54 protein-coding genes and 1 pseudogene (1 of these 55 only partly in view) are annotated in these 57671 nt (G+C 59.2%); 28 read left to right on the plus strand and 27 right to left on the minus strand.

The genetic code is table 11. The annotated features are described in order from the left end of the window. Positions 1-1151 carry the 3' portion of a bifunctional isocitrate dehydrogenase kinase/phosphatase gene (gene aceK / locus AOA61_RS25390; protein WP_099602978.1) on the plus strand. 571 nt of this gene lie to the left of the window's left edge, so the window shows 1151 of its 1722 coding nt (coding positions 572-1722); its start codon lies off the left edge, out of view; its stop codon occupies positions 1149-1151. 42 nt (positions 1152-1193) lie between these two features. Here aceK and AOA61_RS30955 read toward each other — a convergent pair whose 3' ends face one another. Continuing rightward, on the minus strand, positions 1194-2048 hold the full coding sequence (locus AOA61_RS30955) for a hypothetical protein (RefSeq protein WP_143521256.1): 855 nt from the start codon (positions 2046-2048) through the stop codon (positions 1194-1196). Here AOA61_RS30955 and hrpA point away from each other — a divergent pair. From hrpA to AOA61_RS25415, 4 genes are all read left to right on the plus strand, one after another. Next, the gene (gene hrpA, locus AOA61_RS25400; protein ID WP_099602980.1) at positions 1998-5909 is read left to right on the plus strand and encodes an ATP-dependent RNA helicase HrpA; all 3912 of its coding nucleotides are present in this window, start codon (positions 1998-2000) and stop codon (positions 5907-5909) included. The genes AOA61_RS30955 and hrpA overlap by 51 nt on opposite strands. 329 nt (positions 5910-6238) lie before the next feature. Continuing rightward, positions 6239-7360 (plus strand): beta-ketoacyl-ACP synthase III, encoded by a 1122-nt coding sequence (locus tag AOA61_RS25405; RefSeq protein WP_099602981.1) that lies wholly within the window; start codon positions 6239-6241, stop codon positions 7358-7360. Positions 7361-7397: 37 nt separating this feature from the next. Next, positions 7398-8012 carry an RNA polymerase sigma factor gene (locus tag AOA61_RS25410; RefSeq protein WP_032887701.1) on the plus strand — a complete coding sequence of 205 codons (615 nt, stop codon included), beginning with the start codon at positions 7398-7400 and terminating at the stop codon, positions 8010-8012. Beyond that, positions 8006-8239, plus strand: a complete 234-nt coding sequence (locus AOA61_RS25415; RefSeq protein ID WP_032887702.1) for an anti-sigma factor — start codon at positions 8006-8008, stop codon at positions 8237-8239. Before AOA61_RS25410 ends, AOA61_RS25415 begins: the two co-directional genes overlap by 7 nt. Before the next feature lie 120 nt (positions 8240-8359). Here AOA61_RS25415 and AOA61_RS25420 read toward each other — a convergent pair whose 3' ends face one another. Continuing rightward, on the minus strand, positions 8360-9706 hold the full coding sequence (locus tag AOA61_RS25420) for a putative porin (RefSeq protein WP_032887704.1): 1347 nt from the start codon (positions 9704-9706) through the stop codon (positions 8360-8362). Positions 9707-9989: 283 nt separating this feature from the next. Between AOA61_RS25420 and AOA61_RS25425 the strand changes: the two genes are divergently transcribed. Beyond that, complete coding sequence (locus AOA61_RS25425) at positions 9990-11114, plus strand: GNAT family N-acetyltransferase (RefSeq protein ID WP_032887706.1); 1125 nt, start codon at positions 9990-9992, stop codon at positions 11112-11114. Between the two features lie 12 nt (positions 11115-11126). On the opposite strand, the gene aqpZ is transcribed toward AOA61_RS25425, so the two are convergent. The 5 genes from aqpZ to AOA61_RS25450 all read right to left on the minus strand — a co-directional run bounded on the left by aqpZ (position 11127) and on the right by AOA61_RS25450 (position 16376). Then, entirely contained in the window at positions 11127-11828 is a 702-nt protein-coding gene (gene aqpZ / locus AOA61_RS25430) for an aquaporin Z (RefSeq protein WP_099602982.1), read from the minus strand. Between the two features lie 325 nt (positions 11829-12153). After that, a complete protein-coding gene (locus tag AOA61_RS25435) occupies positions 12154-13986 on the minus strand; it encodes an ABC transporter ATP-binding protein (protein ID WP_095185393.1) in 1833 nt (610 codons plus the stop codon). Positions 13987-14067: 81 nt separating this feature from the next. After that, entirely contained in the window at positions 14068-14631 is a 564-nt protein-coding gene (locus AOA61_RS25440; RefSeq protein WP_032887711.1) for a peptidylprolyl isomerase, read from the minus strand. 3 nt (positions 14632-14634) lie between these two features. After that, positions 14635-15438, minus strand: a complete 804-nt coding sequence (locus AOA61_RS25445) for an alpha/beta fold hydrolase (protein ID WP_099602983.1) — start codon at positions 15436-15438, stop codon at positions 14635-14637. A gap of 14 nt (positions 15439-15452) precedes the next feature. Further along, positions 15453-16376, minus strand: coding sequence for a LysR family transcriptional regulator (locus AOA61_RS25450; protein ID WP_032887714.1), 924 nt, complete (start codon positions 16374-16376; stop codon positions 15453-15455). A gap of 49 nt (positions 16377-16425) precedes the next feature. Here AOA61_RS25450 and AOA61_RS25455 point away from each other — a divergent pair, with 49 nt between their 5' ends. From AOA61_RS25455 to AOA61_RS25470, 4 genes are all read left to right on the plus strand, one after another. Next, positions 16426-16740: a hypothetical protein gene (locus AOA61_RS25455; protein ID WP_032887716.1), complete on the plus strand. Its 315-nt coding sequence runs from the start codon at positions 16426-16428 to the stop codon at positions 16738-16740. Positions 16741-16891: 151 nt separating this feature from the next. Then, positions 16892-17494, plus strand: a complete 603-nt coding sequence (locus AOA61_RS25460) for an FMN-dependent NADH-azoreductase (protein WP_095185395.1) — start codon at positions 16892-16894, stop codon at positions 17492-17494. 211 nt (positions 17495-17705) lie between these two features. Next, positions 17706-18581 (plus strand): carboxylate/amino acid/amine transporter, encoded by an 876-nt coding sequence (locus tag AOA61_RS25465; RefSeq protein ID WP_032887720.1) that lies wholly within the window; start codon positions 17706-17708, stop codon positions 18579-18581. A gap of 68 nt (positions 18582-18649) precedes the next feature. Further along, positions 18650-19066, plus strand: coding sequence for an Lrp/AsnC family transcriptional regulator (locus AOA61_RS25470; RefSeq protein ID WP_032887722.1), 417 nt, complete (start codon positions 18650-18652; stop codon positions 19064-19066). A gap of 28 nt (positions 19067-19094) precedes the next feature. On the opposite strand, the gene AOA61_RS25475 is transcribed toward AOA61_RS25470, so the two are convergent. The 6 genes from AOA61_RS25475 to AOA61_RS25500 form a co-directional block, all read right to left on the minus strand. Next, a complete protein-coding gene (locus tag AOA61_RS25475; protein ID WP_032887724.1) occupies positions 19095-19772 on the minus strand; it encodes a phenylalanine--tRNA ligase beta subunit-related protein in 678 nt (225 codons plus the stop codon). Positions 19773-19776: 4 nt separating this feature from the next. Further along, on the minus strand, positions 19777-20994 hold the full coding sequence (locus AOA61_RS25480; protein ID WP_099602984.1) for an ATP-grasp domain-containing protein: 1218 nt from the start codon (positions 20992-20994) through the stop codon (positions 19777-19779). A gap of 12 nt (positions 20995-21006) precedes the next feature. Next, positions 21007-22188 (minus strand): MFS transporter, encoded by a 1182-nt coding sequence (locus AOA61_RS25485; protein ID WP_099602985.1) that lies wholly within the window; start codon positions 22186-22188, stop codon positions 21007-21009. A 5-nt stretch (positions 22189-22193) separates the two neighbouring features. Next, positions 22194-22523 (minus strand): Rieske 2Fe-2S domain-containing protein, encoded by a 330-nt coding sequence (locus AOA61_RS25490; RefSeq protein WP_256583492.1) that lies wholly within the window; start codon positions 22521-22523, stop codon positions 22194-22196. Then, entirely contained in the window at positions 22524-23747 is a 1224-nt protein-coding gene (locus tag AOA61_RS25495; protein ID WP_241149760.1) for an iron-containing redox enzyme family protein, read from the minus strand. Positions 23748-24138: 391 nt separating this feature from the next. Next, the gene (locus AOA61_RS25500; RefSeq protein ID WP_099602986.1) at positions 24139-25425 is read right to left on the minus strand and encodes a mechanosensitive ion channel family protein; all 1287 of its coding nucleotides are present in this window, start codon (positions 25423-25425) and stop codon (positions 24139-24141) included. A gap of 193 nt (positions 25426-25618) precedes the next feature. Here AOA61_RS25500 and AOA61_RS25505 point away from each other — a divergent pair, with 193 nt between their 5' ends. Further along, positions 25619-26965: a DEAD/DEAH box helicase gene (locus AOA61_RS25505; RefSeq protein ID WP_017735367.1), complete on the plus strand. Its 1347-nt coding sequence runs from the start codon at positions 25619-25621 to the stop codon at positions 26963-26965. A 49-nt stretch (positions 26966-27014) separates the two neighbouring features. Here the strand turns inward: AOA61_RS25505 and AOA61_RS25510 are convergent, their stop codons facing one another. Next, positions 27015-27290 carry a hypothetical protein gene (locus tag AOA61_RS25510; protein ID WP_095185399.1) on the minus strand — a complete coding sequence of 92 codons (276 nt, stop codon included), beginning with the start codon at positions 27288-27290 and terminating at the stop codon, positions 27015-27017. Positions 27291-27446: 156 nt separating this feature from the next. On the opposite strand from AOA61_RS25510, the gene AOA61_RS25515 reads away from it, so the two are divergent. After that, positions 27447-27836, plus strand: a complete 390-nt coding sequence (locus AOA61_RS25515) for a transcriptional regulator (protein WP_099602987.1) — start codon at positions 27447-27449, stop codon at positions 27834-27836. A gap of 42 nt (positions 27837-27878) precedes the next feature. Here AOA61_RS25515 and AOA61_RS25520 read toward each other — a convergent pair whose 3' ends face one another. From AOA61_RS25520 to AOA61_RS25530, 3 genes are all read right to left on the minus strand, one after another. Continuing rightward, complete coding sequence (locus tag AOA61_RS25520) at positions 27879-28745, minus strand: DUF6279 family lipoprotein (RefSeq protein WP_099602988.1); 867 nt, start codon at positions 28743-28745, stop codon at positions 27879-27881. A 66-nt stretch (positions 28746-28811) separates the two neighbouring features. Then, positions 28812-29534: a TorF family putative porin gene (locus AOA61_RS25525; RefSeq protein WP_032887741.1), complete on the minus strand. Its 723-nt coding sequence runs from the start codon at positions 29532-29534 to the stop codon at positions 28812-28814. A 206-nt stretch (positions 29535-29740) separates the two neighbouring features. Then, entirely contained in the window at positions 29741-29920 is a 180-nt protein-coding gene (locus AOA61_RS25530) for a hypothetical protein (RefSeq protein WP_003193095.1), read from the minus strand. Positions 29921-30242: 322 nt separating this feature from the next. On the opposite strand from AOA61_RS25530, the gene AOA61_RS25535 reads away from it, so the two are divergent. The 3 genes and pseudogenes from AOA61_RS25535 (at position 30243) to AOA61_RS25545 (ending at position 33233) form a co-directional block, all read left to right on the plus strand. Next, positions 30243-31079 (plus strand): S1 RNA-binding domain-containing protein, encoded by an 837-nt coding sequence (locus AOA61_RS25535; protein WP_032887742.1) that lies wholly within the window; start codon positions 30243-30245, stop codon positions 31077-31079. A gap of 113 nt (positions 31080-31192) precedes the next feature. Next, complete coding sequence (locus tag AOA61_RS25540) at positions 31193-31591, plus strand: DUF2177 family protein (protein WP_032887744.1); 399 nt, start codon at positions 31193-31195, stop codon at positions 31589-31591. A 199-nt stretch (positions 31592-31790) separates the two neighbouring features. After that, a pseudogene (locus AOA61_RS25545) lies at positions 31791-33233 on the plus strand (NCS1 family nucleobase:cation symporter-1). Here AOA61_RS25545 and AOA61_RS25550 read toward each other — a convergent pair. Continuing rightward, on the minus strand, positions 33145-34350 hold the full coding sequence (locus tag AOA61_RS25550) for an MFS transporter (RefSeq protein WP_099602989.1): 1206 nt from the start codon (positions 34348-34350) through the stop codon (positions 33145-33147). The pseudogene AOA61_RS25545 and the gene AOA61_RS25550 overlap by 89 nt on opposite strands. Positions 34351-34454: 104 nt before the next feature. On the opposite strand from AOA61_RS25550, the gene AOA61_RS25555 reads away from it, so the two are divergent. Both AOA61_RS25555 and AOA61_RS32400 read left to right on the plus strand, forming a co-directional pair. Then, positions 34455-35348 carry a LysR family transcriptional regulator gene (locus AOA61_RS25555; RefSeq protein ID WP_032887750.1) on the plus strand — a complete coding sequence of 298 codons (894 nt, stop codon included), beginning with the start codon at positions 34455-34457 and terminating at the stop codon, positions 35346-35348. 143 nt (positions 35349-35491) lie between these two features. Beyond that, positions 35492-35614 (plus strand): PA1414 family protein, encoded by a 123-nt coding sequence (locus AOA61_RS32400; RefSeq protein WP_003193089.1) that lies wholly within the window; start codon positions 35492-35494, stop codon positions 35612-35614. 90 nt (positions 35615-35704) lie between these two features. Here AOA61_RS32400 and AOA61_RS25560 read toward each other — a convergent pair whose 3' ends face one another. After that, positions 35705-36013 carry a hypothetical protein gene (locus AOA61_RS25560; RefSeq protein ID WP_099602990.1) on the minus strand — a complete coding sequence of 103 codons (309 nt, stop codon included), beginning with the start codon at positions 36011-36013 and terminating at the stop codon, positions 35705-35707. 505 nt (positions 36014-36518) lie between these two features. Between AOA61_RS25560 and AOA61_RS25565 the strand changes: the two genes are divergently transcribed. Next, positions 36519-38591, plus strand: a complete 2073-nt coding sequence (locus AOA61_RS25565) for an FAD-dependent oxidoreductase (RefSeq protein ID WP_099602991.1) — start codon at positions 36519-36521, stop codon at positions 38589-38591. Positions 38592-38654: 63 nt separating this feature from the next. Here the strand turns inward: AOA61_RS25565 and AOA61_RS25570 are convergent, their stop codons facing one another. From AOA61_RS25570 to speB, 4 genes are read right to left on the minus strand one after another with little or no spacing between them, the layout of a single operon-like run. Beyond that, the gene (locus tag AOA61_RS25570) at positions 38655-40037 is read right to left on the minus strand and encodes a sodium:solute symporter (RefSeq protein ID WP_095185405.1); all 1383 of its coding nucleotides are present in this window, start codon (positions 40035-40037) and stop codon (positions 38655-38657) included. Between the two features lie 33 nt (positions 40038-40070). After that, a complete protein-coding gene (locus tag AOA61_RS25575) occupies positions 40071-41582 on the minus strand; it encodes a cytosine permease (protein WP_099602992.1) in 1512 nt (503 codons plus the stop codon). Between the two features lie 21 nt (positions 41583-41603). Further along, the gene (locus AOA61_RS25580) at positions 41604-42029 is read right to left on the minus strand and encodes a nuclear transport factor 2 family protein (RefSeq protein WP_099602993.1); all 426 of its coding nucleotides are present in this window, start codon (positions 42027-42029) and stop codon (positions 41604-41606) included. Further along, positions 42029-42979, minus strand: a complete 951-nt coding sequence (speB, locus tag AOA61_RS25585) for an agmatinase (protein WP_032887762.1) — start codon at positions 42977-42979, stop codon at positions 42029-42031. The genes AOA61_RS25580 and speB overlap by 1 nt, the downstream gene beginning before the upstream one ends. Before the next feature lie 149 nt (positions 42980-43128). Between speB and AOA61_RS25590 the strand changes: the two genes are divergently transcribed. From AOA61_RS25590 to AOA61_RS25625, 7 genes are all read left to right on the plus strand, one after another. Beyond that, a complete protein-coding gene (locus AOA61_RS25590) occupies positions 43129-44022 on the plus strand; it encodes a LysR family transcriptional regulator (RefSeq protein ID WP_017134867.1) in 894 nt (297 codons plus the stop codon). A 6-nt stretch (positions 44023-44028) separates the two neighbouring features. Next, positions 44029-44634, plus strand: a complete 606-nt coding sequence (locus AOA61_RS25595; RefSeq protein WP_032887764.1) for a tRNA-uridine aminocarboxypropyltransferase — start codon at positions 44029-44031, stop codon at positions 44632-44634. A gap of 230 nt (positions 44635-44864) precedes the next feature. Then, the gene (gene cysM, locus AOA61_RS25605; RefSeq protein WP_099602994.1) at positions 44865-45767 is read left to right on the plus strand and encodes a cysteine synthase CysM; all 903 of its coding nucleotides are present in this window, start codon (positions 44865-44867) and stop codon (positions 45765-45767) included. Next, entirely contained in the window at positions 45767-47119 is a 1353-nt protein-coding gene (rlmD, locus tag AOA61_RS25610) for a 23S rRNA (uracil(1939)-C(5))-methyltransferase RlmD (RefSeq protein WP_099602995.1), read from the plus strand. The genes cysM and rlmD overlap by 1 nt, the downstream gene beginning before the upstream one ends. Before the next feature lie 121 nt (positions 47120-47240). Continuing rightward, a complete protein-coding gene (gene relA, locus AOA61_RS25615) occupies positions 47241-49484 on the plus strand; it encodes a GTP diphosphokinase (RefSeq protein WP_032887770.1) in 2244 nt (747 codons plus the stop codon). A 132-nt stretch (positions 49485-49616) separates the two neighbouring features. Then, complete coding sequence (mazG, locus tag AOA61_RS25620) at positions 49617-50450, plus strand: nucleoside triphosphate pyrophosphohydrolase (RefSeq protein WP_032887772.1); 834 nt, start codon at positions 49617-49619, stop codon at positions 50448-50450. Between the two features lie 25 nt (positions 50451-50475). Next, positions 50476-51021 (plus strand): DUF2058 domain-containing protein, encoded by a 546-nt coding sequence (locus AOA61_RS25625; protein ID WP_014719402.1) that lies wholly within the window; start codon positions 50476-50478, stop codon positions 51019-51021. 121 nt (positions 51022-51142) lie between these two features. Here the strand turns inward: AOA61_RS25625 and AOA61_RS25630 are convergent, their stop codons facing one another. The 4 genes from AOA61_RS25630 to purM form a co-directional block, all read right to left on the minus strand. Further along, the gene (locus tag AOA61_RS25630; RefSeq protein WP_032887774.1) at positions 51143-51331 is read right to left on the minus strand and encodes a hypothetical protein; all 189 of its coding nucleotides are present in this window, start codon (positions 51329-51331) and stop codon (positions 51143-51145) included. A gap of 308 nt (positions 51332-51639) precedes the next feature. Further along, positions 51640-52353: a DUF3108 domain-containing protein gene (locus tag AOA61_RS25635; protein ID WP_032887775.1), complete on the minus strand. Its 714-nt coding sequence runs from the start codon at positions 52351-52353 to the stop codon at positions 51640-51642. An 8-nt stretch (positions 52354-52361) separates the two neighbouring features. Then, on the minus strand, positions 52362-53012 hold the full coding sequence (gene purN, locus AOA61_RS25640) for a phosphoribosylglycinamide formyltransferase (RefSeq protein WP_099602996.1): 651 nt from the start codon (positions 53010-53012) through the stop codon (positions 52362-52364). Next, a complete protein-coding gene (purM, locus tag AOA61_RS25645) occupies positions 53012-54070 on the minus strand; it encodes a phosphoribosylformylglycinamidine cyclo-ligase (protein ID WP_014719398.1) in 1059 nt (352 codons plus the stop codon). Before purM ends, purN begins: the two co-directional genes overlap by 1 nt. A gap of 343 nt (positions 54071-54413) precedes the next feature. Here purM and AOA61_RS25650 point away from each other — a divergent pair, with 343 nt between their 5' ends. From AOA61_RS25650 to hda, 3 genes are all read left to right on the plus strand, one after another. Next, positions 54414-55454 carry a DUF2066 domain-containing protein gene (locus AOA61_RS25650; protein WP_099602997.1) on the plus strand — a complete coding sequence of 347 codons (1041 nt, stop codon included), beginning with the start codon at positions 54414-54416 and terminating at the stop codon, positions 55452-55454. Positions 55455-55489: 35 nt separating this feature from the next. Then, entirely contained in the window at positions 55490-56563 is a 1074-nt protein-coding gene (locus tag AOA61_RS25655) for an AI-2E family transporter (protein WP_032887781.1), read from the plus strand. 203 nt (positions 56564-56766) lie between these two features. Continuing rightward, the gene (gene hda / locus AOA61_RS25660) at positions 56767-57471 is read left to right on the plus strand and encodes a DnaA regulatory inactivator Hda (protein WP_032887783.1); all 705 of its coding nucleotides are present in this window, start codon (positions 56767-56769) and stop codon (positions 57469-57471) included. Positions 57472-57671: the final 200 nt, after the last annotated feature.

Here is a 57671-nt window from a genome sequence, read left to right on the forward strand (position 1 = left end):
ACCCGGACCTCAAAGTCGAGTTGTTTTCTTCGGTGCTCTACCGCAACAAAGGCGCCTATCTTGTAGGTCGCCTCTACACCCGAGATGAACAATGGCCCCTGGTGATTCCGTTGTTGCACCGCGAAGGGCAGGGCATCCAGATCGATGCGTTGATCACCGACGAAGCCGATGTGTCGATCATCTTTTCGTTTACGCGTTCCTACTTCATGGTCGACGTACCGGTGCCCGCGGAGTTCATCGGTTTCCTCAAGCGCATCCTGCCGGGCAAGCACATTGCCGAGCTGTACACCTCTATCGGCTTCTATAAGCATGGCAAGTCGGAGTTCTATCGCGCGCTGATCAATCACCTGGCCACCACCGACGACCAATTCATCATGGCGCCGGGCGTGCGGGGCATGGTCATGAGCGTGTTCACGCTGCCGGGTTTCAACACCGTGTTCAAGATCATCAAGGACCGCTTTTCACCGTCGAAAAACGTCAACCGCGCCACGGTCATCGAGAAGTACCGGCTGGTCAAAAGCGTCGACCGTGTGGGGCGCATGGCCGATACCCAGGAGTTTGCCGACTTCCGTTTCCCCTTGAGCAAGTTCGAGCCCGAGTGCCTTGCCGAGTTGCTGGAAGTCGCCGCCGGCACCGTCGAAGTAGAGGGCGACACCGTGCTCATTCGTCACTGCTGGACCGAGCGGCGCATGACCCCGCTCAACCTGTACCTCGAAAACGCCAACCCCGCCCAGGTGCGCGAAGCCCTGGAGGACTACGGCTTGGCCATCAAGCAACTGGCGGCGGCGAATATCTTCCCCGGCGACATGCTGCTGAAGAACTTCGGCGTCACCCGCCACGGCCGCGTGGTGTTTTATGACTACGACGAAATCTGCTTTCTCACCGAAGCCAATTTCCGCCACATCCCCGAGCCACGCACGCCCGAGGATGAAATGGCGTCGGAACCCTGGTACTCCATCGGTCCGCTGGACGTGTTCCCAGAAGAATTCCCGCCGTTCCTGTTCGCCGACGCCGGGCAGCGCAAGCTATTTGATGAATTGCATGGCGAGTTGTACAACGCCGACTACTGGAAGGGGCTACAAGAAGCGATTCGCGCGGGGAAGGTGATTGATGTGTTTCCGTACCGACGCAAGGAGCGCGGTTATTCCTGAGGGGCGAGGTGTGCTGGAACCCCCGCCCTGAGTCAGCCGGCGTCAGACGATGACACATACGCCCTTGGTTGCCTCCACGCCCATGCTCCTTAAATGTTGCAGCGCGGGCCTCAAGTCACTTTGCTTGGGTAAGTAATGGCCTGACGTATTGGATAGACAAACTTTCCCCAGCAGGTTTTTTTTCATGTACCCGGCACTGACGATCTTCTGCGACTGACCGGGGCCAGCGCCGATTTCGGCAATGGCGGGGTGAGACATCCACTTGGGTGGCACGTTTTTGTCGATGTTGCCGACTACCAATTGGCCGCCTTGGGTAAGCACAAACTTATTCAACGAAGTTGGTTTATCCAGGATCTTCAGGTCTTTTGGCTGATTGACGTTCACCAACTGACCTCTGGGGTTTTTGGGGTTCAGCGCCGCGCCTGCCAGGTGCAGCTCCGCATTCAGGTCCCGCGCTTTTGTATTGTTCAGCAGCGCATAGCCAACGGAAGTGCAGCAGGGTAACGGCGAGCCTTTATAAGGCGTGACGTCGTGATGTGTGTTGGCGTGTGAATGCGAGAAACTGCCGCTGGTAGAGCGATGGGGATTAATAGGCATACGAAATCCTCTTGGGGGGGGCAGATTTGAACCCCGCGTCGCTCGCTCAATACATCGGATTTCAGCTTTAACGCGTGGGAAGGGTGGTCGGATTTTTGTAGGAACCGTCCTTGTGATCGGGTTGCCAGCGCCGTTACCCGATGACGCAACGTCTCCCGTCCTGCCGAAATCTGCGACAATCGCGTCCATTCCATCGACTGATGCTGCGCAGGCCTCACCTGCCTCACCCAAAAGACCCTTGCCGCCCTGATGACTGACCAAGCGCCCGCTATTGACCAACTGCTGAAAAACCTCGATCACGCCATGCTCGCCGACCGCCACCGCTTGCGGCGGCAGTTGCTTGAGCTGCGCAAGAAGCCCGACGAGGAAAAACTGGCGCAGTGGGTCACGCGCATGCAGGCGTCCTGCGCCCAGGTCACGGCACGGCGCGCCAGCCTGCCGGTGATTCGCTACGACGACAGCCTGCCGATTGCCGCCAAGCGCGACGAGATCAAGGACGCGCTGAACAAACATCAGGTGCTGATCATTGCCGGCGAAACCGGTTCGGGTAAAACCACCCAGTTGCCGAAAATCTGCCTGGAAATCGGTCGCGGCCAGTACGGTTTGATCGGTCACACCCAGCCACGCCGGATTGCCGCGCGCAGCGTTGCCAGCCGGGTTGCCGAAGAGTTGGCCACGCCTTTGGGCGCGTTGGTGGGCTACCAGGTCCGGTTCGAGGATCAGAGCGATTCCAACACCCTGATCAAGCTGATGACTGACGGCATCCTGCTGGCCGAAACCCAGAACGACCGTTACCTGGAACGCTACGACACGATCATCGTTGACGAAGCCCACGAACGCAGCCTGAACATCGACTTCCTGCTCGGTTACCTGAAAACCCTGCTACCGCGTCGCCCGGACCTCAAAGTCATCATCACCTCGGCCACCATCGACCTGGAGCGCTTTTCCAAGCACTTCGACGATGCACCGATTGTCGAGGTCTCGGGTCGCACGTTCCCGGTGGACACGTGGTACCGCCCGCTGACTCTGGAACAGGACGAAGAGGGCAACCGCGTCGAGGATGACTTGACCGTTGACCAGGCGATTCTCGCCACCCTCGATGAAATCGCCGCTTACGAGCGCAGCGAACGGCGCAGCCCCGGCGATGTGTTGGTGTTTTTGCCGGGCGAGCGCGAGATTCGTGACGCCGCCGAGATGCTGCGCAAGGCCCAGCTCAAGCACACGGAAATCCTGCCGCTGTACGCGCGCCTGTCACCGGCCGAGCAGCAGCGGATTTTCCAATCCCACCCGGGCCGGCGCGTGGTGCTGGCGACCAACGTCGCGGAAACCTCGCTGACCGTGCCTGGCATTCGTTATGTGATCGACAGCGGCACCGCGCGCATCAGCCGCTACAGCTACCGCGCCAAGGTGCAGCGCCTGCCGATCGAGGCGATTTCCCAGGCCAGTGCCAACCAGCGTAAAGGTCGGTGCGGCCGGGTCGAGCCGGGTATCTGCATCCGTCTGTTCAGCGAAGAAGATTTTATCGGGCGGCCGGAATTTACCGATCCGGAGATCCTGCGTACCAACCTCGCCGCCGTGATCCTGCAGATGCTGCACCTGCGCTTGGGTGAAATCACCGACTTCCCGTTTATCGAACCGCCGGATGGCAAGGCGATCAGCGACGGTTTCAACCTGTTGCAAGAGCTCTCGGCCGTGGACCGCAACAGCCAACTCACCCCGCTGGGCCGCCAACTGGCGCGCCTGCCGGTGGACCCGCGCATGGGGCGCATGTTGCTGGAAGCCGCCAAGCTCGGCAGTTTGCAGGAAGTGCTGATCGTCGCCAGCGCCATGTCGATCCAGGACCCGCGCGAGCGTCCGCCGGAGCGCCAACAGGCCGCCGACCAGGCCCATGCACAGTGGAAAGATCCCGATTCGGACTTCGCCGGGCTGGTCAATTTATGGCGCGGCTTTGAAGAACAGCGCCAGGAGCTCACGGCCAGCCCGTTACGCAACTGGTGCCGCAAGAACTTCCTCAACTACCTGCGCCTGCGCGAGTGGCGTGATTCCCATCGCCAGTTGAGCCTGATCTGTCGTGACATGCAGCTGACCATCAACAAAGAACCGGCTGACTTCCCGAAACTGCACAAAGCGGTGCTCTCCGGCCTGCTCAGCCAGATCGGGCAGAAGACCGAAGACGGTGACTACCTCGGTGCGCGCCAGCGGCGCTTTTGGATTCACCCCTCGTCGGGTATCGGCAAGAAGCGTCCGCAATGGCTGATGACCGCCGAACTGGTGGAAACCACCAAGTTGTACGCGCGCATGGTCGCCAAGATCGACGCGGACTGGATCGAACCGCTGGCCGGGCACCTGATCAAGAAAAACCACTTCGAGCCGCATTGGGAGAAGAAGCGCGGCCAAGTGGTGGCGTTTGAGCAGATCACCTTGTTCGGGTTGATTGTGGTCGGGCGCCGGCCGGTGCATTACGGGCCGATTGACCCGGTGGTGTCCCGCGAGCTGTTTATCCGCGAAGGCCTGGTGCGCGGCGAGATTCAATCCCGCGCCAAGTGCCTCACGGCCAACCAGCAACTGCTGGAACAACTCGACGAACTGGAAGCCAAGGCCCGCCGCCGCGACATCCTGGCCGATGAAGAAACCCTGTACGCCTTCTACGACGCGCGCTTGCCGGCGGAGATCCACCAGACCGCCACCTTTGACAGCTGGTACAAGGTCAACAGCCAGAAAGACCCGCAACTGCTGATCATGCGCGAAGAAGACGTGCTCGCACGTGAGGCCAGTGAGGTCACCGCCGCGCATTACCCGGACACCCTGCACTTGGGCGACCTGGAGCTGGCCCTGAGTTACCACTTCGAACCCAACCACCCGCGCGACGGCGTGACCCTGCGCGTACCGGCGCCGCTGTTGCCGGCCTTGCCGCCGGAACGTTTGGAATGGCTGGTGCCGGGGGTGATCGAAGCCAAGTGCATCGCTCTGGTGCGCAACCTGCCCAAAGCGCTGCGCAAGAATTTCGTGCCGGTGCCGGACTTCGTAAAGGCCGCACTGCAACGCATCGAGTTCGGTCAGGGCTCGCTGCCCCAGGCGCTGGGGCGTGAACTGTTGCGCATGACCGGCGCGCGGGTCAGCGATGAAGCTTGGGCCGAGTCGGCGCAGCAGGTGGAAAGCCACCTGAAGATGAACCTGGAAGTGGTCGACGGCCAAGGTAAGTTCCTCGGCGAAGGTCGCGACTTGGCTGAGCTGACCGCACGCTTTGCCGAAGCCAGCCAAGCCGCGTTGGCCGTGCCGCAAACGGCGAAAAGCCAGCAGCCGGTGGAAGCCAAGGTGTTCGCCGCCGTGGCCGAGAAAACCCAGCAAAAGATCGCTGGGCTGTCGATGACGGTGTACCCGGCGCTGGTGGAAGAAAACGGTACGGTCAAGGAAGGTCGCTTTTCCACCGCCGCCGAGGCTGAGTTCCAGCATCGCCGCGCGTTGCAGCGTCTGCTCATGCAGCAACTGGCGGAACCGGCGAAATTCCTGCGCGGCAAGCTACCCGGCCTCACCGAGTTGGGGCTGATGTACCGTGAATTGGGGCGTATCGATGCGCTGGTGGAAGACATCCTGCTGGCGAGCCTAGACACCTGCGTGCTCGAAGGCGAAGCCAGCCTGCCGCGTGATGGCGCTGGCTTGGCCGCTTTGGCCGAACGCAAGCGCGGCAGTTGGACCGAACACGCCGAACGCCAGGCGCGCTTGACCCTGGAGGTGCTGAAACTCTGGCACGGCTTGCAAAAGCGCTTCAAAGGCAAGATCGACCTGGCGCAGGCGGTGGCCTTGAATGACATCAAGCAGCAACTGAGTAATTTGGTCTATCCAGGTTTTGTGCGGGAAACCCCGGCGCAGCGGTTCAAGGAGCTGCCGCGTTACCTCAAGGCCATTGAGTTGCGTCTGGAAAAACTGCCGAGCCAGGTGCAAAAAGATCGGGTGTGGAGCAGCGAGCTCAGCGGGCTGTGGGGGCAATACCAGAACCGCCTGAACAAGCATGCCCAGGAAGGTAAGCGTGATCCTCAATTGGAGCTTTATCGCTGGTGGCTGGAGGAATATCGGGTGTCGTTGTTTGCCCAGCAGTTGGGCACCAAAGTGCCAATTTCCGACAAGCGCTTGAGCAAGCAGTGGACGCTGATCGAGGCCTGATCCCTTCACGATTTCCAGCATCGACAAGGTTTCAATGTGGGAGGGGGGTTGCTCCCGATGGCGGTCTATCAGAAACAAATTCTGTAACTGACACACCGCTATCGGGAGCAAGCCCCCTACCACACATTAAAAAGGTGTTTGTCTGGGAAGTGGCGCCAAACCCCAGCGTTTGTGGCAAACTTCGCGCCCATAAATGCCGGGATCGTCGTAGCAGCGACGCGATGGAATAAAGCGATGCCAGTTTGATGTCCGCTGGGCGGAATAGAACTACTCACAGTTTGGTACGACGGTACCAATATCTTCTGCCTGACAGATTTAGAGGAACGACCGTGCATAACGTCGTCATCAGCGGCACTGGCCTTTACACCCCTGCCAACAGCATCTCTAACGAAGAGCTGGTGCAGTCTTTCAATACCTACGTGCAGCAGTTCAATGCTGCCAACGCCGCTGCCATCGAGCGTGGCGAGGTGCAGGCGCTGACTGAGTCCAGCGCGGCCTTTATCGAAAAGGCGTCAGGCATCAAGAGCCGCTTCGTGATGGACAAAGACGGCATTCTCGATCCGCAGCGCATGGCCCCACGCCTGCCTGAGCGCAGCAACGACGAATGGTCGGTGCTCTGCCAGATGGCCATCGGCGCCGCCGAACAAGCCCTGCAGCGCGCAGGCAAGACCGCCGCCGACATCGACGGCGTGATCGTCGCCTGCTCCAACCTGCAGCGCGCCTACCCGGCCATTGCCATCGAAGTCCAGGAAGCCCTGGGTATCGCCGGGTTCGGTTTTGACATGAATGTGGCGTGCTCCTCGGCGACCTTCGGCATCCAGAACGCCGCCAACAGCATCCAACTCGGCCAGGCCCGGGCGATCCTGATGGTCAACCCGGAGGTCTGCACCGGCCATCTGAACTTCCGCGATCGCGATAGCCATTTCATCTTTGGTGACGCCGCTACTGCTGTGGTCCTGGAACGTGCCGACCTGGCAACGTCCGAGCACCAGTTCGATGTGGTGAGCACCAAGCTGCTGACCAAGTTTTCCAACAACATCCGCAACAACTTCGGCTTCCTCAACCGTGCGGCGGAAGAGGGCATCGGCGCGCCCGACAAGCTGTTCGTGCAGGAAGGCCGCAAAGTCTTCCGCGACGTATGCCCGATGGTGGCCGAGCTGATCGGCGTGCACCTCGAAGAAAACCAGTTGAACGTGGCCGATGTGAAACGCTTCTGGCTTCACCAGGCCAACCTGAGCATGAACCACCTGATCGTGAAGAAACTGCTGGGCCGCGAAGCCACGGTAGAAGAGGCCCCGGTGATTCTCGATACTTACGCCAATACCAGCTCTGCTGGCTCGGTGATTGCGTTTCACACCTACCAGGATGACCTGCCCAAAGGGTCGGTTGCGGTGCTCAGTTCGTTCGGTGCAGGTTATTCCATCGGCAGCGTGATCCTGCGCAAGCGTTGATCCTGCGACAGGCCTTGCAGTGAAATCGAGGTAGACAATGGCAGCAGCGGACGACGCGCATCTGCTTGAACGCCTGCTCAAGGGTGATCAACGGGCTTACAAGGAGTTGGTCACTACCTACCAGAGCGCCATGCGGGCGGTGGCATATGCCATCGTCGGCCAGCGCCATGCCGATGAAATCGTCCAGGACGCCTGGTTGTCGGTAGTGCGCAACCTGTCCAAGTTCGAAGGCCGGTCCAGCCTCAAGACCTGGCTGCTGACCATCACCGCTAACGCCGCCAAGGGACGCTACAAGCAGAATCGTCGTGAGGTGTTGCTCGACGATTTGCCTTCGCCCCACGGCACCATCGGCGATGACCGCTTTACCCCCGACGATGGCCACTGGGCGGTCGCCCCCTTTGCCTGGCATCAGGACACGCCGGAAGCCTTGCTGACCGAGGATGAGCTGCGTGATTGCCTGGAGCATACGCTGCTGAGTTTGTCGCAGTTGCAAAGCAGCGTCCTGGTGCTGCGTGAACGCCAGGGCCTGGAGTTGGAGGAGATTTGTAATCTCCTGACGCTCTCACTCTCCAATGTCCGTGTGCTGTTACATCGAGCACGGCTTAAAGTCTTTGCCACGGTGGAGCATTTTGAGGAAACGGGCGAATGTTGACCTGTAAAGAACAAGTGGCACGTTCCAGTGACTATCTCGATGGGCAATTGACCTTTCGCGAGCGCTTGCTGGTGCGTCATCACTTGATGTTCTGCCCGAACTGCCGCCGGTTTATCCGTCAGATGCGCCTGATGCAGGCGACCCTGAAGATCATGCCGGATGAGCCGGTGAAGGATGTGGATGCCTTGGCGCAACGGCTGGCTGCCGAGCGGCTCAAGGATCAATAAAGGCGGGGTAGAAGCAGACTCGCGTGGCGCGATCGAACGGATGATGGGGATCGATCTCGCCACGCAAGGCTGTTGCAACCACCTCGGGCCGTCCTGGCCCAAGGCTTATTACACGTACTGTTAGAACTTGGCTTCTGCGTCCAACTGCAGGGTATTGGCATTGGCGTCGCGGTAACCTGCGACGCTGGCGTAGTCTGCCTTGGTCAGGAAGTAAGTCGCGCCGATGGCGAAGTTCTTGTCGATGTCGTAACCGACCTTGAACTTGTGACCCCGTGCACCGGTGAAGCCGCCGGCGAAGTCCGAGTCGGTGAGGGCACCCACCACCGCGTAACGCTGCACATCGCGGTAGTTGTAGTCCAGGTTCAGGCCAAACACCTTGGACTTGGCACCCAGCAACCAGGCTGTGTCCTTGTCTTTATCAGTGGCTTTGGTGTTTTGCACGTACTGGCCGTAGAACGACAACGGTACGGCCAGGCCGCCGATATCGATTTGGCTGAAGCCTTCGTACAGGCGGTATTCGCTGGCATTGCCGGCCGTGGTGTTCGCCACGGTTTCAGCCGGGGTCAGGCACTGGAAGGAACCGGCGGTCGGGCAGCGGCTGTCTTCGTCATTCTGGAACGCATAGACACTGCCGCCCAGCGTCAGCTTCAGGTTGTCGGTCAGGGTGAAACGCGAGCCCAACTGGCCGGCGGTCATGCGCAGGTCATTGCGAAATTGCACGCCGTCGCCATTGACGTTGTCTTTGAGGTTGTAGTTACCCAGGCTGCCGAACAGCTCGGCGCTGCTCCCCAGTGGGTATTTGTAGGTCAGGGCCAGACCTTCCGGGTTGATATCGCTATCCCAGATCACGTCGCCCATGCTGACCCACGGTTGCAGCATCTTGCCGCCGATCACGTGCAGGTTTTTGATCTGGTCCGGGTGGTAGTCGATGTAGCCCAGGTCCAGCCAGATCGACTTCTTGTTGAAGTAGCCATCCAGGTCCTGGTTGGTGGAACGGGCGTCGTCGCTGCTACCGGTAGCAATGCGGATGCCGGTATCCACTTGTGGGTTGATTTCGGTGTAGGCGCCCAGACGCGCGCGGATGCGCTCACGGTCCTTGTCCTTGCCGCCATTGTTGGGGGTGCCATCGATCTTGATGGTCTCGTGGCGGAAACGTACATCACCCTTGAACTGTGTCTTGGCTGCCCAAGCCAGCTTCTGGTCGAAGCTGCTCAGCTCATTGGTTTTTTTCGCGGTGGCCGCGATCTGTTCGTTGCTCTCTTGCTGAGCTTGCCGGGCGATCTGCTGTTCTTTCTGGTCTTTGGCCAACTCGTTTTGCAGTTCGGTGTACTGCGAAGCGGTGATCTGGCCGTTGGCCTTGAGCATGTCGAGCAGTTTAGCGTCGACTGCAGCGCTGGCCGGAACGCTCAGGGCCAGTAACAGGCCGCCGCACAGGGCCGCCGCAGTTTTAGTGGAAGCAAGACGCATATCAATCTCCGAAAGTGAGGAGGGATGGCAAACCATCCAGGACACAACCGACCGATGACGGACGGAAAAATAGCCGACTGGTAGAACCAGGCGCTCTAAAAACAGGCGTCAGTATCGCGATGGTTTATGACGCAGCAGTGGCGAAGTGATGTCATCTGTGTGACAAATTCTTTTGCTTCGGAACTATTGTTTTAGAGCCTTGTCGGGCGATTTGAGGGTGTGTGAAACCTAGCGATAAGCGATACTCGCGGAGCTTTTACGCCCTGATGTAGTGAGGATGCCGATGCCGTTGCAACGCCTGCAAAGCTTGTCCGAAATAGCCCCGCAGACCTGGGATGCCTTGGTGCCTCAGGCCCAACCGTTCGTGCGGCACGCGTTCCTGAGCGCCCTCGAAGACAGCGGCAGCGTCGGCCCGCACTCCGGCTGGCAGCCGGAGCATTTACTGCACTGGGAAGGTGATCGGCTGGTGGCGGCACTGCCGGGTTATCGCAAGTGGCATTCTTATGGCGAATACGTGTTCGATCACGGCTGGGCCGATGCCTGCGAGCGGGCCGGTATCGAGTACTACCCCAAATTGCTGACAGCTGTACCGTTCAGTCCGGTCAGTGGCCCGCGCCTGTTGGCGGCCAACGCACAGGACGGTTTCGAATTGCTCAACAGCCTGCCGGGCTACCTGGAAATCGAAGGGCTCTCCAGTGCGCATATCAACTTTACCGATGCCTTGGCCGATGAGGCCTTAGCCCTGCAACCGGGCTGGATGCAGCGCTTGGGCTGCCAGTTTCATTGGCAGAACCGTGGCTACCGTGACTTCCAGGATTTCCTCGACGCCCTGAGTTCACGCAAGCGCAAGCAGATGCGCAAAGAGCGTGAGCAAGTGGCGGGGCAGGGTATCGACTTCGAATGGTTGCAAGGCCATGAGTTGAGCGAGGCGCAGTGGGATTTTGTCTACGCCTGCTACGCCAACACCTACGCGGTGCGCCGCCAATCGCCCTACCTGACCCGCGCGTTTTTCAGCCTGCTGGCCGAACGTATGCCCGAGGCAATCCGGGTGGTGCTGGCCAAACAAGGCGCGCGGCCGGTGGCCATGGCCTTCAGCCTGATCGGTGGTGATAGCTTCTACGGCCGCTACTGGGGTTGCCTGGCGGAGTTCGACCGCCTGCATTTCGAAACCTGTTTCTACCAGGGCATGGACTACGCCATTGCCCACGGCGTGCAACGCTTCGACGCTGGCGCCCAGGGCGAGCATAAATTGATTCGCGGGTTTGAGCCGGTGATCACCCACTCATGGCATTACTTGCGCCATCCAGGGTTGAAGAATGCCGTGGAGGATTTTCTTGAGCGTGAGCGGGTAGGGATTCTGGCGTATGCCGAAGAGGCGAGGGCGGCCCTGCCTTATCGGCAGGGCTGACCCCCGCTGGTTTCAGGCTGAGTCCTCCCTGCCCAGCCATCGATAGGTAACACCGCCGATGACTGCACCGAGGATCGGCGCGAGCCAGAACATCCACAATTGCTGGATCGCCCACCCGCCCACGATCAGTGCCGGCCCGGTACTGCGAGCCGGGTTGACTGAGGTGTTGGTGACAGGGATGGAGATCAAGTGGATCAAGGTGAGCGCCAGGCCAATGGCAATGGGCGCGAGGCCCTTAGGGGCGCGGTGGTCGGTGGCGCCGAGGATGATCAGCACGAACATGGCCGTCATCACCAGCTCGCACACCAACCCCGCCGCCATCGAATAACCGCCCGGCGAATGCTCGCCATAGCCGTTGGAGGCCAGCCCGCCGGCCAGTTCAAAGCCAGGCTTGCCGCTGGCGATGAAGTACAACAATGCGGCGGCGACTACCCCGCCAATGACTTGGGCCACGATGTACGCCGGTAACTCCCTGGCCGGAAACCTCCCGCCCACTACCAGCCCCATCGATACCGCCGGGTTGAGGTGACAACCGCTGATATGCCCAATGGCAAACGCCATGGTCAGCACCGTGAGCCCGAACGCCAGGGACACGCCCAACAACCCGATCCCGACAGCAGGAAACGCGGCGGCCAACACCGCACTCCCGCAACCGCCCAACACCAGCCAAAACGTACCCAGCCCCTCTGTGACTGAACGCTTGAACAAAGACATGCAGCACGTCCTTGATAGATCACTCTACCGAATCAGTAAATCAATGATGCTCCCTGCAGATTTACTTCAGCGCCCGTCTGGGCACTGCACTCAGTACAGCACGGTTTTTACACAAATCCAGGCGATGAAAAAGCGCCAAAGGGCTGTGGGCGTTGGCGCGAACTGCACATTCTACTGAGTGGCTGGCTACTGAATGGCTGTGAGCAAATGTGGGAGAGGGCTTGCCCCCGATAGCCGTGTGTCAGTCACCGATGCAGCAACTGACACACCCTCATCGGGGGCAAGCCCCCTCCCACATTTTGAACGGCGTATAGGATTGAAATCCTCAGTCGATTCCGACAAACCCGCCCGTCTGGTGCTGCCACAACCGCGCATACAAGCCCTTATGGGCCAGCAACTCGGCATGGCTGCCGCTTTCGGCAATCTGGCCTTTCTCCAGTACCACCAAGCGATCCATCCGCGCAATCGTAGACAAGCGGTGTGCAATCGCAATCACGGTCTTGCCTTTCATCAGGGTTTCCAGGCTTTCCTGAATCGCCGCTTCCACTTCCGAGTCCAGGGCCGAAGTGGCTTCGTCCATGATCAGGATCGGCGCATCTTTGAGAAGCACGCGTGCGATGGCAATACGCTGACGTTGGCCACCGGAGAGTTTCACCCCGCGTTCGCCCACGTGTGCATCCAGCCCGGTGCGGCCTTCGGAGTCTGACAGCAGTGGGATGAACTCATCGGCGCGAGCCTTGTGCACGGCGGCCCAGAGCTCTTCGTCGGTGGCGTCGGGCTTGCCGTACAGCAGGTTGTCGCGGATCGAACGGTGCAGCAGCGAGGTGTCCTGCGTGATCATGCCGATTTGGGCGCGCAGGGATTCCTGGGCGACCTCGGCTATGTTCTGGCCATCGATCAGGATGCGCCCGCCTTGCAGGTCGTACAGACGCAGCAGCAGGTTGACCAGGGTCGATTTGCCCGCCCCGGACGGGCCGATCAGGCCGATCTTTTCACCGGCCTTGATCTCAAGGTTCAGGCCGCCAATGATTCCGCTCTGTTTGCCGTAGTGGAAATCCACCTGCTCAAAGCGTACTTCGCCACGGGGCACCGTCAGGCGCGGCGCGTTGTCGCGGTCAATCACCGCCAATGGCTGAGCGATGGTCTTGAGACCGTCCTGCACCATGCCGATGTTTTCGAAGATGCCGTTGACCACCCACATGATCCAGCCGGACATGTTGACGATACGGATCACCAGACCGGTGGCCAGGGCAATCGCGCCCACGGAAATCAGCGACTGGGTCCATAGCCACAGGGCGAGGCCGGTGGTGGTGACAATCAGCAGGCCGTTCATGGTGGTGATCACGATGTCCATGCTGGTCACCACGCGGCTGGCCAACTGGGTTTTTTCGGTCTGCTCGATGATCGCTTCCTTGGCGTACTCCTGTTCGGATTGGGTGTGCGCGAACAGCTTCAAGGTGGTGATGTTGGTGTAACCGTCGACGATGCGGCCCATCAGTTTGGAGCGCGCCTCGGAGGAAATCACCGAGCGCTCCTTCACCCGTGGCACGAAGTAACGCAGTGCCAGGCTGTAGGCGATGATCCAGGTCACCAGCGGGATCATCAGGCGCCAGTCGGCCTCAGCGAACAGCACCAGCGAACTGATGGCGTAGATCGCCACGTGCCAGATCGCATCCACCGCCGCCACGGCGGAGTCGCGCAGGGAGTTGCCGGTCTGCATGATGCGTTGGGCGATACGACCGGCGAAGTCATTCTGGAAGAAGTTGAGGCTCTGTTTGAGCACATAGCTGTGGTTCTGCCAGCGAATCAGGCTGGTCATCCCGGGGCTGATGGTCTGATGCACCAGCAAGTCATGCAGTGCGCCGAAGATCGGGCGCAGCAACAGGGCGACCACGGCCATCCAGATCAGCTCGGTGCTGTGGACCTGGAAGAAGTCAGCGGGCGGGGTGCCTTGGGCGAGGTCGATGATGCGGCTCAGGTAGCTGAACAGCGCGACTTCGATCAGCGCACCGATCAGTCCCACTACCAGCAAGGCGGCAAAGTGCGGCCACACCTGGCGCAGGTAGTAGAGGTAGAAGGGCAGGACTTTATCGGGAGGGGCTTCGCTGGGTGCGTCGCGGAAAATATCGATCAGTTGTTCAAAACGACGATAGAGCATTGAGTATGACGCCCGCTGTGCGGGCTCTCCTTTCAAATGCGCGCGCCGCCTTGTGGGCCGCGCGCGGAACTACCTGCTACCTCAGTCGATGCGCTTGGCCGACTTGATGTACACAGGATCGATTGGCACGTTCTGCATGCCCTGCTTGGTAGTGGTTTGCGAGTTGACGATCACATCAACCACGTCCATGCCCTTGACCACTTTGGCGAACACGGCATAACCGGCATCGCGACCCGGATCGAGGAAGGCGTTGTCAGCCACGTTGATGAAGAACTGGCTGGTCGCCGAGTTCGGGTCATTGGTGCGCGCCATGGACAAGGTGCCACGCACGTTATGCAGGCCGTTGCTGGCTTCGTTCTTGATCGGTGCTTCGGTCGGCTTTTGCGACATCGACTGGGTAAAACCGCCACCCTGGACCATGAAGCCCGGGATCACACGGTGGAAAATCGTGTTGGTGTAGAAACCCTTGTCGACATAGGCCAGGAAGTTCTTGGTACTGATCGGCGCCTTGACCGGGTCCAGTTCGATTTCAATGTCGCCGTTGGTGGTGGAGATCAATACGTGTGGCGCCTTGGCGGGTTCGGCCGCCATCAGGTTGGCAGCGAACAGAACGGAACCGGCAAAGAAGGCGATTTTTTTCAGCATGGGTCAGTGATCCTGGGTAGTGGTTTCGACTGTCTCTAGAAAATCGAGCAGGGTGGTATTAAAGACTTCGGGTTGGTCCAAGGGCGTGGCGTGGCGGGAATCCTTGATCACCACCAGCCGCGCATCGGGCAGCAGTTTTACATAGTTTTCTTTCTGGGCCACGGGGGTGTAGTCGTGGTCGGCGCTGATGACCAGGGTTGGACAGGTAATCCTCGAAAGTCGTTCCTGCACGCCCCAGCCCACAATCGCATCGAAGCTGGCGAGATAAGCACGTTTGTCGTTTTTTGCCCAGCGTTCGGCCATCTTGCGGCGCAGGTCGGCCTGCGCGGGTTTGGGGAACAGCCGGTCGCCGACGGCCTTGCCGATGGTGGCCAGGCTGAGCACGCGGGCCAGCGTCCAGCGCTTGGCCCACTGCCAATAGTCATCGGCACTGCGCACCTTGACCTCGGGTGCGCTGTTGACGATGCACAGGCTTCTGACCAACGTAGGTTCATCCACGGCTAACTGGAAAGCGATCATGCCGCCCATGGACAGGCCCACCACATGAGCGGCAGGCAGGTTCAGGTGCTCGAACAGCGCCACCACGTCATGGGTGAACCCTGGGATGCTGTAACGCTCACGCGGTTTGTCTGAGCGACCATGACCGCGTACGTCCACCACGATCACTCGGTAGTGCCTGGACAGTACCGGAATCTGCAATTCCCAATCCTGGCTGCTGGAGCCCAGGCCGTGGATCAGCACCAGCGGTGTGCCGTGGCCGTATTCCTCGTAGTGCAGGCTGCATCCTTCGTGGTCGAACCAGGCCATGGATGAACTCCGTTTCAGGCTTGTTGGGGGGCGGCGAAAGGTGCGTCCAGGGGCGCCGTGTCAAACGTGCGCAGTAACTCCACGAGGATCTGCGTCGCTGGCCCCAGGGGTTTGTCCTTGTTCGAGTACAGGTAGAACGCGGGGTGACGGCTGCCGCCCTGTTCCAAGGGTAGTTGCTTGAGCACGCCCTCGGCGAGTTCGCGTTCGATCATGTGCCGCGGCAGCCAGGCGAAGCCCAGGCCGCTGCCGACAAAGGCGGCCGCGGTGGCCAGGCTGCCGACGGTCCAGCGTTGTTCGGCGCCGAGCCAGCCCACATCCCGTGGCTGCTGGCGGCCGGAGTCGCGGATCACCACTTGCATCTGGCTTTCCAGGTCCTGGAAGCTCAGCTCGCGATTCATACGGTGCAGCGGATGCTCGGGGTGGGCCACGGCGACGAATTCCACGTCGCTCATTTCCGTGCCCAGGTAACCGGGGATGCTGAAGCCGCAGATCGCCAGGTCGGCCACGCCTTCGATCAACAACTCTTCAACGCCGGACAACACCTCTTCACGCAGGCGCACGCGGCAACCACGGCTTTGCGGCATAAAGGCCGTGAGAGCGCGCACCAGGCGGGCGTTGGGGTAGGCAGCGTCCACGACCAGCCGCACTTCGGCTTCCCAGCCCTGTTCCATATGGTGGGCGAGGTCTTCCAGCTGACTGGCGTTTTTCACCAGTTGCCGGGAGCGGCGCAACAGCACTTCACCGGCGTCAGTGAGCACGGCTTTGCGCCCGTCGATGCGCAGCAGCGGCACGCCAAGCTGGTCTTGCATACGGGCCACGGTGTAGCTCACCGAAGATTGCGAACGGTGCAGCGCTTCGGCCGCCTGGGCGAAGCCGCCATGGTCGACCACGGCTTGCAGCGTGCGCCATTGATCGAGGGTAACGCGGGGCGCTTTCAAGATAGGTTCCTCTTGTCCTAAGCTGGCGGTCCTTATTGGAGACTGCCGAATGAGAAAATTTTGTTATGTGCTATTGGCGCTGCTGCCGATGAGCGCGTTTGCGTACCCCATCGACGTGACAAAAAAGATCAGTGGCGTGAGCGTGGACTACACCGCCTCAGACGTGGACGGCGACATCAGTTCGATTCAACTAAACAACTACGGCACCAACGATGCCTTGTGCTCGGTAGTCTTCACCAATGGCCCGGAGGCACCACGCCGACGCACGGTCTCGGTGCCGGCAGGCAAAAGCACCAACACCACGGTCAAGTTCAACCGCGCCATTATCAAGATGCGGATTGCCTTGGACTGCGCGCCAAAATAAAGGGGTAGCGGAGCATGTCTACAGGAATACTCCGCATATCAACAAATTTCTAGATGGGTTATAGCAGTTTTTTGCGCTTTTTTATCGAATGAGCCATGGTTAATCTTTTCTCCATCGACTTACAGCATTTACAGATGGAGCCTACGAAGCCATGTCCAACGTTCTGATCATCGAAAGCAGCGCCCGCCAACAGGACTCGATCTCCCGTCAACTGACCCAGCAGTTCATCAGCCAATGGCAGGCCGCCCACCCGGCAGACCAGATCACCGTGCGCGACGTGGCCCTCAACCCGGTGCCACACCTGGACGCCAACCTCCTTGGCGGCTGGATGAAACCTGCGGATCAGCGCAACGACAGCGAGCAGGTGTCCCTTAACCGCTCCAACGAATTGACCGACGAACTGCTCGCCGCCGACGTACTGGTGATGGCCGCGCCGATGTACAACTTTGCCATCCCCAGCACCCTCAAGGCCTGGCTGGATCACGTGTTACGCGCTGGTGTGACCTTCAAGTACACCCCCACCGGCCCCCAGGGTCTGTTGACCGGCAAGCGTGCCATTGTCCTTACCGCGCGCGGCGGCATCCACACCGGCGCCAGCTCCGATCACCAGGAACCGTACCTGCGCCAGGTCATGGGGTTTATCGGGATTCATGACGTCACCTTTATTCACGCCGAAGGGGTGAACCTGAGCGGTGACTTCCAGGAAAAGGGCATCAACCACGCCAAGGCCCTGCTGGTGCAACTCGTGGCATGAGCCGCTTGATCCTTTAATCGTCAGATAATCGCGCGGTGTTTATATCGCTCCACGCAAACCCTTCAAGTACGCGTACGAACCTCCCTTTGCACTTGTTGCTCCTAAGTGCTCCTGCCCGACTGACGCTTTAGCGAGGTCGGGTTTTTTTTGCCCTGAGTTTCTTCAAACCCTGAAAACCTTTAATGTCGCGCCCATTCGAAGCGAGGCACACATGGGCTATCTACTGGTTGTCACCCTGATTCAGGCATTTTCCTTCAGTCTGATCGGCGAATACCTCGCCGGTCATGTCGACAGTTACTTCGCCGTGCTGGTACGCGTCGTGCTGGCCGGGCTGGTATTTATCCCGCTGACCCGCTGGCGCTCGGTAGAGCCGGCCTTCATGCGAGGCATGCTGGTGATCGGCGCGCTGCAGTTTGGCGTGACCTACGTGTGCCTGTACCTGAGTTTTCGCGTGCTCACGGTGCCGGAGGTGTTGCTGTTCACCATCCTCACGCCGTTGCACGTGACGCTTATCGAAGATGCACTTAACCGGCGCTTCAACCCCTGGGCCCTGGTCGCCGCCTTGGTGGCAGTGGCGGGGGCGGCGGTGATTCGTTTCGATCAGATCACGCCTCACTTCCTGATGGGCTTCCTGCTGCTGCAACTGGCCAACTTCACCTACGCCGCCGGGCAAGTGATGTACAAGCACCTGGTAGCGCGTTATCCGAGTGACCTGCCGCACTACCGGCGCTTCGGTTACTTCTACCTCGGTGCGTTGCTGGTGGTGTTGCCGGCGTTCCTGCTGTTCGCCAAGGCCGACTTTCTCCCGCAAGCGCCGCTGCAATGGGGTGTGTTGGTGTTCCTCGGGCTGGTCAGCACGGCGCTGGGCATGTACTGGTGGAACAAGGGCGCGTGTTTGGTGCATGGCGGCACGCTGGCGGTGATGAACAATCTGCATGTACCAGTGGGGTTGTTGCTGAACCTGCTGATCTGGAACCAACACGAACCCCTGGGCCGCCTGGCGTTGGGTGGGTTGGTGATTCTCGGGGCGGTGTGGATCAGTCGGTTGGGCATAAAGCCTGCGCCTGGCGTAAAGTCTGCGACGTGATGGCCCCAAGGCATGCGTGAGCGGCAATGAAAGTCTGTTATAGAAAAGAACGGTGTGGGGGCGGCAGAGTGGACAAGATTGATGAACTGATCATTGCAGCCTTGAAGGACGACTCCCGGGTCAGCCTGGCGCAATTGGCGCGGCAAGTTCATAAGTCGCGAACAGCGGTGGAGTCGCGTGTCCAGAAGTTGATTGAAAAGGGCATCATCCTAGGCTTCACCATCAACGTAGCCGAGGGCGATGAGACCCTGCAAGCGGCGTTCTTGATGCTGACGCTCAATGGCAGCAACTGCCATCTGGTGTTTCCGAAGATCCAGCAGTTCAGTCAAGTGGTGCACGCCTACTCACTGTTTGGCGACGTGGACATGATGCTCGACGTTCGCTACAGGAGCTTTGAAGAACTGATGGTCTTCAAGGAAAGCCTGCTGAACATCGAGCATGTGAAGGAAGTCGTGGTCAACCCCGTGCTGAAGGCCTGGCGCTAGGCGCCGGCCGTTTCTTCAACGCGTGGCTTCAGGCGTGATCGCGAACCGTTTCAAGGAAGTGATGGCTCAGGTTCGGCATTTTCTGACGAAGCGTGTCCACCAGCTCTTCGATGACGCCCTGGTTGAATTGAAGCGACGTGTCGTCATGCCCCAGGATCACCACCAGAAGCCTTGACGAGTCCTTCGTCAGCCGGAAGTCATGGGCGTCGGCGTCAACTTTGCCGATGCTCGCCAACGGCACATCCCCGCAGGTATAGACAATATCGCCAACGGGAATGGTGATGGCCTTCTTGGCGAACAGTGGGCGTAGAACCCTTGGTTTGTCCGAGCGCATCACGTAGATGTCATCTTTCTGATGATAGGTGTGCACACCGATGCTGACCCCATGGCGGATCGAGACTGCGTTATAGGCGTCAACGATGTTGTTGATGGGGTATACGCCCTTGGCGATGAAACGCCGCAGCAGCTTTTCGTTGGCGCTGACGGTGTTTTCGTAGCCGAGTTTTTTGAGCTGCTTGGCAAACCCTTCATACACGATGTTCGAGTCCAGCTCATTGAGGCGGGATGCGACGTGGTTCAGGTTGCTCTGCAACACCCCGACGAAGCTTTGGTCGTCTGAAACGGTGATGTCTTCGATAACCGCGGCGCACGCATTATTGATGCCCAGCTCACAGGCTGATTTTTTGATGATCAAGCGACTTTGCATAACCTTAGCCCCAGAGTAGTTTTCGAAGGTTCGCGGTACTGGTGTCCAGTTGCAGCGCCGAAGGACTCTGTAGCCAGAACAGCCCCGGACAGGTGGCGAAGTCGATTGTGACCGGCGTGGTATGACCGGGAGCGATGAAGTACCGGTGGCCGCAATAGGCCTCGTCCGCTTGGGCACTCTGGAGAGCCAGGGGGGAGGGAGGATCGAAGGTGCGTTGTGCATCGGAGCAGAAGAAACCGATCCGGCCATGGCTGATCTGGCTCGCTGCATCAGCCTGTGGGCGTGGGTGGCCGAGGTAGCTGTCGATCGACAGCGACAGCAAGTCGGGGTGATAGACCTGTTGAAACAGAAGGGGCGCGATGCCGCCGTGTAAGCGACCTCCGGCTTCAATCATCACCGGCCCGGCATCGGACCAAATGATCTCCATGTGAATCGGCCCGACCCGCACGCCGAGCGCCGCGGCTGCCTGGCGGGCGTAATCGGTCAGCGGTTGCAGGTGCGCAGCCTGGGGATCTAGGGTGTCCAGGCTTTCGTAGACAAACATGCTGCCGTTCTTCTGGATCTTGCTGTACTTGCAGACACTGGCAATGATGTACGTGCCGTTGAAGGCGACCATATCCACCACGTACTCCGGCCCCGCGATAAACGACTGCACGATAAACCCGAGGTTGACCTCACCCAGGTCATTCTTCTGCTGCCAGGCCGCGTTTCTCAACGCGGTTTCTGCTTCGCCTTTGCCCTGGGCAAACACCACGCCTTCGGTGGCGGCCGAATTCAGCGGCTTGACCACATAGGTGGCCGACTCTTCCAGCTTGGCCACCACTTCGCCAATGCGGCTTGGCGAGCTCAACAGGTGCGAGTCGATGTGCGCCAACTGGTGTTTTTTCAGCGCCTGCTGCATGGAGAATTTGTTGCGCCGCAGGTCGCTGGTGATACGGCTGTTACCCGGAATGCTGAGCAACTCCGTCAGGTAGTCCGTGAGGTAGATGGCGGTTTCGCAACCGGCGATCACTGCGCTCAAAGACAACGTTTCCAGGGTGATCAGCAGGCTCTCTTCCCAGTGATACACCTCATGGAAATTCTCAGCGACCAGGTCGTTGGTGAAGTGTTCGGGCAAGGCGCGTGTGGAGATCACGGCGATGCACCGTATGCCTTGCGCGTTGAGCAGGGGCGCATAGAGCTTGCCCGTGGAGAATGGGTCAACAATCAGTACGGTTTTCACGTCGTGCAATCCTTATTCCGTGGTGGCGGCAGGCGAGGCTGCGGGGGTCAGGTTCCACGCCAGTACGGCAGTGGCCAACAGGCCGGCGGAGACGATCATCAACAGCCGTGCGCCTTCGAGTCCGAGAAAGCCCGAGGTGGTAAAGAACGTCAGGATCATCGGTGCCGAGCCACTGACCAGCAGGTAGTAGAGCGAGCTTTTCGCGGCGATGACGTCGGCTACCCGGTCGTTGGGCGCCGATTCAATCAGGGTTTTACGCAGTTGGATCCGCAGGCTGTTGATGCAAAAGCCCAGCAGGAACGCAGCGGCCATCATCACGTAGAGATTCTGGAAGTAGACGATTGCCACGTCCGCCAGAATCACCAGTGCGATGGCCCCATAGCTGTTGAGCTTGATACGCGGAAGCACGGCGGCGCTGAAGGCCCCCAGGCCGGCCAGGCCACTGGCGACGCCAAACAGGGTGGCGTTCCACTCATTGAGCTTTTGAAAAACGATAGGCACCAGGCTGTTGAACGCGCCGATATGGAAGCCGATCATGCTCAGCACAATGATCAGAATGTAGAGGTTGCGCGGCAGGTCCAGCGGCGCGGCGGCGGTGGAGGCTGCGGTCTGATCGGTGCCTTTTGCGCTGGGGCTGTCGGCCACCAAGTAGACGCCCGCCAGTGACACAATCGCCGCCAGGCTGATGATTTGCAGCGTCTCGTTGACCGAGAACACATCCACGATCAAACCGCCCAGGAGCGCGCCGCCGAAGGCACCGATCTGGATGGAGGTTTGCATCAACCGCGCGCAGGTATCGCTGTCGGTGAGGCCTGCCAGCACCAGCTTGGTGTTTTTCGATTCCAGGGTACTGATGGTGAAGTAGTCGGTGACGCCCACCACAAACGCGATCGCCAGGAAGCCGATCGGCAGCAAGGCGGCCTGGGTAAACGACAATCCCAGGACGGCGGCGAACGCAGCCAGGCGTATGTACAGCAGCCGTTTCAGGCTGAGTTCAATCGTGAAGAACTTGCCGATGTACTGTTCGCATAAATAGGGGACTACGGTCGCCACACACAAGGTGGCGCCTACCAGGAATGTGGACCCGGTGGTCTCAAGGCCAAACCAGACCATCGCGATCACAATCGCCATGTCGAGGCCGGTGAAGAGGGTCACGATTGAATAGAACGCGGTCAGTGTCGAATTAGTCTTCATGGGCTTCATCCGTCGTAACGGGAGAGTTTAAGTAGCGGCACGCACCGTTCGGTGTCGCCGACCACGGTGCTGATCTGGTTTCTGACGCGCACGGTGGGCAGCGCCTTCTTTTCCAGGTTGCAGACCTTGTAGGCGTTGTCGTGCCAGGGACAGATCACGCTTTGGCCGTCGCCCGTCACTTCGCCCATGTGCAGTGGGCCGCCACGATGGGGGCACGAGGTGGGCAGCAATTGCGTCGAATACGCGTGACGCTTCAGAAAATAGGTTCTGTCCTCCACGGCCACGTAATGGGCGTGGGTGATATTCAGGCTGATGGCTTTCATTGGGTGGCCCATTCAGATGGCGGTGACGGTGTACGTGCAGGACGGACTGACGATGCGCGTGCCATGGAGCATTCCCTTGGGAATCACGACGCCTTCGCCGGCGATGAGGCGCACAGTCAATTCGGGGCTGGCGATAAACTCCAGCTCGCCGGATTCGACCCAGAACAGTTCGTCATTGGGGTGGGTGTGCAGCACCGAGAGCTCGTGTTCAGCCTCGGTGATTCGCAGGTCCACCGGCTTTTGGCCCTGAAGCTGCGAAGCCTTGGCGCGATGTTCATCCAGCTCGTCGTGCCATTTGATATGGGCATACAGTTCTTCGTCGGCGATGTCCTGAAGGAGCTTGAACTCTTCAAAGCCGCGGATAAGGTCGGGGATGATCTTGGTGCCGAACTGCTTGATCATGGGAATGATCAGGCGCTGAAGTGCCATTCTGCCGTGGTGCACATCGATATGAGCATGCTCATCGAAGTAGGCAGTGGAGACCTGGCCATCGAAGATGGTCTTGATCGCACGGGACTGGTGCTTGGTCGTCAGCGCCAGCGTGGCTTCGGTGTAGTACATGGCGCCGATGTAGCGGAACAGTTCGCCGTGGTTGGCCGACACATAGTGGAAATAGTTGGTCAGCGACAGCGACGCCGGCGTGTAGAACTGCCAGTAATAGTGCACGTGGTGTGACATGTCCATGTCCTGGAGCATGTCTTCAAAGATGGTGCTGTGCTTCTTTTTGTCGACGCCGTAGCCATACTCGTCGATCAGGATCTTGAACAACTCGCTGGTGTACACACCGCAGTTACCCAAAACATTGCGCGCCATGGCCGAGGCTTCACTGAGGAAATCCCCTGCGCATTGGGTCATGAAAAAACGCGCGGCACGCTGGGGGTTGCGGCTGGTGGTCAGCACCTCATGCAATTTGGAGTCGGCTTGGGCTACATCATCCAAGACTTTATCGGTGTGGGCGACAAAAGAGTCCAGGCACCAAGGACCATTGATGTGCACTTCTTCCTTAAGCCAGTTGTATAAGTAGTGTTCCAGTAACGGGCGGATCTTTTTGCCACTGGCGGCATGTTGGGGGTCATAAAACTGTTTGAAAGCCTTTAAGTCGAGTTCTAATGGCGGCTTGGGCAGGAAGACTAAGTCTTGCTCGTAGATATTCAATAACAAGCGTTGCGCCAACAAATGCTGACTGTCTGAAAGTTGGTCGCTGGTCAGGCTGGTGGTGATGATCGAGTCGGTCACGTCCTGCGGCCTGGAAGGTCGCTGATAGGGACTAGTGGTATAAAAATCGCGAGGTTGAGCAAAGGCACTAGCACCACAATAGTGGGTCAACGCTTCGGCATTCGAAGTTAATACAAAGTCTGCCGCATTATCAGAAAGCTGAGTTGTCCATAACATGAGGGATGGCCTTTATCTGGCGTTGTTTGATGGCCAAATGCTAAGGCGTTGGTTTTTTTAAAAACAGATTAGAAATAGTGCGCACAAGTAGTGAAAATCACTAAAGGCGTAGGAGAAATTTTCTTTATTGTTTGCGTCAGTTGATTATTCGGTCGCAGCGGCTACACATAGTTGCCGGCGCTTAGGGGGATATTGCGCCGGCGAGGCGCGTATTTTCACCTCGCCGGCTTCGGGCTCACTGCAGGGCTGGCGTGCTCTGGGGGCTGGGTGTCAGCGCCAGAATTCCTGCCCGTAGATCGGTGCCACTCGGTTGCTGGTACAGACTCAGTCCAAACTCCGGCAACACCGCCAGCAGGTAATCGAAGATGTCCCCCTGGATGCGCTCGTAATCGGCCCACGCCGTGGTGCGGGTGAAGCAGTAGATCTCCAGTGGCACGCCCTGAGCCGTGGTTTGCATCTGGCGCACCATGCAGGTCATGTTCGGCTGGATGTCCGGATGGCTTTTCAGGTAGGCCAGGGCATAGGCGCGGAAGGTGCCGAGGTTGGTCATTCGGCGACGGTTGGCCAGCAGTTGTGCGCTGTGTCCTTGGGCTTCATTCCAGGCCTTGAGCTCTGCCTGCTTGCGCCCGATGTAGTCGGTGAGCAGGTGCACCTGGGTCATGCGCACCTCTTCGTCATCGCGCAGGAAACGCACGCCGCTGGCGTCGATGAACAGGCTGCGCTTGATCCGACGCCCGCCGGAGGCTTGCATGCCGCGCCAGTTCTTGAACGACTCGGACATCAGGCGCCAGGTAGGAATGGAGACGATGGTCTTGTCGAAATTCTGCACCTTGACCGTGTGCAGAGTGATGTCCACCACGTCGCCGTCGGCGCCGACCTGGGGCATCTCGATCCAGTCACCGACCCGCAGCATGTCGTTGCTGGTGAGCTGCACGCTGGCGACGAACGACAGTAGCGTGTCCTTGTACACCAACAGAATCACCGCCGACATCGCCCCCAAACCCGACAGCAGCAACAGCGGCGAGCGGTCAATCAGGGTGGCGACGATGATGATCGCGCCGAACACGAACAGCACCATCTTCGCCAACTGCACGTAACCCTTGATTGAGCGGGTGCGTGCGTGTTCGGTGCGGGCATAGATGTCCAGCAGGGCATTGAGCAGGGCGCTCATGGCCAGGACCAGGAACAGGATGGAGATGGCCAGTGCCACGTTGCCGATGAACAGAATTGCGGTTTTGCTCAAGTCCGGCACCAGGTACAGGCCGAACTGGATCACCAGGGACGGCGTCATTTGCGCCAGGCGGTGGAAGACTTTGTTGTGCCGCAGATCATTGAGCCAGTGCAGCGACGGTTGGCGGCCGAGCAATTTGACGGCGTGCAGGGTGAGGTATCGCGCTACCCGTCCGAGCAGCAGGGCCACCACCAGCAACACCATAAAACCAAGGCTGGCATGCAGCACCGGGTTTTGGTCGAGGGCGCCCCATAGGTCTTGGACGTTGAGCCAAAGCTGTTTGATATCCATGGGTGAAACCGATTCCTCTGTAAGACAAGACGGCGCGATTAGAGCATCTAAGTGCGACAAAGTTGACGTTGTAGACAAATGCCCTGACAAAAAAGCACCTGATTCGCACCGTTCGCGTAAAGAAACTCGGTTTGGGCGCCCGAAACCGTTACCCTATGCAGCTGATATTTTGTATTTCTTCGAGGTAGCACCCGTGTTTTCCCAATTCGCCCTGCACGAACGCCTGCTCAAAGCCGTGGCCGAGCTAAAATTTGTCGAGCCTACGCCTGTGCAAGCAGCGGCCATCCCGCTCGCGCTCGAAGGGCGTGACCTGCGGGTGACGGCTCAAACTGGCAGCGGCAAAACCGCCGCTTTCGTCTTGCCGGTTCTGAATCGTCTGATCGGCCCGGCCAAAGTCCGCGTGAGCATCAAGACCCTGATCCTGCTGCCGACCCGTGAGCTCGCCCAGCAGACTTTGAAGGAAGTGGAGCGCTTCTCGCAGTTCACCTTCATCAAGTCCGGCATTATTACTGGCGGCGAAGACTTCAAGGTCCAGGCCGCCATGCTGCGCAAGGTGCCGGACATCTTGATCGGCACCCCAGGCCGTATGATCGAGCAACTCAACGCCGGCAACCTCGACCTCAAGGAAGTCGAAGTGCTGGTGCTCGACGAAGCCGACCGCATGCTCGACATGGGCTTTGCCGACGACGTTCAGCGTCTGGTTGCCGAATGTGTCAATCGCCAGCAGACCATGCTGTTCTCCGCCACTACCGGTGGCTCGACCTTGCGCGAAATGGTCGCCAAGGTGCTGAACAACCCTGAGCACTTGCAGGTCAACAATGTCAGCGACCTGAATGCCACCACGCGCCAGCAGATCGTCACCGCTGACCACAATGTGCACAAAGAACAGATCCTCAACTGGCTGTTGGCCAACGAGACTTACCAGAAGGCCATCGTGTTCACCAACACTCGCGCTGCCGCCGACCGCATCTACGGTCGATTGGTTGCCCAGGAATACAAGGCGTTCGTGCTGCACGGCGAGAAAGACCAGAAGGACCGCAAGCTGGCCATCGATCGCCTCAAGGCGGGCGGCGTGAAGATCCTGGTGGCTACCGACGTGGCTGCCCGTGGCCTGGACGTTGATGGCCTGGACCTGGTGATCAACTTCGACATGCCACGAAGCGGCGACGAGTACGTGCACCGTATCGGCCGTACCGGGCGTGCCGGCAACGATGGCCTGGCCATCTCGCTGATCTGCCATGGCGACTGGAACCTGATGTCGAGCATCGAGCGCTACCTCAAGCAGTCGTTCGAGCGCCGCACCATCAAGGAAGTCAAAGGCACCTACACCGGGCCGAAGAAGGTCAAGGCGTCGGGCAAGGCTGTTGGCGTGAAGAAGAAAAAGACTGACGCCAAGGGCGACAAGAAGAAAACCGGTGCCAAGTCGCCGACCAAGCGCAAGATCGCCAACCGTCCGAAGACCGATAACCTGTCGTTGGTCAGCAAAGACGGCATGGCCCCGCTTAAACGCCGCAAGCCCGAAGCACCGGCTGCTGAATAAGCCAGCGCTGATGTGAAAAAACCGGACATCGTCCGGTTTTTTTATGCCTTTAGTTTTTGGCTTTTGCCGCAGCTTCTTTCAATTCTTTAAGGCGGGCGTCGATCAGCTGGCACTTGTCAGGGAATTCCGCGCTTTCAGTGTCCAGGTCCATCTTCTGCAGCTCGTCGTTCATCTCTTTGGCTTTGGTGGGGTTCTGCTCGGTGAGCTTGGTCACTTCCGTCGCCAACTGCTCTCGTTTCGCCGTGGCCTCTTCGGGCGTGCAGGCCCAGGCGGGCAGGGCGGTGAGCAGGGCGGCGGCGATGGCCAGGTTTCTCAAGGTGTTCATGGTACGTACCTCCTTGGTGATGATGTGCGGTTGAGGGGGCGAACGTCTTGAAAGTTCAGAGAAATGACGTCCGTCTGGCGGGCTGAACGGTGGCAGGTGTGGCATGTCACACCTTTTGACGGGCTACTTTTTCTTAGGCCTGCAGGAGGAATCAGGATGACGACTTACAACTGGGATCTAATCGAACGTCTGCTGCACGAAGTGCAGAACGGCGAAGGCAGCTTTGCCCCGCGCAAATACGCCGAGCAGGAAGCGGCCGAGAAGGCCACGGCGGGTGAGAACACCGGCAATCTGGATGCGCTGAAAAAGACCGCAGCGGATTATGAAGCGCTGCTGTTCAAGCGCGGTTTTATTGAATCGCGCCCCGAGGCAGAGGGCGGAAATGGTGAGAACTTCATTTTGACGCAATTGGGTGCCCAACTGCTGGCGCTGATCGACAGTTCCATTCCCGGCAACGATCACCCGCGCCAAGTGCTGGATGAGCAGTCGGATGCACTGGACCCGGCAACCTTCGCTGAAGTGGCGTCCAAAGCGCAGATTGCCTGACGGGTATGCGCGGACCCAGTGTGGGTGGCAGCCCCTCCCACATTAAATCCCGGCGGCCTTGAGGCATTTGAGTGCCTTGAAGTCGCTGCGTACGCCGTCGATTTTCTGCGTGAGTTTAAGGCGTTGCTGCGGCGTACTTTCGGCCATCACGTCGACAATCAGGCTGCGCGCCGCAGCTTCGGTCTGGGCGTAAGCCGCGCGATATTGCGGGGTCCATAGGCTTTCGCGGTCCACCAGCAGTTGCTGCATCTTTTGTGGGAATTCGGCGCTGTGGCGTTGCTGCACCGCTTCGATAAATTGCGCCTGCCAATGGGCGCGATTGCCGATCCATTCCTGATTCTGTTCGCCCAGCGCGACGGACCACGCGGTGACGCGATTTTGCTGGCTAGCGCTCAGTGGGCCCATCCAGGTGTCCAGGCGTTTGTTCATGCGCTCGGCGCGGTCCTTGATTTGTTGGGTGAGGGGCGGCTTAAGGTAGTCGTCCTGGCGTTTACGCAGATCCTTGGCCAGGGCGTCGTTCATTTCTTTGACCTGCTGATCATTCAGTCTTTGGAGCAATTCGATGGCTGAGGGGGTGATTTCGCGGGCGACTTCAGCGATTGCCTGTTCGGCTTCAGCGGTGCGCGTTTTCAATGCAGCATCGGTGACTTGGTTTTCGTCGACCATCTGTTGCAGGCGATCGAGCCAACCGAGATAACCCGGCAACTGCGTGGTGCAATGCCAGGCCAGGTGTTCCTTGAGCTTATCGTTGAACCAACTCTTCTGCCCGGCGTTCATGTCCAGGTAGTCATTGAGGGTCCAGGGGATGATCACGTCCAAGTTGCGGTAGGCCAGGCCCACGCGGTTGCAGCCGGCGAGTGCCAGGCTTAGGGTCAGCAGGGCCACCAACAGTTTGAGCCGACGCAGCATGGGCGTTTCCTTGGGCAGAGGGATTCAATGCATGTGAACCCGCGCCAGGCGCTACAGTTCAGCCCATCAATAAAACGACCGCGCGGCCTTTAACGTCAACAGCCCGTCGCATTGCGAATTGTGTCCGGAGTACGCCGAGCAGTCGCCGCCGCTAAGGCTGGAGTCGCTGTAAATCAGGTCCAAGTCGATGCCCTTCCAGGCGCGGGAGAACTGAACCGACCAGTCGCTGAAGCTGCTGATGGTGCCGCCGTCCACCGAAGCTGGAGTGCCCAATTGGTGGGTGGTGTACTTCATGCTGACGCCGATGCCGAAGGGTTGGGTGCCGCCGAGGTCGGCGAAGAGGGTGCTGTCCTGGCGGTCCGGGTCGTTGCTGAAGGAGGCACCGAAACGATTGCCCAACAGGTTCAAGCCACCGTAGAACTCTTGGCTGTCGAGGGGGCTGAGCTTTGGGTAGCTGTAGTGGATCAAGCCGACTTCGTAGCCGAGCGTCTGGTCGAAGGGGTGTTTGAAGCCCATGTAGGAGTCGACTTCGAGGGTGCTTGCCGAAGACAGACCCATGTTTGGCGAGAACTGGCCGAAGTACAGGCCGCTGTTGTGGCTGAGGTCCAACCCCCCGTGGAAAGAGTCGCTGCCCGGCGAGGTCGGCTTGACCAGGCCCTGTGCCATGCTGCGGCTGGGGGTGGTGCCTAATTTCAGGTCGAAGTCGCCCAATTCGCGCTGGAAGATCTGCGCTTCGGCAAGGGGGCAAGCCACTAATGTGCTGACCAGAAAAATGCAGGATTTGAGCATGCTTCACTCCATGAAAAGCGAGGAGCAGTAACGGAGAAAATCGGGCAGATGCCCGTGCTAGACGTGTGCAAGGATACCGGCGAATGCCAGGCGATGAGGCCCGTTCGTCGATTAACGCAATATTGAATGTAGAAAGAGGGTGTTTCGGGCTCTAGTCCTAGCGCCTTGGAGGCAAGACGCTTAGGGACCAGATATTTTGCGCGGTGTTACTTTTTACCCAGGCTGATCTGCTTGGACGGGCCGAAAGTCTGGCCGCTCACGCCTTTTGCAATTTGCTGGATTTCGCCACCGGACTTGAGGAAAGCAGCGATTTGGCTGTTGATCGATTCGCTGGTTTCAACGGCTGGAGCTGGCTTTGCTTTGCTGTTGGATGCTTTTACGCGCATGGCGGCCACTAACCTGTAGAAAATTAACTTGGCCAGGCATCGTACAGGAAATACTTGACAATTGCTTGGCAAATATCCCCTGGGAATAAGTGGCGCGGTTGGAAATAACCGAAGTTCATCGTTGAAATTAGGCCCTAACTTACTGTTTTGACTCGAAACCACCTAGCAAAGCAGTGCTGGTGGAAGGGCAAAACTCAGCCGAATGATCGGACGAGCGGAGCGATGCCATCGTAGGGCCATGCCAGGCCGCGATTTTTCAGGCGTGCGCGCGTCGCGGGCGCAACTCGGGTAGAATGCCGCCCACGCAATGAGGGTATTGGAAATGGCTCTAGTCGGGCGCTACAACAGCTTACAAGTGGTTAAACACACCAACTTCGGTTTGTACCTTGATGGTGCGCAAGATGGCGAAATCCTCTTGCCTAATCGGTATATCCCAAAAGATATTCCCAGTGAAGATGAAGACTGGCTTAACGTTTTTATTTACCTGGACAGCGATGACAAACTTATCGCCACCACCGAAAAACCCAAAGTTCAAGTCGGCGAATTTGCCAGTTTGAAAGTGGTGGAAGTCAACAGTATTGGCGTGTTCCTCGATTGGGGTCTGCCAAAGGACCTTTTGCTTCCGTACTCGGAAGAAAAACGTCAGATGACCGCCGGTGAATACTGCGTGGTGCACGTCTATCTCGACAAGCACACCAAGCGTATTACCGCCACCGCGCGCCTTGACCGCTACCTGGACAAGACGCCGGCCAACTACGTTGTGGGCCAGGAAGTGGACCTCTTGGTGGCCGAAGCCACTGATATGGGCTTCAAGGCGATCATCAACAACAAACACTGGGGGCTGATCCACAAGAACGAAGTGTTCAAGTTCCTGCGTCCCGGCAAGGAAGAGAAAGGCTTCATCAAAGAGATCCGCGCCGATGGCAACATCAGCCTGAGCCTGCAACCGGTCGGCCAGGAAGCGGCCTCCAGCCTCAACTCGAAGATCCTCGCCAAGTTGCGCGAAAACAACGGCACGTTGCCGGTCAGCGATAAAAGCGACCCGGCAGTAATCAGCAACTTGTTCGGCGTGAGCAAGGGTAACTTCAAGAAGGCTATTGGTGCGCTCTACAAGCAGGGTCAGATCGTGATTCACGCGGATCGCATTGAACTAAGCTGAGTAGGGTTTGCTCTTCTGTAGGAGCGAGCTTGCTCGCGAAAAGGGTACATCCGATACCGCGATGGGCCTGAGATATTTTCGCGAGCAAGCTCGCTCCTACAGAGGTCCGCTTGATGTCTAAAAAATCGTTGTTCGCCTACCTCGGCACCTTGCTTGCTTTTCTGGTGCTCGACGGCCTCTGGCTCGGCGTCCTCATGGGCCCTACCTACAAATCCCTGCTGGGCCCGCTGATGCTTGATCAGCCCCGCCTATTGCCCGCAGTGCTGTTCTATCTCCTGTATGTCCTCGGTTGTGTGGTGTTCGTGGTCTTGCCAAGCATCAACTGGCAACGCGCAGCGCGTCTGGGTGCCTTGCTGGGTCTGGTGGCCTATGGCACCTATGACCTGAGCAACTGGGCCACACTGCAAGGCTGGTCTGCGAGCTTGGCCCTGATGGACATGGCCTGGGGCACCTTCCTGACAGCGGTGTGTTGCACGGTTGGACACGTGTGTGCACATCGGGTGCACCGATGATTGTGTACAGGATTTATGTGCACCGTTGCTGAGCGCGGTCCCCGCTACTAAACCGTCATAAGCGCCTTTGGTGCACCGTCGTAGAGGGATTGTGTGCCATTGGCACGCATTCTGCTGACTGTCTCGTATACAAACCTGGCCGCCTCCCGTATGCATCCCCGTGACGGAAGCGCAGGCCGGTATTACGAGGAGCCCAGCGATGACCGAACAATTGCCTAAAGGCTATAGCCCGCGCCTGTACAACCAGGATCTGGGCCCACTGCCGCAGAAGTGGAACTGGTACAACATTTTTGCCTTCTGGATGAGTGACGTGCACAGCGTCGGCGGTTATGTATTCGCTGCCAGTCTGTTCGCCTTGGGGCTAGCCAGTTGGCAGGTGTTGATCGCCTTGCTCGCGGGTATTTGCATCGTGCAATTGATCGCCAATCTGGTGGCTAAGCCTAGCCAGCAGGCCGCCGTTCCTTATCCAGTCATCTGCCGGCTCGCATTTGGTGTGTTTGGCGCGAATATTCCTGCGGTGATTCGTGGCCTGATTGCCGTGGCCTAGTACGGGATTCAGACTTATCTGGCGTCCAGCGCTTTGATCATCGTGGTGTTGCGCTTTTTCCCAAAGATGGCGGTGTATGCAGAACCGCATTTTGCCGGTCTGTCCTACCTGGGCTGGTTTGGTTTCCTCAGCCTGTGGGTACTGCAAGCTGCAGTTTTCTGGGCCGGCATGGAGTCTATCCGCCGCTTTATCGATTGGGCGGGGCCGGTGGTATATGCGGTGATGTTTGCCCTGGCTGGCTGGATTGTGTGGAAGGCTGGCTGGTCGAACATCAGCTTTACTCTGTCGGAAAAGTCCCTGTCGGGCTGGCAAGCGTTCGGCCAAGTGATCGTAGCCACGGCGCTGGTGGTGTCGTACTTCTCTGGGCCAACCCTGAATTTCGGCGATTTCAGCCGCTACTGCCGCAGCATGCAGGATGTGCGACGCGGAAACTTTTGGGGCCTGCCGGTGAACTTCCTGGCGTTTTCCCTGGTGACGGTGGTGATCGTCTCTGGCACCTTGCCGGTGTTTGGCGAAATGCTCCACGACCCGATCGCCACGGTTTCGCGTATCGACAACAACATGGCCGTGCTGCTTGGCGCATTTGCCTTTGTGACCGCGACCATCGGTATCAATATCGTCGCCAACTTTGTGTCCCCTGCGTTTGACTTCGCCAACGTCGCGCCAAGCAAAATCAGCTGGCGTGCCGGGGGCATGATCGCAGCAGTAGCCTCGATCTTTATCACTCCATGGAACCTGTTCAATAACCCGCTGATGATCCACTACACCCTGGATATCCTCGCGGCGTTTATCGGGCCGCTGTTTGGGATTCTGTTGGTAGATTTCTACCTGATCAAAAAACAGAAAATCGATGTAGATGCGCTGTTCGATGACAGCCCAAGCGGGCGCTATTACTTCGACGGCGGCGTGAACTGGACAGCGGTCAAGGCGCTGGTGCCCGCAACACTGGTGGGCGTCGCGATCACCTTCACACCGGCGTTGCAGGGCATGGCCAACTTCGCCTGGTTTACCGGCTGCTTCCTGGGAGGGCTGTTTTTCCTGGCGCTGTCACGGCGCGAACAGGTGCGCACGCAAGCGCCTTTGGTTGCTGGCTAACCAATATCCCCCCCGCCAAGAACAGGCCTGTACCGGCAATCACCAATGCCGGTTGCAGGCCACCGCTCAGATGGCTGCTCGCCGACGCTAATAAGGGCCCGCTCAATTGGCCGATGGCAAAGCTGGCGGTCAGCAGACCGGTGCTGCGCTGGTAGCCGTGGGGCGCCACATCCCGCAAGCGCGCCATCACCAATTGCATACAGGCCAGGAACGGACCGCCGCAAAGCAGAACGCCCAGTGCCAACCCCCAGCCATTGCCCAGCAAGCACGTGAACACTCCGGCCGCTTGCAGCCACAGGGTTGTCATCAGCCAGCGGCGAGTAGCGTCTGGATCTTTGCGACGCAGAGTCGCCACGCCCACGCCAATCGCTGCCAGCAGGCCAAAGCACGGCCAGAACAGATCGGCCTGCCAGGCCCCTTTGAACTGGGCGCTGGCCATCTGTGACAGGAAGGTCGCTGGAATGATGTAACCCAGTCCGAATAGCACATAAATCCAGCACAGGTGCGTGATGCTGCCGTTGCTGCCCGCGTCGCTATGACCCGTGCCAGGGGCGCTGGCACAGGGCTGTGGCAAAAACGGCAGGATCGCCAGCAGCATGAGCAGCGCCACAGCGCCATAGATCAACCATAACGTGGCGGAGTTTTGCCCCAGCAGGTTTGAGCCGAGCGCCAATAGCCCGGTCAAGAGAATCCCCAGGCCCGGTCCGGCAAATACCAGAGCACCCAGACGCGGGCGTCCGGCGGTGAGCGCCAGCGGCTGGCTCAAGCTAGTGATCATCACCAATGCCCAGGCACTTGCCACGCCAGTGCCAAAGCGCAACAGCAGATGGGGCCAGAACCCATGGGCCCAAGAGGACGCAAAGGTCAGCAGCACACATAACCAGAGCCCACCGTACAGCCGACCGCGTACATGGCGGTGACCGCGGGCGAAAATCGAATCCACCGCGCCCACGAAGTAGCCGAGGTAATTGGCGGCGGCGATCAGGCCGGCGTCGGTCAGGTCGATCTGCCCTTCGCTAAGCATGTGGGGCATTTGTGGGGTGAGGGCGAAGCGGCCAATGCCCATGGCCATCATCAGGGCGATGGAGCTGGCGAGTAAGCGAATCAGGGGTGACATGGTCAGGTGTCCTGCTGAGAAACGAATGACCCTCAGCCTAAGGTGTGTTGACTTTCTGTAAAATTGAATAATATTGAGTAACTTATTCAGTTTTGGAGAAAGTCGTGGAGTTCAGTCAATTGCGCATTTTCCAGGCCGTGGCGGAAGAGGGGTCCATCACCCGCGCGGCTGAGCGCCTGCACCGCGTGCCGTCAAACCTATCGACCCGACTCAAACAGATGGAGGAACAGCTCGGTGTAGAGCTGTTCCTGCGCGAACGTCAGCGCTTGCAGCTGTCTCCGGCGGGCAAGATATTGCTGGACTACAGCACCCGTCTGCTGGCACTGCACGATGAAGCCCATGGCGCCGTGCAAGGTGGGCAACCGGCCGGCGACTTTGTTCTGGGCAGCATGTACAGCACTGGAGCAGTGCATTTGCCCAAGCTGCTGGCGCGTTATCACAAGGCCTACCCAATGGTGAATCTGCAGGTGCAGTCAGCGCCCAGTGGTGAGTTGCTGGAAGGCCTGATCACGGGGCGTCTGGACGCAGCGTTTGTGGACGGCCCGCTGACCATCGCCAGCCTGGACGGCGTGCAGTTATGCGAGGAAAAACTGGTGCTGATCTGTGAAGCCGACCACCCACCCGTGCGTGGTCCCCAGGATGTTGCCGGCCGTTCGGTGTTTACGTTCCGACGCAGTTGCGCTTATCGCACACGCCTGGAAAGCTGGTTTTCCCACGAGCGCGTAGCCATGGGGCGGGCGATTGAGATCGAGTCATATCAAGGCATGCTCGCTTGCGTGATTGCCGGTTCAGGGGTGGCGTTGATGTCCCAAGCCATGCTCGACAGCCTGCCAGGCAAGGACAGCGTGTCCGTTCATCCACTGACAGGGCATTTTGCCACTGCGACCACCTGGTTGATGTGGCGAAAGGGTATGCTCGGCGCTAACCTCAATGCGTGGATCGACTTGCAGCAAGAGGGCCAGGCGACGGTAATGAAAGACACCCGCGCCATTGCCTGACCGGTCCGTCAGAATTCGGATGAATTCAGTAATAGTTCGTTGTGGTTTCGTTCAAGCAATATGTAGGACTTAGGGCTACTATCAGTGTAGGAAAAGGCGACATAGCTTGCGCCTACAAGCATTACCCTCAAAGGGGGCAAACCATGAAAGAGAAAATCCAAAACTGGCTCCATGATCTGGGCGTTGCACTGGGCTTGATCGAGCCTCCGCTGCAGCCGGTGCCGATTCGTACGGATGACGAGCAGCGTCGCCCACGTCGCAGATGAGGCCCGGGGAGCGCTCGCGCGATGAATACCTCTCTATGTCGTGGGAGCGCTGCCAGGTAAATCGGATGGCTGTACGACGTGTGAGTTGCCTCATTCGCCTTTACTGACTTCGGTAAACCCGAAGCTATGTACGTGCTCCTCGTCAGTGGCGCAATCGTGATAATGGCCCTTTACCTCCATCTCACCATTGAAACTTCCGTGAACTTCAAAGCCGAACCAGTCTTTAAATGCTCGTTCTATGGGCAGTGTGGCAAATGAAGTCCCGTTTTTATAAAACATGAGCTTGTATATTCCAGTGCAGACGCCTGCGTGGGGGCCGCTCATATGCACGCGGTCGCCTGTCTTAAGTTGCGGTGGAACTGTTGACGAAGCGGGGTAGCTAGGATCGCGCTGTTTCATTTCATCACCTCATGGGTTATCGGGTAGCCAAGCCAATTTCTTCAGATTTGAAATGGCCATGTCAGGCTATTACGGCCCTCAGCGGTCCTTCTACTGTGATAACTACCAGTTCCGACCAATGGCAGCTGGGTGAACTCAGGGAAAACAGGTGCAGCATCCGCGTGCATCTGATGCAGTAAATTCCTCCCGAACATATTCGTTGGGTAACGCCTCGTAGACACGGGTTGTAGTCCTTAAGTGAACGTGCCATTCAGGCTGCGCTTTTTTAAGACCGGAATTGGACTACCCGTTTATCAGAAGCGGTTGGGTTAGTTAATTTCAAATATCGGAGTAGTTTGAGTTTTGTTAAATAATGATTTGTGCTGCTTGCTGATATAAAGCTTCCTGAAGAAGACGGGTTTATGAAGGGTGAGTTTTAGGGCTTTAAGTGTTTTAAGTGTTGGCCCCAACTTATTTAAATCCTATCTCCAGGCATTAGTCAGTCAGAATTGTTGGAGACGAAACTATGCTGCTCTCTCACGTTCCGCCAGGTGCCGCGTCACTCATCGCCACTACCGAAAATATTTTACATATCGCACCTACGTCGAGCCGTTGGAAGGCTGATGCACCCAGCAACGTAGTGTTTTTCCCCCCGAACTCAACCAAGCAAGCGCTGCTGCTACAGATCGGGCTCGTGCGCCCTTCAACGATCATTATTGGAGATCAGGTTATCGATGGGGAGGTCATCGACCTATGGCGTTTAAGCCACCCATTTGGAGATCTCTGTCTGATTCGCCGAGGCACAAGTCTGGATAAGGTGCGGTTGGATTTATGCGAGTCAAACGGCATTCGAGTGGTCAACACTCCTGGGGTCAACGCGCCGCACGTTGCGGCTTATATCGCGCACTGGCTGACACTTGCCGATGGATCTACACCCCAAGACATCTGTGTCCTGGGTTACGGAAATGTGGGGAAAGAGCTGGTCAAGTTGTTACTTGATCGAGATCCGCATGTTCGGATCAAAGTGTTGAGTCCACGCAGCCAGGCGTGTCCAGATAGCCGAGTCTCATTTGTGTCGGACTGGTCCGAGGCACTGCAAGGGGCCCGTTCTATCGCCATTTGTTTATCCCTGAATGATGAGTCTGCGCATCGCATTGATCGGGCCCTGATTCAATGTATGCACAGGCAGGCGCGTCTGATCTGCGTCTCCAAACCAGATGTCTTCAGCGACGATGCGTTGCAATCCCTTTCACTGGCTGAAGACGTCCAACTTGTCTTGGATTACGGGCCTGCGACATTGGAGGCGTTTCGGATGCGTACACAAGCGCTCGGTTGCAGTGTCGCCACCTGGCGCAGACCGGCGACGCTGACTGCACAGGCGGCAACCACCGAAGCCTGCCATTGCGACCTTGATTATGCCGTCGCTGTTCAATTGAGCTTGATGGCCCTGCGTGGCCTTGTCAGGCGCAAACTTGCACGCTCACTGACGATCCCCACACTGCATGCACATGCCGATGCGCCCCGTGTATCAATCATCGGCAGAGGGATCAACGGCCTGCTCCAGGCCGTGATGTTTCGCTTGGCGAATTATCAGGTAACAGTCTATGGAGGCAATCGGGACAGTGATGGTGCCAGCCATAAGCGTATGAATATGCGCCATCTTTCAGCAACTGAGACGACTGCAAAGCCGCCACATAACGACTATTTACTCCCAGGAAATCAGTATCTGGCCATTGAGTGCAACCGCGCCGGCATTGAGTTGTTTGAAAAATTTCTGGCTGACAACCCATCACTGGAGCAATTTGCGCGAGCGCGGGTTGTGCGCGCTTATACGGAGACAACCAGTGAAGTAGATGTCGCAATACGCGAGCAGTGCGAGATCGAAAGCAGACCGTGGCCTAGTGGCAAACCTGGAGGTGAGCTCCGAGAAATCAGTCCGCAGCAACTCCACACGCTTTGTGGCATCCATGGAGTCGGTAGGGCTATTGAAGTATCAGGCTACGATGTGGAATTTGTTCACCTAATGGATGAGATTGAGGTGCTGTTGCAGTGCTCTGGGGTTCAGTTCCAGGCTCAGCATCTGAGTCGTGTTCAAATTGCTGAGCTGAGCAAAGAACATTTCGTCGTCAGTGCCATGGGCGTAGAGGAGCCAGAGGTTATCGCGATCATCGGCTGGTTTTTCAAGCTGCCTGCTGTGGGTAATGAAGGCGCTGAAATGCGGGGGCTCAAGCTTCAATACGATCTGCCAATTGGTGTCATGAATTGCCGCTTGGACGGGCACTGCATTCTCGTCTCCGGTGGACAGGTCCCGCCCGATTCGGCGCCGGAGTACAAAGAGCAGATCCTGGCAGCCTGTCTGGCCGCTGTTTCTCTTCACTTTCCAATGTCTTATTGCAGTGCAATCGAAAGTGGCGACTTGCATATTGTCGAATGTGCCAGGCCCGGCACCTCAGATGGACTTTCGATCGTTTATTGGGCCGCCCATCATCAAATCGCCGCCGGAGGCACCTATGCCGGAGGCACAACCCAAGGATTGGTATGGGCCTCCCTGGTCCAGGAAATCATCCAGGCAAACCAAAACCTGTCAGTTGGACGATAAAAAAACGGGCGCGACATCCGACGTCGCGCCCGCTGAAGAAACCGCTCTTGATTCTGTGAGGCGTCAAACCACCCGAGTCGCCATCGCCTCCGACCGCCGGGACAACAAACTGACCAGCACAAAGCTCACCAGCCCAACCGCCAGGCTGTAGTAAATCGGCGTGTTCGCATCCAGCCCATCCTTGAACATGAACACCAGCGCCGTCACAAAGCCCAGCGTCATGGACGTAATCGCCCCCGACGTGGTCGCGCGCTTCCAGAAGATCGCGCCAATCAACGGGATCAACATCCCGCCGACCAAAAGGTTATAGGCCAGGGTCAGCGCGCTGATTACATCGCTGACTACCAGCGCGATACCCAGCACGGCGATACCGGTCAGCATCGTGAACAGGCGGTTGATGTTGAGGCTCGACTGCTTACCACCACGCAAACGCGGCAGCAGGTCCTCGGTCAGTACGGTGGAGGCGGCCAGCAAGCCGGCGCTGGCCGTCGACATCATCGCCGCCAGTGCTGCCGCGATCACCAGCCCACGGATGCCGTCCGGCAGCGACAGTTTGACGATGGCCGCAAACGCGTTGTTGACGTTGTCCAGGTCCGGAATCAGTACATGGGCCGCCATGCCGATCAGCGCACAGGCCAGGCCGTAAAGGATGCAGTAGAAACCGGCGAAGGTGCCCGCGTACTTGGCGACTTTTTCATCACGGGCGGTGAATACCCGCTGCCAGATGTCCTGGCCGATCAGGATGCCGAAGAAGTAGATCATGAAGTAGGTAATGATCGTGTCCCAGCCGATCGCGGTGAAGCTGAAGCTCGACGCCGGCAGCTTGGCTACCAGTTCATCCCAGCCGCCTACGCGGTACAGGCAAATCGGCAGCAGGATAAACATCAGGCCAACGGTCTTGATCACGAACTGCACAATGTCGGTGAGGGTCAGCGACCACATGCCGCCGATGGTCGAGTACACCACCACCACGCCGCCGCCCAGCAGTACCGAGATCCAGAACGGCAGGCCGAACAGCACTTGCAGCACGGTACCGATGGCCAGGATCGAAGTTACGCCGATCATCAGCGCGTAGGCCAGCATGATCACCGCACTCGCTTGGCGAGCCATGGGGTTGTAGCGTTTTTCCAGCACCTGGGTGACGGTGAAGATCTTCAGTTTGAGCAGCGGCTTGGCCAGGAACAGGTTCAGCGCGATGATTCCCATGCCCAGCGCGGCGCACAGCCAGAAGCCGGAGATGCCATGCACATAACCCAGGCGCACGGTGCCGACGGTGGACGCGCCGCCCAATACCGTCGCGGCCATGGTGCCCATGTACAGCGACGGGCCCAGGTTGCGCCCGGCCACCAGGTAGTCTTCGTGGGTCTTGGCGCGGCGCATGCCGTAATAGCCGAGCACGAGCATGCCGGCGGCGTAGATGAGTACGACGAATAAATCCAAAGCCATGACGGCGAGTCTCCGATTATCTTTTTTATGAGGTCAGGCGGCGTGTTGCATCGCCGGTTTAGCGAGCGAATCCATGCTCTTGCTGCGTGGATCAGTCGGTCCATAAACAGAGGCCGGCTCCGGGAACACACGCAACAACGTCAGGTACACCACTGACGCCAACCCCAGCGTTACCGGCAGGCTGATATCGATGCCATCGGCCAAATTGCCCAGCGGCCCGACAAATTGCCCCGGCAGGTTGACGAAGCACAGGCCCACCAACGCGCTCGGAATCCAGGCCCCCAGCCCGCGCCAGTTCCAGCCATGGCTGAACCAGTAGCGCCCGCCGGTTTCACCGCGGGTGAACACTTGCAGGTCATCCGGGCAGTAGAAGCCGCGGCGCACGATCAGGCCGATGATCATCATCACCATCCACGGCGTGGTGCAGGTGATGATCAGCACGGCGAAGGTCGACACGCTCTGCACTAGGTTGGCGGCGAAACGTCCGATAAAGATGAAGGCAATCGACATCACCCCAATCAGCAGCGTGGCCTTGACCCGCGACAGCAGGCGCGGGAATACGCTGGACATGTCCAGCCCCGTGCCATATAGCGAGGTCGTGCCGGTGGACATGCCGCCGATCACCGCGATCAGGCACACCGGCAGGAAGAACCAGGTGGGTGCAACCGCCAGCAGGCCACCGACATAGTTGTTGGCTGCGATGTAATCCGGTGCCTTGATCGCCACGATGGTCGCGGTGGCGAGGCCAAACAGGAACGGGATCAAAGTAGCGATTTGCGCCAGGACCACTGCCAGCATGATGCGCAGTTTCGGCGTCTCACGGGGGATGTAGCGTGACCAGTCTCCGAGGAACGCGCCGAAGGAAATCGGGTTGCTCATGGCTACCAGCGCAGCGCCGATAAACGCGGCCCAGAAGCCGGTCTGGCCCATGGCGACGCTGCCTGAGAAGTGGCTGTCAAAGGCTGGCGCGAACGCGAAGATCCCCAGCAAAAACAGCAGGCTCGCCGCCCACACCGCAATTCGGTTGACCCACAGCATGAAGCGAAAGCCGTAGATGCACACCGTGAGGACAAGCAGGGCGAACAGGCCGTAGGCCAGGCCCAGGGTCAGGTCGGTTTCCGGCAGGCCAATCAGGCGTTTCGCACCTCCGACCAGCGCATCGCCTGAACTCCACACCGACAGTGAGAAGAAGGCAATTGCCGTCAGCAATGACAGAAACGAACCGACGATCCGCCCGTGCACCCCAAAGTGCGCACCGGAAGACACCGCGTTGTTAGTGCCATTGATCGGCCCGAACAAGCCCATAGGCGCCAGGATCAGAGCACCCAGCAGCACGCCCAGCACAATGGCCCAGACACCGGCCTGGAATGACAAGCCAAACAGCACTGGGAACGAGCCCAGCACGGCAGTGGCGAAGGTATTGGCACCGCCGAAGATCAGACGGAACAGATCCTTGGGGTTGGCGGTACGTTCGTGGTCCGGGATCTGTTCGACCCCGTTGGTTTCAATCTTGCGAATACTGTTTTCGTTGTTTTTATTATTCATGATCAGCTCCGATCACATTGGCTAAGGGGGCGGCAGCCCTTCCGGCACAGCGGACAAATGTTCGTGACAGGCCAGCCACAGGCCTTGTTTTTGTTGTGTGCGTAGCCCTTGCCGTTTGAAGACAATGGTCTCGCGTTCCTGGCTGAAAAATTGCTCCCCGTTCATGCGCAACTCGGTGGCCACGTCATGAATAAATATCGCCACATCCTCACCTTGCAGGCTGACAGACGGGTTGCTCGACGTGCAGGACAGCACCTCGAAGCCCTCGTCCGCGCGCCAGCTGTCCCACAACGCCTGGTAGGCATCGCGGCTGAGCAGCGGTTGGGGGAGGGTGTAGAACACAAAGCTGGCATCTGCCGTGAACGCACCGAAGTAGGCGGCGCGGTCATTGCGGGCGAAGGCCGCCACCAGGTCGGCGGCGGCTTGCAGCACCTCGTGCGAGCTCATCAGCGATGCGCCACGCCGGGCAGTACGCAGAGCATCTCGTACAGCAGGTTGGCGCCGAGCAGCGAGGTGTTGCCGGTGGTGTCGTAGGGCGGCGAAACTTCTACCAGATCACAACCAACCAGGTCGAGGCCCTGGCAACCACGGATGATCTCAATGGCCTGGATAGTGGTCAGCCCGCCGATTTCCGGAGTGCCTGTGCCGGGGGCCCAGGCGGGATCGATGCCGTCGATGTCGAAGCTCAGGTACACCGGGCCGCCGCCAACTTTCTCCCGCACTTCGGCCATCAACGGCGCGAGGGAGTGGTGCCAGCATTCTTCCGCCTGGACCACGCGAAAGCCCTGTTTGCGGCTCCAGTTGAAGTCTTCCGCGGTGTAGCCCTGGGCGCGCAGGCCGATCTGCACCACGCGGTCGCAATCGAGCAGGCCTTCTTCCACGGCGCGGCGGAAGGTGGTGCCGTGGGCGATTTTCTCGCCGAACATATGGTCGTTGACGTCGGCGTGGGCATCGATGTGCACCAGCCCGACTTTGCCGTGTTTCTTGTGGATCGCCCGCAGGATCGGCAGGGTGATGGTGTGGTCACCGCCCAGCGTCATGGGGATCACATCGTGTTCTAGGATCTCGTCGTAGGCTTCTTCGATGATGCGCACGGCGTCGAGCAGGTTGAAGGTGTTGATCGCCACGTCGCCGATGTCAGCCACGGAAAGCGAGTCGAACGGTGCTGCGCCGGTGGCCATGTTGTACGGGCGGATCATCACTGATTCGGCGCGGATTTCACGCGGCCCGAAGCGGGTTCCGGCACGCAGCGAGGTGCCGATGTCCAAGGGCACGCCGACAAAAGCAGCGTCCAGGCCTTTGGCCGATTGCAGGTGGGGAAGACGCATCATGGTGGCGATGCCGGCGAAGCGCGGCATTTCGTTGCCGCCCAGTGGTTGGTGGAAGATCTTGTCCACGGGATTGCCTCATCGTTGTTTTGTTTATTAGGGGCCGATTCTGCGAAATGCGAAGGAAGGGAAGAATCGGCAGAGGCAAATACTTAGTTCAGGTTTTTCTAAACTAATGCACGCGAGTAAACTGCCCCGGTCCTTACCCGGAGCCGACCATGGCCAACGCCTTGCCCGACCTGAAACTCCTGCGCATCTTCGTCAGCGTCGTGCGCCACCAGGGGTTCGCCAACGCCCAGCACGAACTCAACCTGTCCACGTCGGCCATCAGCACCTATATGAGCCAGTTGGAAAGCGCGTTGGGCCTGGTGCTGTGCCATCGCGGGCGCGGCGGCTTCAGCCTCACCAGCAAGGGCGAGTTGTTTCACCAGGAAACCTTGCGCCTACTCGGTGAGCTGGAAGGCTTCGAGCAGTACGCCGCCGCGCTCAAAGGGGAGTTGCGCGGCACCCTCAAGCTCGGCGTGCTCGATTCCACCGTCAGCGACAAGGCCCTGCCGTTCGCCGAAGTGATCGGCGCCTACAGCCTGGAACATCCGGCGGTGCATCTGCATCTCTCGGTGATGAGCCCGTACGAATTGCAATTGGGTGTGCAGGACAACCGCCTCGACCTGGCCATCGGCGCCTTCTCCAACCGTATGAGCGGGCTGATCTACATGCCGCTTTATCGCGAGCAGCATTGGCTGTATTGCAGCACGCGGCATCCTTTATTCAATGAGCGACGCATTCCCGAACAAGTGATCACCCAGCAACGCATGGTCGGACGCGGCTACTGGAGCCAGGCGGAACTCGCGCGCCACGGCTTCAAGCACAGCGCCGCCACGGTGGAAAGTATGGAGGCGCAGCTGATCCTGGTGCTGTCCGGCGCCTATATTGGTTACCTGCCGGAGCATTACGCCCAGGCCTGGGCCGACAAGGGTGACCTGCGCGTATTGCTGCCAGCCACCTTTGGCTATCAAGCGCCATTTTCGATGATCATGCGCCGGGGCCGCAGCCGTGAGCCGCTGATCCAGACCTTCCGCGATTTGCTCAAAGCCCAGCTCAATCAGGCCTGAAGAACCATGTCCAGACCCCAATGCTCCCGTTGCCTCAGGCCCACTGCCCATTGCTTGTGCGCGCTGATCCCCAACCTCGATAGCCGCACCCGCGTATTGCTGTTGCAGCACCCGAGCGAGGTCAACCATGCGCTCAATACCGCGCGGTTGGCGGCGCTGGGATTGAACAATGCGCAGTTGGTGGTGGGCGAGGTCTTTGATGACTTGCAGGCCCTGTTGAACCCGCCCGGCTACCAGGCGAGGCTGTTGTTTCCTGCTGACGATGCCCAGCCGCTGCAAGCCTACGCGCCAGGGGCTCAGCCGCTGTTGCTGGTGGTGCCTGACGGCACTTGGCGCAAGGCGCGCAAGCTGTTGCACCTCAATCCCTTGCTGGCGGCGTTGCCTCGGGTGACGCTGGCTGAGGCCGCCGTGTCCCGCTATCGACTGCGCAAGGCGCCCGGGCCAGGGGCGTTGTCGACGGTGGAGGCGATTGTGCAGGCGCTGCAGGTGCTGGAGGCGCCGGTTTCGTTTGAGCCGCTGCTCAAGCCGTTTGATGCATTGATCGAAGGGCAGATTGCGGCGATGGGTGAGGAGGTCTTTCGGAGAAATCATGGCGATGGGCATTTGGGCTAGGCGGGGTATCGAGGCGCGGCCATCGGGAGCAAGCCCGCTCCCACATTCCACCGAGTTCCAGCATGAGAATGCGGTCCAGTGTGGGAGGGGGCTTGCTCCCGATGGGGTCCCCAAGCTCACCCTCTTTTCCGCTTATTCCTTTAAGCCATAAGCACCACACTTTGCGTGATATGGCCCGCCGGCCTTTCCCGGTATGATGTGCGCCCCGCAGTCTGGATTGCGAATACGCCATGACCTTGCAGTACCCTACAATCGCCGATTGCGTCGGCAACACGCCTCTGGTCCGCTTGCAACGCATGGCGGGTGAAACCAGCAATACCCTGCTGCTCAAGCTTGAAGGGAACAACCCGGCTGGCTCCGTCAAGGACCGCCCGGCGCTCTCGATGATTACCCGTGCCGAATTGCGCGGGCAGATCAAGCCTGGTGACACCCTGATCGAAGCCACCTCGGGTAACACCGGCATCGCCCTGGCCATGGCCGCCGCGATCAAGGGTTACAAGATGGTGCTGATCATGCCCGACAACGGCAGCGCCGAGCGTAAGGCAGCGATGACCGCCTATGGCGCCGAGTTGGTGCTGGTCACCCAGGAAGAAGGCATGGAGGGCGCCCGCGATCTCGCCGAGCGCATGGCCGCCCAAGGCCGTGGCCAGGTGCTGGACCAGTTCGCCAATGGGGACAACCCCGAAGCGCACTACACCACCACCGGTCCGGAAATCTGGCGTCAGACCCAGGGCACCATCACCCATTTCGTCAGCTCCATGGGCACCACCGGTACCATCATGGGCAACTCGCGCTACCTCAAGGAGCAGAACCCGGCGATCCAGATCGTCGGCCTGCAACCGATGGAAGGCGCGGCCATCCCAGGCATTCGTCGCTGGCCCGAAGAGTATCTGCCGAAGATCTACAACGCGACCCGCGTGGATCGCATCATCGACATGGCCCAGCGCGAAGCCGAAGACACCACCCGCCGACTGGCCCGTGAAGAAGGCATCTTCTGCGGCGTGTCGTCCGGCGGTGCCGTGGCGGGTATGTTGCGGTTGTCCAAGGAAGTAGAAAACGCGGTGATCGTCGCGATCATCTGTGACCGAGGCGACCGTTACTTGTCGACCGGCATTTTCGACGAACCCAACTGATGGCCAAGCACGAGAGAGGCCTGCGCTTCCAACCGACGGGCGGCAGCCGGGCCCCACAGATTCCAGTGGGCAAGAAACAACGCCTGACCATTGAGCGCCTGGCCAACGATGGCCGTGGCATCGTCTTTTTTGAAGGCCGCACCTGGTTCGTCAATGGCGCGCTGGCCGGCGAAGAAGTCGAAGCGCGGGTGTTGGGTACCCACGGCAAAGTGGTCGAGGCTCGCACCGAGCGGGTGTTCAAGGCCAGTGAACTGCGCCGTCCTGCACCGTGCGCGCACTTCGGCCGCTGTGGCGGTTGCAGCGTGCAACACTTGCCCCACAACGAACAACTCGCCCTGAAACAGCGCATGCTCGCCGAGCAACTGTCCCGCGTGGCCGGTGTCGAACCGCAAGAGTGGGCCGCACCGTTGAGCGGCCCGGAGTTCGGTTACCGTCGCCGTGCCCGCGTGGCGGTGCGTTGGGATGCCAAGGCAAAAAAACTCGACGTGGGTTTCCGCGCCGTTGCCAGCCAGGACATCGTCGCCATCGGTGATTGCCCTGTGCTGGTACAGGCCTTGCAGCCGATCATGCAGCGTTTGCCCAACATGCTTCGTCGTCTGAGCAAACCTCAGGCACTGGGCCATGTTGAGTTGTTCAGTGGCTCGTCCGTCGCCGTCTTGCTGCGGCATATGGCGCCGTTGTCGGAGGCGGACCTGCTGATCCTGAAAGAATTTTGTAGCTTCCATGAAGCCCAGTTGTGGCTGCATGGCGAAGGCCAGCCGGAACCCTTTGAGGCCGATCAGTCACTAGGTTTCCGATTGGACGCATGGGACTTGGAGTTGGCGTACCGGCCGGGGGATTTTGTCCAGGTCAACGCCGGGGTCAATGAGGCGATGGTTGCCCAGGCCCTGGACTGGCTGGCGCCGCAACCTGATGAACGGGTGTTGGACCTATTTTGCGGCTTGGGCAATTTTGCCCTGCCACTGGCCAAACAGGTGCGTGAAGTGGTGGCAGTGGAAGGGGTGCAGACCATGGTGGACCGGGCTGCACAGAACGCCATCAGCAACAATTTGCATAATGCGCAGTTTTTTCAGGCCGATTTGTCCCAGCCTTTGACTGACGCGGATTGGGCCAAACAGGGCTTTTCTGCGGTACTCTTGGATCCACCCCGCGATGGTGCCCAAGAGGTTGTGCGCAAGCTCGCCACCCTGGGGGCCAAGCGCCTGGTGTATGTGTCCTGCAACCCGGCGACGCTGGCGCGGGACACGGTTGAGTTGGTCAAGCAAGGCTACCGGCTAAAACGGGCCGGGATCCTCGACATGTTTCCGCAGACGGCGCATGTCGAGGCGATGGCGTTATTTGAAGCGGGCTAGGATGCCCGTTTAATCCGACTGGCCTGCATTCTCCAAGGCCGTGAACTGCCAGGGAGTTTGCAGCAAAAGGTCGGCATGATTTTTGGCGCATCCAAGGTGCGTCGTAGGGAAGGTAAGCAAGATGGTACAGGTGAGAGCACACCAGCCGATCAACACCGACGGCAGTATCAACCTGGAGGCATGGCTGGATCATGCCATCAGTGTCGACCCGGCACTGGACCGTGAAGCCTTGAAAGCAGCCTGCGAGTTCGCTCGCGAGTCTGAGCAGCAAGACAATGCGGCCAAGAACCTGTGGGCTGAAGGCACTTCCAGCTTTCGCACCGGGTTGGAAATCGCCGAGATTCTTGCCGATCTCAAGTTGGACCAGGATTCGCTGATCGCCGCCGTGCTCTATCGCGGCGTGCGTGAAGGGCACATCCAGTTGCCTACGGTCAGCCAGCGTTTCGGCGCAGTGGTGGCCAAGCTGATTGACGGCGTCCTGCGCATGGCGGCCATCAGCGCGAGCCTCAGTCCGCGCCAGTCCATGGTGCTGGGCACCCAGGGCCAAGTCGAGAACCTGCGCAAGATGCTGGTCGCTATGGTCGACGACGTACGCGTCGCCCTGATCAAGCTGGCCGAACGCACCTGCGCGATCCGTGCGGTAAAAACCGCCGACGACGAAAAGCGCAACCGCGTTGCCCGCGAAGTCTTCGACATCTACGCCCCCCTGGCTCACCGCTTGGGCATCGGCCATATCAAATGGGAGTTGGAGGACTTGTCCTTCCGCTACCTGGAACCCGATCAATACAAACAGATTGCCACGCTGCTGCATGAGCGGCGGCTCGATCGCGAGCGCTTTATCAGCGACGTGATGGGCCAGTTGCGCTCCGAGTTGCAGGCCACCGGGGTCGACGCCGACATCAGTGGTCGAGCCAAGCACATCTATTCCATCTGGCGCAAAATGCAGCGCAAGGGCCTGGCCTTCAGCCAGATCTACGACGTGCGTGCGGTGCGCGTGCTGGTGCCGGAAATGCGCGACTGCTACACCGCGCTGGGCATCGTTCATACGCTGTGGCGTCACATTCCCAAGGAGTTTGACGACTACATCGCCAACCCCAAGGAAAACGGCTATCGCTCTCTGCACACCGCCGTGATTGGCCCCGAAGGCAAGGTACTGGAAGTGCAGATCCGCACCCACGCCATGCACGAAGAGGCTGAGCTGGGCGTGTGCGCGCACTGGCGCTACAAGGGCACCGACGTCAAGGCCGGGTCCAACCAGTACGAAGAGAAAATCTCCTGGCTGCGCCAAGTGCTGGAATGGCACGAAGAACTCGGCGACATCGGCGGCCTGGCCGAACAACTGCGTGTGGATATCGAACCGGACCGGGTCTACATCTTCACCCCCGACGGCCACGCCATCGACCTGCCCAAGGGCTCGACGCCGCTGGACTTCGCCTACCGCGTTCACACCGAGATCGGCCACAACTGCCGCGGCGCCAAGATCAACGGGCGCATCGTACCGCTCAACTACAGCCTGCAGACCGGTGAGCAGGTCGAAATCATCACCAGCAAACACGGCACGCCGAGCCGCGACTGGCTGAACCCGAACCTGGGCTACATCACCACGTCGCGGGCACGGGCGAAGATCGTCCACTGGTTCAAATTGCAAGCGCGCGACCAAAACGTCGCCGCCGGCAAGACCCTCCTTGAGCGCGAACTGGCTCGCCTGGGCCTGCCGCAGGTGGACTTCGACAAGCTGGCCGAAAAGGCCAACATGAAGATCGCCGAAGACATGTTCGCCGCCCTGGGTGCCGGCGACCTGCGCCTGGCGCAACTGGTCAATCTGGCCCAGCAGTTGGTCGAGCCGGAACGCGGCAACGAACAACTTGAGCTGATCCCCCGTAAAGCCACCGGCTATAAGCCTGGCAAGCGCGGTGATATCCAGATCCAGGGCGTGGGCAACCTGCTGACGCAAATCGCCGGCTGCTGCCAGCCGCTGCCGGGGGATGCGATCGTCGGTTACATCACCCAGGGCCGTGGCGTGAGCATTCACCGCCAGGACTGCGCCTCGGTGCTGCAACTGGGCGGGCGCGAACCGGAGCGGATTATCCAGGTCAGTTGGGGCCCAGTGCCGGTGCTCACCTACCCGGTGGACATCATCATCCGTGCCTACGACCGTTCCGGTTTGCTGCGTGACGTCTCGCAAGTGCTGCTTAATGAGCGGATCAACGTGCTGGCGGTCAACACCCGCTCGAACAAAGAGGACAACACCGCGTTGATGTCCCTGACCATCGAGATCCCGGGGTTGGACGCATTGGGCCGGTTGCTGGGGCGGATTTCCCAGCTGCCGAACATCATTGAGACGCGGCGCAACCGTACCCCATGATTCGCGGAATGAATGCAGGCTAAATGTGGGAGGGGGCTTGCTCCCGATAGCAGGCTGTCAGTTGATACATCTGGTGGCTGACGCACCGCTATCGGGAGCAAGCCCCCTCCCACACTGATCGGACACAGAAAGATGTATTCACTTGAAGACCTGCTGCACCTGATGAGCCGCCTGCGAGACCCGCAATATGGGTGCCCGTGGGACCTCAAGCAAACCTACGCGACCATCGTCCCGCACACCCTCGAAGAAGCCTATGAAGTGGCCGACGCCATTGAGCGCGGCGACTTCGATCACCTGCAAGGCGAGTTGGGCGACCTGTTGTTCCAAGTGGTGTATTACAGCCAGTTGGCGCGGGAAGAGGGGCGTTTCGAATTTGCCGGCGTGATCGACAGCATCACGCGCAAGCTGATCCGGCGTCATCCCCATGTGTTCCCCACCGGTGATCTGTATGCGCCACTGGATATCCCACAGTTGAGCGAAGAGCAGGTCAAGGAGCGCTGGGAGCAGATCAAAGCCGAGGAGCGTGCGGAAAAATCCGACGCACCAGAGCAGCTTTCCCTGCTGGATGATGTGCCCACAGCGCTGCCGTCCTTATCCCGTGCCGCCAAATTGCAAAAGCGCGCCAGCCAGGTCGGTTTCGACTGGCCGTCTGCCTTGCCGGTGGTGGACAACGTGCGCGAAGAACTGGATGAAGTGCTCGAAGCCATGGCCGATAATGACTCGGTAGCCATTGCCGACGAAGTCGGTGACCTGCTGTTTGCGGCGGTCAACTTGGCCCGTCACCTCAAGGTTGACCCGGAAACCGCATTGCGTGGCGCCAATGCCAAGTTCGAACGACGTTTCCGATTTATCGAACAGGCATTGCGCGACACCCGTCGTCCCATAGAAGATTGCACCCTCGAAGAGTTGGACGCCCTATGGGGCGAAGCCAAACGTCAGGAAAAGAATGTGTCCAGCTGCGGTTGAGCAGTTGCCTAAGTGAGTAAGCACCATGAGCCTTTCCCTTCGCGACCAGTTGCTCAAAGCAGGTCTGGTCAACCAAAAGCAGGCCAAGCAGGTCGGCAAAGAGAAACAGAAGCAGCAGCGCCTGGTCCACAAAGGCCAAGCCGAGGTCGATGACACCCAGGCACGCCTGGCTGCCGAGGCACACGCCGAAAAGGTCAAACGTGACCAGGAGCTGAATCGCCAGCAGCAGGAAAAAGCCGAGGCCAAGGCCCGCACGGCTCAGGTCAAGCAATTGATCGAAACCTCGCGCCTGCCCAAGCTCACCACCGAGGATTACTACAACTTCGTGGATGACAAGAAGGTCAAGCGCCTGTCGGTCAACACGCTGATGCGTAACAAGCTGAGCAACGGCTCCCTGGCGATCGTGCACCACGGCGGCGGCTACGAAGTGATCCCGCGTGAAGCGGCGCTGAAGATTCAGGAGCGCGCACCAGAGCGCATTGTGCAACTCAACATCCTCACAGAAAGCCAGGTGCCGGATGAGGACGATCCGTACGCGGCTTACCAGATCCCGGATGATCTGATGTGGTAAAGCGTTCAAGCGCCTGAGTGGTAAGCAGTACCTCTCAAAACAACAAACCCCGCTCAAAAGGCGGGGTTTGTGTTTTCAGGCGTCGGGCTGCGTGGGCCTTGTGCCGAAATCCTGCGAATATTCAGGAGCTTTGTGCCTGGCGTTTCATCTCAAGCGACTCAAGCTCGTTTTTATAATTGTGAGCGTCGCTCTCGTTGTGAAACATGCCGACCAGCAGGTCTTGTTGGTGTACATCCCAGATGTGAATCCCATGGCCCAGCGCTTCGTGGGACATATGTGCATCGTCGCGTTCAGTTACTTTTACAGTCATCTGCTTGCTCCAATTTCTGGTGGGTATGCGGCAAGTCGTCGCAGGTCTTTTTATACGATTTGTTAGCTTGCTAAGTAAACCGCTTTGGCGGTTTATGACAGAAGTTTCATGTTGGGCGGCAGCCTGATAGGGCTGTGTTGGTCATGCCGGCGCCATCGGGAGCAAGCCCCCTCCCACAGGGGAAAGTGTTCGCAGTTCAAATGTGGGAGGGGGCTTGCTCCCGATGATGGCAGACACTTGAACCCAAAACCGCCAGACGAAAAAAAGCCCCGCATTCAGCGAGGCTCTTGTTCAGCTCATCCGCGCAATCAGTTGCCTTTGACAGCCTTGCCGTCAACGGTACCGTCTTGCAGCATGATGTTGTATTCCTTGCCGTCGGTCTCAACCTGACGCAGGGCGACCAGGATGCCGCCCTGGTCCTTGGCAAACCACATCTGGGTGATGCGCTTGCTTTGGGTCGGGTCACGCACGCGCTCGACCTTGATCGCGTCGATGGAGCCTACCTTGGTCTGGACCTTTTCCGGGCCGATCACGCGGAAGTCGTAGGTGTCGACGTCGGTCCCTTCAACCACGTTGTAGCTCATGCTTTTCTTGCCGGCTGCCACATCGCGTTGCAATGCGAGCTGGTAGGTCGACTTGTCGAGCATGTTGCTTTGCAGGGCCACGTTCACCGGGTCTTTGTTTTCAAAACCGGTGACTTTCTTGGCGGTCTGGTCGAAGTCCAGGTTGATTTTCTTTGCCTTGCCCAGGCCGCCACGTTCGAAGCTGTAGCTCACGGGTTGCAGGGTGTCCTTGTCGAAGCGGATCACGCTGGTTTCGGTCAGGCTGGCGATCATCATGGATGCCTTGAAATTCAAGGTCCACGAGCCGTTGTCGTTCTTGGTCAGGCTGCGCTCAGCCGAACCACTCATGGGCAACTGTTTCCAGTCGGCGGTGTAGCTGGCGGAGAAGGGGTGAAGGTCGGCTGCCTGCACGGCAGGCAAGGCGAACAGCGCAACAGCGAAAAGCAAGGCGCGACGCATAAAATCTCCTAGGTTCGAATCAAGTGGCCGCTGGCCGCAAGTAACTGACCGTCCAATAATGCACCCTGGTCACCAAGAATCAACCGCCCCTCGGCAAACCAGCGCACAGCCAGCGGGTAAATCCTGTGTTCCTGGGTATGAACCCGTTGCGCAAGTGTCTGCGCCGAGTCGTCAGACTCTACCGGAACCACTGCCTGTACGACCAGAGGCCCGCCATCGAGTTCCTCGGTGACAAAGTGCACGCTGCAGCCATGCTCACTGTCACCGGCTTCAAGGGCGCGCTGATGGGTGTGCATGCCTTTGTATTTGGGCAGCAGGGAAGGGTGGATATTCAGCAGGCGCCCGTCGTAGTGCCGCACGAAATCGCCGCTGAGGATTCGCATGAATCCGGCCAGTACCACGAGTTTGGGGTTGAAGGCATCGATGAGTTCGATCAAGGCGCTGTCGAAGGCCTCGCGGCCCTCGAAAGCCTTGTAATCCAGCGAGCGGGTTTCGATACCCGCGTCCCTGGCACGTTGCAGGCCGTAGGCGTCGCTGCGGTTGGAGATCACCGCAGCGATGCGCACCGGGCTGTCGCCGGTGCGCGTGCTGTCGATCAGGGCCTGCAAGTTACTGCCGGTGCCGGAGAGCAGCACCACAACATCACAGGTCTGAGACATCAATGAGCCTTGAGGTTCTTCAGTTCAACCTGGGCCGCGCCCTCGGCAGCGGTGGCGATCTGGCCGATGACCCAAGGCTGCTCGCCGGCTTCACGCAGGACGTTCAGCGCAGTTTCAACGTGTTCTTGCGCTACGCAGATCACCATGCCCACGCCGCAGTTCAGCACGCGGTGCATTTCGGTTTCATTGACGTTGCCTTTCTCTTGCAGCCAGTCAAATACCGCAGGACGCTGCCAGCTGGCCACGTCGACGATCGCCTGAGCGCCTTTTGGCAGGACGCGCGGGATGTTGTCCAGCAGGCCGCCGCCGGTGATGTGGGCCATGGCTTTGACCGCGCCAGTGTCCTTGATCAGCTTGAGCAGTGGCTTGACGTAGATGCGGGTCGGGGCCATCAGCAGGTCGGTCAGTGGCTTGCCGTCGAGTTGGATGTTCTCGATGTCGGCACCGGACACTTCGATGATCTTGCGGATCAGCGAGTAGCCGTTGGAGTGCGGGCCAGAGGATGGCAGGGCGAGCAGGGCGTCACCGGCAGCCACTTTGGAACCGTCGATGATTTCAGCTTTCTCTACAACACCCACGCAGAAACCGGCCAGGTCGTAGTCTTCGCCTTCGTACATGCCTGGCATTTCAGCGGTTTCGCCGCCTACCAGGGAGCAACCCGACAGTTCGCAACCCGCGCCAATGCCGGTTACCACTTGGGTAGCGGTCTCGACGTTGAGCTTGCCGGTGGCGTAGTAGTCAAGGAAGAACAATGGCTCGGCGCCGCATACCACCAGATCGTTGACGCACATGGCCACCAGGTCGATGCCGATGCTGTCGTGCTTGTTCAGGTTCAGTGCCAGGCGCAGCTTGGTGCCCACACCGTCGGTGCCGGAAACCAGAACAGGCTGCTTGTAGCCGGCCGGGATTTCGCAGAGGGCGCCAAAACCGCCCAGGCCGCCCATGACTTCGGGGCGCGCAGTGCGCTTGGCGACGCTCTTGATGCGTTCGACCAATGCTTCACCGGCGTCGATGTCTACACCGGCGTCCTTGTAGCTCAGGGAGGGTTGCTTGCTCATGATCCAGGCCTTTAGGGGGGATTCAGGGGTAACGACCGAGCGGGCAGGGGCTTTTGGTAAAAGGCCCAGCCGATGACGGTCTGCGAAGGCGCGCGATTTTATCAGGCTTGAGGGGCAGCGGCCATCCTCGGGCCGACGGGCAGGGCCATATAGGTTAAAAAAATGCTAATCGCGTCAGCCGTGGCACGTATTAAGGTATAGCCTTGAACCCGCTATCGTTATGACAGCATGAAAACTTACCAGGACCCTGTGAATGTTTTACCGGTTGCCGTGGTCACAGCCTTGGCAAACCGAGTTCACGCGGTCTGTTCCAGCCGCTAAATTTGTCGTTCGGGAATCTTCCATGCGTCTGTGTAAATTCTTCTTTATGGGCTGCTTGTCGTTGGTCAGCCTGGCGAGTCATGCCGAAACCCTCAATGGTCTTTATCAAGTACTTGAACCCGTCAGCAGCCAATCGCCCCAAGAGCGCGACCAGGCCACCCAGCGCGCGGTGCAGACCCTGGTAATCCGCCTGACCGGCGACGCCAAAGCCGCCGACGGCCCAGGCCTGGCGGCGATTCGCAAGGATCCGCAGCAAATCATCACGCAATACGGTTACGACGCCGGCCCACCCGAGAGTCTGCAAGTGGATTTCGACCCGGTCAGCACCGACCGCGCTCTGCGTGATGCGGGCCTGTCGATCTGGGGCAGCAATCGGCCGTCGATCCTCGGCTGGTGGTTGAACGATTCCACTGAAGGCAGCAGCCTGGTGGGGGATGGACAGACCGTCGCCCAGTCGCTGCGTCATGCAGCCCAGCACCGTGGCTTGCCGTTGCGTCTGCCGCTGGGCGATCTGGATGAGCAGGTCGTCGCCACGGCGCCGAACCTGGAGAGTGCCGACGCCACACCGTTGCGCGCCGCATCCGAGCGCTACGGCGCCGACGCGTTGCTTGCCGTGCACGCGCGTCAGGAAGGTAACCAATGGCAGGCCAAATGGCGCCTGTGGCTGGGCGACAAGAGCGAACAGGGCACAGCCCAAGGCGCCGACACCGGCGCGGTGGCCGACGCAGTGATGCTGGCGGTCAGCCAGAAATTGGCGCCGCGTTTTGCGGTCAAGCCTGGCGTGAGCACCGAACAACTGCTGGAAGTGCAGGGGATGACCCTGGAGCGCTACGCGGCACTGGGTCATCTGCTGGAGCCGTTTGGTGGCCAGCCGCAGTGGGTTGACGGCAATCGTATTGTGTATCGGGTTAACGGAAGCGCCGATCAGTTGCGCACCCAGTTGAGCCTGGCCAAGCTGCAGGAAATCCCTGCGGGCGAGACGCCGGCTACGCAGCCAGTCGCTGAGGGCGCGCAACCGGCCGCTGCACCTGAGCCTCAGGCGCAACTGCGTTTTCGTTGGTAACAGTTCTTCCTTATATAGAAGCAATGGAGTGGTTTATGGCGGATACGCGTCGTTGGGTGTGGCTTGGCGGGATCGTCCTGCTGTGCGTTTTTGTGTTCTTGCTGCATTCGATCCTGACGCCGTTCCTGGTTGCGTTGCTGCTGGCCTATCTGTTCGATCCGGTGGTGGATCGTTTGGAGAAAGCCGGGCTGTCGCGGACCTTGGGCGTAGTGGCGGTGTTTGCGCTGTTCACCTTGATCATCACCGCGCTGGTGCTGGTGTTGGTGCCGATGCTGGCCAAGCAACTGTTTCGTCTCTATGAGTTGGCGCCGCAGATGCTCGACTGGTTGCAGCACACGGCAATGCCGTGGGCCCAGGCCAAGTTGGGGTTGTCGGACGGCTTCTGGAAGTTCGATAAGGTCAAGGCGGCGATCAGTGAGCATATGGGGCAAACCACCGATATCGTCGGTGTGATCCTCAGTCAGGCGACTGCGTCGAGCCTGGCGTTGATCGGCTGGCTGACCAATCTCGTGCTGATCCCGGTGGTGGCGTTCTATCTGCTGCGCGACTGGGACATCATGATGGCCAAGATCCGCAGCTTGCTGCCGCGTGATCGTGAGGAGCGCATCGTCTCCCTGGCCGGTGAGTGCCATGAAGTCCTTGGCGCATTCGTGCGTGGCCAGTTGCTGGTGATGCTGGCCCTGGGCGTTATCTACGCCGCCGGCCTGATGGCCATCGGCCTGGAGCTGGGCCTGTTGATCGGCCTGATCGCTGGCCTGGCGGCTATCGTTCCTTATATGGGCTTTGTGATCGGCATCGGCGCGGCGCTCGTGGCTGGCCTGTTCCAGTTTGGTGGTGACCTGTATCCGATGCTCGGGATTGTTGCGGTGTTCATGGTCGGCCAGGCCCTTGAGGGCATGGTGCTGACGCCGTTGTTGGTGGGTGACCGGATCGGTCTGCACCCGGTGGCGGTAATCTTTGCGATCCTGGCGGGGGGCGAGCTGTTTGGCTTTACCGGCATCTTGCTGGCATTGCCGGTCGCGGCGGTGATCATGGTGCTGGTGCGCCATATGCACGATTTGTACAAGGATTCGGATGTGTACACGGGCGTCGAAGACCCCGACCTGTAACCGCTGCTTCATAAACCCGGCTTCGGCCGGGTTTGTTGTTTATGGGGGGATGGCGTCAAACAATCCGCGTAAAACCGGCAAGTTAACGCAAACCTTTGATTTTGCTTGTGGTCTGCTGCATTGTGCGCCCCGCGTCACGGGTATAAACTTTGCAAACTTTACACAGAGGCCACTAGCGGTTCGATGGGAGCCGTTCAGTCAGCATGAAACCGATTCAGCTGCCCTTAGGTGTGCGTCTGCGTGATGACGCCACCTTTATCAATTACTACCCAGGCGCCAATGCCGCTGCACTCGGCTATGTCGAGCGGCTCTGCGAAGCCGACGCCGGGTGGACTGAAAGCCTGATCTATCTGTGGGGCAAGCACGGCGTGGGGCGTACTCACCTGTTGCAGGCCGCCTGCTTGCGCTTCGAGCAAATGGGCGAGCCGGCGGTGTACCTGCCTTTGGCTGAATTGATGGACCGCGGTATCGGGATCTTCGACAACCTTGAGCAATACGAGCTGGTATGCCTGGATGACCTACAGGCGATTGCTGGCAAGGCCGATTGGGAAGAGGCGCTGTTTCATCTGTTCAACCGCCTGCGAGACAGCGGACGGCGCTTGTTGATTGCTGCCTCCACATCGCCCCGCGAGTTGCCCGTCAAACTGGCCGACCTCAAGTCGCGCCTTACCCTGGCGCTGATCTTCCAGATGCGCCCGCTCTCCGACGAAGACAAATTGCGCGCCCTGCAACTGCGTGCCTCTCGCCGCGGCCTGCACCTCACCGACGAAGTCGGACACTTTATCCTCACCCGTGGCACTCGCAGCATGAGTGCGTTGTTCGATTTGCTCGAACAGCTCGATCAAGCCTCTTTGCAGGCCCAGCGTAAACTGACCATTCCCTTTCTCAAAGAAACCCTCGGCTGGTAGCAACCCCTTTGTTTGCAGGGGTTTTGGCAAATTCCAGGCGTCAGAAAACCCGCGTTTGGGCCGGTTTGGCCACGCGAAAGGCGCTTATAGGGTGTTAAGGGCTTAGATGTCATAGTCCAAACAGGAAGTCACATAGATCACGATTGAATTTGCAAATCGATGTGATAGAGGGCATAGTCTCGGCTTCTTTACACATCAGC

The sequence above is a fragment of the Pseudomonas sp. 2995-1 genome (genome assembly GCF_002742505.1).
GTDB lineage: Bacteria > Pseudomonadota > Gammaproteobacteria > Pseudomonadales > Pseudomonadaceae > Aquipseudomonas > Aquipseudomonas sivasensis.

Coding starts and splice junctions, on each gene's coding strand:
- AOA61_RS25525 (WP_032887741.1), bottom strand. CDS start 29,534: ATGCTCAAATCCTGCATTTTTCTGGTCAGCACATTAGTGGCTTGCCCC.
- AOA61_RS25535 (WP_032887742.1), top strand. CDS start 30,243: ATGGCTCTAGTCGGGCGCTACAACAGCTTACAAGTGGTTAAACACACC.
- AOA61_RS25420 (WP_032887704.1), bottom strand. CDS start 9,706: ATGCGTCTTGCTTCCACTAAAACTGCGGCGGCCCTGTGCGGCGGCCTG.
- AOA61_RS25625 (WP_014719402.1), top strand. CDS start 50,476: ATGAGCCTTTCCCTTCGCGACCAGTTGCTCAAAGCAGGTCTGGTCAAC.
- AOA61_RS25440 (WP_032887711.1), bottom strand. CDS start 14,631: ATGCTGAAAAAAATCGCCTTCTTTGCCGGTTCCGTTCTGTTCGCTGCC.
- hda (WP_032887783.1), top strand. CDS start 56,767: ATGAAACCGATTCAGCTGCCCTTAGGTGTGCGTCTGCGTGATGACGCC.
- AOA61_RS25580 (WP_099602993.1), bottom strand. CDS start 42,029: ATGAGCTCGCACGAGGTGCTGCAAGCCGCCGCCGACCTGGTGGCGGCC.
- rlmD (WP_099602995.1), top strand. CDS start 45,767: ATGGCCAAGCACGAGAGAGGCCTGCGCTTCCAACCGACGGGCGGCAGC.
- AOA61_RS25460 (WP_095185395.1), top strand. CDS start 16,892: ATGTCCAACGTTCTGATCATCGAAAGCAGCGCCCGCCAACAGGACTCG.
- AOA61_RS25595 (WP_032887764.1), top strand. CDS start 44,029: ATGTCCAGACCCCAATGCTCCCGTTGCCTCAGGCCCACTGCCCATTGC.
- AOA61_RS25410 (WP_032887701.1), top strand. CDS start 7,398: ATGGCAGCAGCGGACGACGCGCATCTGCTTGAACGCCTGCTCAAGGGT.
- AOA61_RS25590 (WP_017134867.1), top strand. CDS start 43,129: ATGGCCAACGCCTTGCCCGACCTGAAACTCCTGCGCATCTTCGTCAGC.
- AOA61_RS25575 (WP_099602992.1), bottom strand. CDS start 41,582: ATGAATAATAAAAACAACGAAAACAGTATTCGCAAGATTGAAACCAAC.
- AOA61_RS25455 (WP_032887716.1), top strand. CDS start 16,426: ATGAGAAAATTTTGTTATGTGCTATTGGCGCTGCTGCCGATGAGCGCG.
- mazG (WP_032887772.1), top strand. CDS start 49,617: ATGTATTCACTTGAAGACCTGCTGCACCTGATGAGCCGCCTGCGAGAC.
- AOA61_RS25475 (WP_032887724.1), bottom strand. CDS start 19,772: ATGCAAAGTCGCTTGATCATCAAAAAATCAGCCTGTGAGCTGGGCATC.
- AOA61_RS25485 (WP_099602985.1), bottom strand. CDS start 22,188: ATGAAGACTAATTCGACACTGACCGCGTTCTATTCAATCGTGACCCTC.
- AOA61_RS25560 (WP_099602990.1), bottom strand. CDS start 36,013: ATGAAACAGCGCGATCCTAGCTACCCCGCTTCGTCAACAGTTCCACCG.
- AOA61_RS32400 (WP_003193089.1), top strand. CDS start 35,492: ATGAAAGAGAAAATCCAAAACTGGCTCCATGATCTGGGCGTTGCACTG.
- AOA61_RS25510 (WP_095185399.1), bottom strand. CDS start 27,290: ATGAACACCTTGAGAAACCTGGCCATCGCCGCCGCCCTGCTCACCGCC.
- purM (WP_014719398.1), bottom strand. CDS start 54,070: ATGAGCAAGCAACCCTCCCTGAGCTACAAGGACGCCGGTGTAGACATC.
- AOA61_RS25635 (WP_032887775.1), bottom strand. CDS start 52,353: ATGCGTCGCGCCTTGCTTTTCGCTGTTGCGCTGTTCGCCTTGCCTGCC.
- AOA61_RS25530 (WP_003193095.1), bottom strand. CDS start 29,920: ATGCGCGTAAAAGCATCCAACAGCAAAGCAAAGCCAGCTCCAGCCGTT.
- AOA61_RS25520 (WP_099602988.1), bottom strand. CDS start 28,745: ATGCTGCGTCGGCTCAAACTGTTGGTGGCCCTGCTGACCCTAAGCCTG.
- aqpZ (WP_099602982.1), bottom strand. CDS start 11,828: ATGTCTTTGTTCAAGCGTTCAGTCACAGAGGGGCTGGGTACGTTTTGG.
- AOA61_RS25655 (WP_032887781.1), top strand. CDS start 55,490: ATGGCGGATACGCGTCGTTGGGTGTGGCTTGGCGGGATCGTCCTGCTG.
- AOA61_RS25565 (WP_099602991.1), top strand. CDS start 36,519: ATGCTGCTCTCTCACGTTCCGCCAGGTGCCGCGTCACTCATCGCCACT.
- AOA61_RS25415 (WP_032887702.1), top strand. CDS start 8,006: ATGTTGACCTGTAAAGAACAAGTGGCACGTTCCAGTGACTATCTCGAT.
- AOA61_RS25445 (WP_099602983.1), bottom strand. CDS start 15,438: ATGGCCTGGTTCGACCACGAAGGATGCAGCCTGCACTACGAGGAATAC.
- AOA61_RS25550 (WP_099602989.1), bottom strand. CDS start 34,350: ATGTCACCCCTGATTCGCTTACTCGCCAGCTCCATCGCCCTGATGATG.
- purN (WP_099602996.1), bottom strand. CDS start 53,012: ATGTCTCAGACCTGTGATGTTGTGGTGCTGCTCTCCGGCACCGGCAGT.
- AOA61_RS25540 (WP_032887744.1), top strand. CDS start 31,193: ATGTCTAAAAAATCGTTGTTCGCCTACCTCGGCACCTTGCTTGCTTTT.
- AOA61_RS25515 (WP_099602987.1), top strand. CDS start 27,447: ATGACGACTTACAACTGGGATCTAATCGAACGTCTGCTGCACGAAGTG.
- AOA61_RS25435 (WP_095185393.1), bottom strand. CDS start 13,986: ATGCTCTATCGTCGTTTTGAACAACTGATCGATATTTTCCGCGACGCA.
- AOA61_RS25465 (WP_032887720.1), top strand. CDS start 17,706: ATGGGCTATCTACTGGTTGTCACCCTGATTCAGGCATTTTCCTTCAGT.
- AOA61_RS25630 (WP_032887774.1), bottom strand. CDS start 51,331: ATGACTGTAAAAGTAACTGAACGCGACGATGCACATATGTCCCACGAA.
- cysM (WP_099602994.1), top strand. CDS start 44,865: ATGACCTTGCAGTACCCTACAATCGCCGATTGCGTCGGCAACACGCCT.
- AOA61_RS25570 (WP_095185405.1), bottom strand. CDS start 40,037: ATGGCTTTGGATTTATTCGTCGTACTCATCTACGCCGCCGGCATGCTC.
- AOA61_RS25650 (WP_099602997.1), top strand. CDS start 54,414: ATGCGTCTGTGTAAATTCTTCTTTATGGGCTGCTTGTCGTTGGTCAGC.
- AOA61_RS25500 (WP_099602986.1), bottom strand. CDS start 25,425: ATGGATATCAAACAGCTTTGGCTCAACGTCCAAGACCTATGGGGCGCC.
- AOA61_RS25425 (WP_032887706.1), top strand. CDS start 9,990: ATGCCGTTGCAACGCCTGCAAAGCTTGTCCGAAATAGCCCCGCAGACC.
- hrpA (WP_099602980.1), top strand. CDS start 1,998: ATGACTGACCAAGCGCCCGCTATTGACCAACTGCTGAAAAACCTCGAT.
- relA (WP_032887770.1), top strand. CDS start 47,241: ATGGTACAGGTGAGAGCACACCAGCCGATCAACACCGACGGCAGTATC.
- AOA61_RS25490 (WP_256583492.1), bottom strand. CDS start 22,523: ATGGGCCACCCAATGAAAGCCATCAGCCTGAATATCACCCACGCCCAT.